This window comes from Nitrospira marina, assembly GCF_059568365.1.
The window spans coordinates 4,577,501-4,635,171 of the sequence record NZ_JCANTH010000001.1; the positions used below are offsets into that span (position 1 = coordinate 4,577,501).

51 protein-coding genes, 1 tRNA gene and 2 rRNA genes (2 of these 54 running past the window's edge) are annotated in these 57,671 nt (G+C 48.6%); 20 read left to right on the forward strand and 34 right to left on the reverse strand.

Features of this window, described 5'->3' with window-relative positions; genetic code table 11:
• Together LX98_RS19780 and rrf are read left to right on the forward strand one after the other, a co-directional pair.
• A 23S ribosomal RNA gene (locus LX98_RS19780) occupies nt 1–1,114 on the forward strand; it begins 1,896 nt to the left of the window's first position.
• A gap of 101 nt (nt 1,115–1,215) precedes the next feature.
• A 5S ribosomal RNA gene (gene rrf, locus LX98_RS19785) occupies nt 1,216–1,332 on the forward strand.
• A 69-nt stretch (nt 1,333–1,401) separates the two neighbouring features.
• On the opposite strand, the gene LX98_RS19790 is transcribed toward rrf, so the two are convergent.
• Nucleotides 1,402–1,755: an STAS domain-containing protein gene (locus tag LX98_RS19790; protein WP_496430473.1), complete on the reverse strand. Its 354-nt coding sequence runs from the start codon at nt 1,753–1,755 to the stop codon at nt 1,402–1,404.
• Between the two features lie 464 nt (nt 1,756–2,219).
• Between LX98_RS19790 and hemL the strand changes: the two genes are divergently transcribed.
• The 3 genes from hemL to LX98_RS19805 all read left to right on the forward strand — a co-directional run bounded on the left by hemL (nt 2,220) and on the right by LX98_RS19805 (nt 6,627).
• Complete coding sequence (hemL, locus tag LX98_RS19795) at nt 2,220–3,506, forward strand: glutamate-1-semialdehyde 2,1-aminomutase (protein WP_496430474.1); 1,287 nt, start codon at nt 2,220–2,222, stop codon at nt 3,504–3,506.
• Between the two features lie 706 nt (nt 3,507–4,212).
• Nucleotides 4,213–5,715, forward strand: a complete 1,503-nt coding sequence (locus LX98_RS19800; protein ID WP_496430475.1) for an aldehyde dehydrogenase family protein — start codon at nt 4,213–4,215, stop codon at nt 5,713–5,715.
• A 114-nt stretch (nt 5,716–5,829) separates the two neighbouring features.
• Complete coding sequence (locus LX98_RS19805) at nt 5,830–6,627, forward strand: DUF5677 domain-containing protein (protein ID WP_496430476.1); 798 nt, start codon at nt 5,830–5,832, stop codon at nt 6,625–6,627.
• A 20-nt stretch (nt 6,628–6,647) separates the two neighbouring features.
• On the opposite strand, the gene LX98_RS19810 is transcribed toward LX98_RS19805, so the two are convergent.
• The 11 genes from LX98_RS19810 to metK all read right to left on the reverse strand — a co-directional run bounded on the left by LX98_RS19810 (nt 6,648) and on the right by metK (nt 20,284).
• On the reverse strand, nt 6,648–6,884 hold the full coding sequence (locus LX98_RS19810) for a hypothetical protein (RefSeq protein ID WP_312645330.1): 237 nt from the start codon (nt 6,882–6,884) through the stop codon (nt 6,648–6,650).
• Nucleotides 6,885–7,230: 346 nt separating this feature from the next.
• A complete protein-coding gene (gene dapB / locus LX98_RS19815) occupies nt 7,231–8,034 on the reverse strand; it encodes a 4-hydroxy-tetrahydrodipicolinate reductase (protein ID WP_496430477.1) in 804 nt (267 codons plus the stop codon).
• 13 nt (nt 8,035–8,047) lie between these two features.
• Nucleotides 8,048–8,920, reverse strand: a complete 873-nt coding sequence (gene dapA / locus LX98_RS19820) for a 4-hydroxy-tetrahydrodipicolinate synthase (protein ID WP_496430478.1) — start codon at nt 8,918–8,920, stop codon at nt 8,048–8,050.
• Nucleotides 8,921–9,018: 98 nt separating this feature from the next.
• Nucleotides 9,019–10,281 carry a diaminopimelate decarboxylase gene (gene lysA, locus LX98_RS19825; RefSeq protein WP_496430479.1) on the reverse strand — a complete coding sequence of 421 codons (1,263 nt, stop codon included), beginning with the start codon at nt 10,279–10,281 and terminating at the stop codon, nt 9,019–9,021.
• The gene (locus LX98_RS19830) at nt 10,274–12,151 is read right to left on the reverse strand and encodes a cobalamin-dependent protein (RefSeq protein ID WP_496430480.1); all 1,878 of its coding nucleotides are present in this window, start codon (nt 12,149–12,151) and stop codon (nt 10,274–10,276) included. The genes lysA and LX98_RS19830 overlap by 8 nt, the downstream gene beginning before the upstream one ends.
• Before the next feature lie 339 nt (nt 12,152–12,490).
• Nucleotides 12,491–13,981, reverse strand: a complete 1,491-nt coding sequence (gene argH / locus LX98_RS19835) for an argininosuccinate lyase (RefSeq protein WP_496430481.1) — start codon at nt 13,979–13,981, stop codon at nt 12,491–12,493.
• 5 nt (nt 13,982–13,986) lie between these two features.
• Nucleotides 13,987–14,982 (reverse strand): ornithine carbamoyltransferase, encoded by a 996-nt coding sequence (argF, locus tag LX98_RS19840; protein WP_496430482.1) that lies wholly within the window; start codon nt 14,980–14,982, stop codon nt 13,987–13,989.
• Between the two features lie 3 nt (nt 14,983–14,985).
• Nucleotides 14,986–16,179, reverse strand: coding sequence for an acetylornithine transaminase (locus LX98_RS19845; protein ID WP_496430483.1), 1,194 nt, complete (start codon nt 16,177–16,179; stop codon nt 14,986–14,988).
• Nucleotides 16,180–16,342: 163 nt separating this feature from the next.
• Nucleotides 16,343–17,203 (reverse strand): fatty acid desaturase, encoded by an 861-nt coding sequence (locus LX98_RS19850; protein ID WP_496430484.1) that lies wholly within the window; start codon nt 17,201–17,203, stop codon nt 16,343–16,345.
• Between the two features lie 445 nt (nt 17,204–17,648).
• Complete coding sequence (gene ahcY, locus LX98_RS19855) at nt 17,649–19,031, reverse strand: adenosylhomocysteinase (RefSeq protein ID WP_496430485.1); 1,383 nt, start codon at nt 19,029–19,031, stop codon at nt 17,649–17,651.
• Nucleotides 19,032–19,132: 101 nt separating this feature from the next.
• A complete protein-coding gene (metK, locus tag LX98_RS19860) occupies nt 19,133–20,284 on the reverse strand; it encodes a methionine adenosyltransferase (RefSeq protein WP_312645306.1) in 1,152 nt (383 codons plus the stop codon).
• A 733-nt stretch (nt 20,285–21,017) separates the two neighbouring features.
• On the opposite strand from metK, the gene LX98_RS19865 reads away from it, so the two are divergent.
• The 5 genes from LX98_RS19865 to LX98_RS19885 all read left to right on the forward strand — a co-directional run bounded on the left by LX98_RS19865 (nt 21,018) and on the right by LX98_RS19885 (nt 27,350).
• The gene (locus tag LX98_RS19865; RefSeq protein ID WP_496430486.1) at nt 21,018–23,117 is read left to right on the forward strand and encodes a universal stress protein; all 2,100 of its coding nucleotides are present in this window, start codon (nt 21,018–21,020) and stop codon (nt 23,115–23,117) included.
• The gene (locus LX98_RS19870; protein ID WP_496430487.1) at nt 23,110–24,492 is read left to right on the forward strand and encodes a radical SAM protein; all 1,383 of its coding nucleotides are present in this window, start codon (nt 23,110–23,112) and stop codon (nt 24,490–24,492) included. Before LX98_RS19865 ends, LX98_RS19870 begins: the two co-directional genes overlap by 8 nt.
• Complete coding sequence (locus tag LX98_RS19875; protein ID WP_496430488.1) at nt 24,492–25,019, forward strand: hypothetical protein; 528 nt, start codon at nt 24,492–24,494, stop codon at nt 25,017–25,019. The genes LX98_RS19870 and LX98_RS19875 overlap by 1 nt, the downstream gene beginning before the upstream one ends.
• Nucleotides 25,020–25,428: 409 nt before the next feature.
• Nucleotides 25,429–26,847: a ribosome biogenesis GTPase Der gene (gene der / locus LX98_RS19880; protein WP_496430489.1), complete on the forward strand. Its 1,419-nt coding sequence runs from the start codon at nt 25,429–25,431 to the stop codon at nt 26,845–26,847.
• Between the two features lie 44 nt (nt 26,848–26,891).
• Nucleotides 26,892–27,350 (forward strand): c-type cytochrome, encoded by a 459-nt coding sequence (locus LX98_RS19885; protein WP_496430490.1) that lies wholly within the window; start codon nt 26,892–26,894, stop codon nt 27,348–27,350.
• Here the strand turns inward: LX98_RS19885 and LX98_RS19890 are convergent.
• The 3 genes from LX98_RS19890 to LX98_RS19900 all read right to left on the reverse strand — a co-directional run bounded on the left by LX98_RS19890 (nt 27,347) and on the right by LX98_RS19900 (nt 30,897).
• On the reverse strand, nt 27,347–28,750 hold the full coding sequence (locus tag LX98_RS19890) for a M20/M25/M40 family metallo-hydrolase (protein WP_496430491.1): 1,404 nt from the start codon (nt 28,748–28,750) through the stop codon (nt 27,347–27,349). The two genes, LX98_RS19885 and LX98_RS19890, sit on opposite strands and share 4 nt — an antisense overlap.
• 114 nt (nt 28,751–28,864) lie before the next feature.
• Complete coding sequence (locus tag LX98_RS19895; RefSeq protein WP_496430492.1) at nt 28,865–29,995, reverse strand: site-2 protease family protein; 1,131 nt, start codon at nt 29,993–29,995, stop codon at nt 28,865–28,867.
• Between the two features lie 50 nt (nt 29,996–30,045).
• Nucleotides 30,046–30,897, reverse strand: coding sequence for an MBL fold metallo-hydrolase (locus LX98_RS19900; protein ID WP_496430493.1), 852 nt, complete (start codon nt 30,895–30,897; stop codon nt 30,046–30,048).
• Nucleotides 30,898–31,288: 391 nt separating this feature from the next.
• Between LX98_RS19900 and LX98_RS19905 the strand changes: the two genes are divergently transcribed.
• Together LX98_RS19905 and LX98_RS19910 are read left to right on the forward strand one after the other, a co-directional pair.
• On the forward strand, nt 31,289–31,606 hold the full coding sequence (locus LX98_RS19905; protein WP_496430494.1) for a TRL domain-containing protein: 318 nt from the start codon (nt 31,289–31,291) through the stop codon (nt 31,604–31,606).
• A 797-nt stretch (nt 31,607–32,403) separates the two neighbouring features.
• Nucleotides 32,404–33,003, forward strand: coding sequence for an outer membrane beta-barrel protein (locus LX98_RS19910; protein ID WP_496430495.1), 600 nt, complete (start codon nt 32,404–32,406; stop codon nt 33,001–33,003).
• A 68-nt stretch (nt 33,004–33,071) separates the two neighbouring features.
• Here the strand turns inward: LX98_RS19910 and LX98_RS19915 are convergent, their stop codons facing one another.
• From LX98_RS19915 to tatA, 9 genes are all read right to left on the reverse strand, one after another.
• Complete coding sequence (locus LX98_RS19915) at nt 33,072–34,979, reverse strand: lipoprotein N-acyltransferase Lnb domain-containing protein (protein WP_496430496.1); 1,908 nt, start codon at nt 34,977–34,979, stop codon at nt 33,072–33,074.
• 64 nt (nt 34,980–35,043) lie between these two features.
• Nucleotides 35,044–35,556, reverse strand: coding sequence for a DUF3015 family protein (locus LX98_RS19920; protein WP_496430497.1), 513 nt, complete (start codon nt 35,554–35,556; stop codon nt 35,044–35,046).
• Between the two features lie 165 nt (nt 35,557–35,721).
• On the reverse strand, nt 35,722–36,816 hold the full coding sequence (locus LX98_RS19925) for a methyltransferase domain-containing protein (RefSeq protein ID WP_496430498.1): 1,095 nt from the start codon (nt 36,814–36,816) through the stop codon (nt 35,722–35,724).
• Nucleotides 36,817–37,141: 325 nt separating this feature from the next.
• Complete coding sequence (locus tag LX98_RS19930) at nt 37,142–37,396, reverse strand: hypothetical protein (protein WP_496430499.1); 255 nt, start codon at nt 37,394–37,396, stop codon at nt 37,142–37,144.
• A 662-nt stretch (nt 37,397–38,058) separates the two neighbouring features.
• Entirely contained in the window at nt 38,059–38,313 is a 255-nt protein-coding gene (locus LX98_RS19935; RefSeq protein WP_496430500.1) for a hypothetical protein, read from the reverse strand.
• A gap of 275 nt (nt 38,314–38,588) precedes the next feature.
• On the reverse strand, nt 38,589–38,957 hold the full coding sequence (locus LX98_RS19940) for a response regulator (protein ID WP_312645270.1): 369 nt from the start codon (nt 38,955–38,957) through the stop codon (nt 38,589–38,591).
• Nucleotides 38,958–39,131: 174 nt separating this feature from the next.
• Nucleotides 39,132–39,377, reverse strand: coding sequence for a hypothetical protein (locus tag LX98_RS19945; protein WP_496430501.1), 246 nt, complete (start codon nt 39,375–39,377; stop codon nt 39,132–39,134).
• A 155-nt stretch (nt 39,378–39,532) separates the two neighbouring features.
• Nucleotides 39,533–40,306, reverse strand: a complete 774-nt coding sequence (locus tag LX98_RS19950; protein ID WP_496430502.1) for a HEAT repeat domain-containing protein — start codon at nt 40,304–40,306, stop codon at nt 39,533–39,535.
• Between the two features lie 7 nt (nt 40,307–40,313).
• The gene (tatA, locus tag LX98_RS19955) at nt 40,314–41,102 is read right to left on the reverse strand and encodes a twin-arginine translocase TatA/TatE family subunit (RefSeq protein WP_496430503.1); all 789 of its coding nucleotides are present in this window, start codon (nt 41,100–41,102) and stop codon (nt 40,314–40,316) included.
• A 329-nt stretch (nt 41,103–41,431) separates the two neighbouring features.
• Here tatA and LX98_RS19960 point away from each other — a divergent pair, with 329 nt between their 5' ends.
• The 3 genes from LX98_RS19960 to LX98_RS19970 all read left to right on the forward strand — a co-directional run bounded on the left by LX98_RS19960 (nt 41,432) and on the right by LX98_RS19970 (nt 43,052).
• Nucleotides 41,432–41,746 carry a hypothetical protein gene (locus LX98_RS19960; RefSeq protein ID WP_496430504.1) on the forward strand — a complete coding sequence of 105 codons (315 nt, stop codon included), beginning with the start codon at nt 41,432–41,434 and terminating at the stop codon, nt 41,744–41,746.
• A 122-nt stretch (nt 41,747–41,868) separates the two neighbouring features.
• Entirely contained in the window at nt 41,869–42,261 is a 393-nt protein-coding gene (locus LX98_RS19965) for a hypothetical protein (RefSeq protein ID WP_496430505.1), read from the forward strand.
• Nucleotides 42,262–42,299: 38 nt separating this feature from the next.
• The gene (locus tag LX98_RS19970) at nt 42,300–43,052 is read left to right on the forward strand and encodes a gamma-glutamyl-gamma-aminobutyrate hydrolase family protein (protein ID WP_496430506.1); all 753 of its coding nucleotides are present in this window, start codon (nt 42,300–42,302) and stop codon (nt 43,050–43,052) included.
• Between the two features lie 82 nt (nt 43,053–43,134).
• On the opposite strand, the gene LX98_RS19975 is transcribed toward LX98_RS19970, so the two are convergent.
• The 7 genes from LX98_RS19975 to LX98_RS20005 form a co-directional block, all read right to left on the reverse strand.
• Entirely contained in the window at nt 43,135–43,542 is a 408-nt protein-coding gene (locus tag LX98_RS19975; RefSeq protein ID WP_496430507.1) for a hypothetical protein, read from the reverse strand.
• 159 nt (nt 43,543–43,701) lie between these two features.
• Nucleotides 43,702–44,178, reverse strand: a complete 477-nt coding sequence (locus tag LX98_RS19980; protein ID WP_496430508.1) for a phosphate-starvation-inducible PsiE family protein — start codon at nt 44,176–44,178, stop codon at nt 43,702–43,704.
• A gap of 15 nt (nt 44,179–44,193) precedes the next feature.
• Nucleotides 44,194–44,595, reverse strand: coding sequence for a hypothetical protein (locus LX98_RS19985; protein WP_496430509.1), 402 nt, complete (start codon nt 44,593–44,595; stop codon nt 44,194–44,196).
• Nucleotides 44,596–44,855: 260 nt separating this feature from the next.
• Nucleotides 44,856–45,944 carry a beta-N-acetylhexosaminidase gene (gene nagZ / locus LX98_RS19990; protein WP_496430510.1) on the reverse strand — a complete coding sequence of 363 codons (1,089 nt, stop codon included), beginning with the start codon at nt 45,942–45,944 and terminating at the stop codon, nt 44,856–44,858.
• 15 nt (nt 45,945–45,959) lie between these two features.
• Complete coding sequence (locus LX98_RS19995; RefSeq protein WP_496430511.1) at nt 45,960–47,465, reverse strand: leucyl aminopeptidase; 1,506 nt, start codon at nt 47,463–47,465, stop codon at nt 45,960–45,962.
• A 59-nt stretch (nt 47,466–47,524) separates the two neighbouring features.
• Nucleotides 47,525–48,178 carry a 7-carboxy-7-deazaguanine synthase QueE gene (queE, locus tag LX98_RS20000; RefSeq protein WP_496430512.1) on the reverse strand — a complete coding sequence of 218 codons (654 nt, stop codon included), beginning with the start codon at nt 48,176–48,178 and terminating at the stop codon, nt 47,525–47,527.
• A gap of 244 nt (nt 48,179–48,422) precedes the next feature.
• Complete coding sequence (locus LX98_RS20005; protein ID WP_496430513.1) at nt 48,423–49,118, reverse strand: HAD-IB family hydrolase; 696 nt, start codon at nt 49,116–49,118, stop codon at nt 48,423–48,425.
• 111 nt (nt 49,119–49,229) lie between these two features.
• Between LX98_RS20005 and LX98_RS20010 the strand changes: the two genes are divergently transcribed.
• From LX98_RS20010 to LX98_RS20020, 3 genes are all read left to right on the forward strand, one after another.
• Nucleotides 49,230–49,313 (forward strand) — tRNA-Leu (locus LX98_RS20010).
• A gap of 872 nt (nt 49,314–50,185) precedes the next feature.
• Complete coding sequence (locus LX98_RS20015; protein WP_496430514.1) at nt 50,186–50,809, forward strand: methyltransferase domain-containing protein; 624 nt, start codon at nt 50,186–50,188, stop codon at nt 50,807–50,809.
• Between the two features lie 117 nt (nt 50,810–50,926).
• Entirely contained in the window at nt 50,927–52,915 is a 1,989-nt protein-coding gene (locus tag LX98_RS20020) for a tetratricopeptide repeat protein (protein WP_496430515.1), read from the forward strand.
• Nucleotides 52,916–52,967: 52 nt separating this feature from the next.
• On the opposite strand, the gene LX98_RS20025 is transcribed toward LX98_RS20020, so the two are convergent.
• Nucleotides 52,968–53,225: a hypothetical protein gene (locus LX98_RS20025; protein WP_496430516.1), complete on the reverse strand. Its 258-nt coding sequence runs from the start codon at nt 53,223–53,225 to the stop codon at nt 52,968–52,970.
• On the opposite strand from LX98_RS20025, the gene LX98_RS20030 reads away from it, so the two are divergent.
• Nucleotides 53,224–55,812 (forward strand): sigma 54-interacting transcriptional regulator, encoded by a 2,589-nt coding sequence (locus LX98_RS20030; protein ID WP_496430517.1) that lies wholly within the window; start codon nt 53,224–53,226, stop codon nt 55,810–55,812. The genes LX98_RS20025 and LX98_RS20030 overlap by 2 nt on opposite strands.
• Here LX98_RS20030 and msrB read toward each other — a convergent pair.
• On the reverse strand, nt 55,778–56,263 hold the full coding sequence (gene msrB, locus LX98_RS20035) for a peptide-methionine (R)-S-oxide reductase MsrB (protein ID WP_312645231.1): 486 nt from the start codon (nt 56,261–56,263) through the stop codon (nt 55,778–55,780). The genes LX98_RS20030 and msrB overlap by 35 nt on opposite strands.
• Before the next feature lie 292 nt (nt 56,264–56,555).
• Between msrB and LX98_RS20040 the strand changes: the two genes are divergently transcribed.
• Nucleotides 56,556–56,933, forward strand: coding sequence for an HPF/RaiA family ribosome-associated protein (locus LX98_RS20040; protein WP_312645227.1), 378 nt, complete (start codon nt 56,556–56,558; stop codon nt 56,931–56,933).
• Between the two features lie 293 nt (nt 56,934–57,226).
• Here the strand turns inward: LX98_RS20040 and LX98_RS20045 are convergent, their stop codons facing one another.
• Nucleotides 57,227–57,671: the 3' end of a phosphoglucomutase/phosphomannomutase family protein gene (locus LX98_RS20045; protein WP_496430518.1), read on the reverse strand. It continues 983 nt past the right edge of the window; 445 of the gene's 1,428 nt are visible here — the last part of the coding sequence; its start codon lies beyond the right edge, outside the window; it ends in the stop codon at nt 57,227–57,229.

The following is a 57,671-nucleotide window of genomic DNA, read 5'->3' on the forward strand; positions in this document are numbered from 1 at the left end:
AGGACTCTGCTAACTCGTAAGAGGAAGTATAGGGTCTGATGCCTGCCCGGTGCTGGAAGGTTAACTGGAGGGGTTAGCCGCAAGGCGAAGCTCCGAATGGAAGCCCCAGTAAACGGCGGCCGTAACTATAACGGTCCTAAGGTAGCGAAATTCCTTGTCGGGTAAGTTCCGACCTGCATGAATGGCATAACGACTGGAGCGCTGTCTCGGGGAGAGACTCAGCGAACTTGTTGTTCCGGTGAAGAAGCCGGGTGCCCGCAACTAGACGGAAAGACCCTGTGCACCTTCACTACAACTTGACATTGGGTGTTGGGCGAGTATGTGTAGGATAGGTGGGAGGCTATGAAGCGGGAGCGCTAGCTTTCGTGGAGCCAACCTTGAAATACCACCCTTGCTTTTCTGACATTCTAACTTGGCCCTGTCATCCAGGGTGAGGACATTGTCTGGTGGGTAGTTTGACTGGGGCGGTCGCCTCCCAAAAGGTAACGGAGGCGCCCAAAGGTTCCCTCAGGCTGGTCGGCAATCAGCCATTGAGTGTAAAGGCAAAAGGGAGCTTGACTGTAAGAGCGACAGCTCAAACAGGGACGAAAGTCGGGCTTAGTGATCCGGTGGTTCTGCGTGGAAGGGCCATCGCTCAACGGATAAAAGGTACGCCGGGGATAACAGGCTGATTTCCCCCAAGAGTTCACATCGACGGGGAAGTTTGGCACCTCGATGTCGACTCATCGCATCCTGGGGCTGAAGCCGGTCCCAAGGGTCGGGCTGTTCGCCCGTTAAAGCGGTACGAGAGTTGGGTTCAGAACGTCGTGAGACAGTTCGGTCCCTATCTGTTGTGGGCGGAGGTGATTTGAGAGGGTCTGTCTCTAGTACGAGAGGACTGAGATGGACGGACCGCTAGTGTGCCGGTTGTCGCGCCAGCGGCAGTGCCGGGTAGCTATGTCCGGTTTAGATAACCGCTGAAAGCATCTAAGCGGGAAGCTAGCCTCAAGATTAGATCACACGGAGGGTAACCTCCCTAAAGGCCACTTGTAGACTACGAGTTTGATAGGCTGGGTGTGGAAGGGCTGTGAGGCCTGAAGCTAACCAGTACTAATCGGCCGTGCGACTTAACAACATTTGTTCTTGATAGACATGGTCTAAGTGAATAGGTAAGTTTGATTTAAAAAAATCAGCGTAATTAAATTTTTTAAATTATTTACTATTCGCAAACACTTTCTCGGTGACCTTACCGGAGGGGTACCACCCGTTCCCATTTCGAACACGGAAGTTAAGCCCTCCAGGGCCGATGATACTGCAGCCGTGAGGCTGTGGGAAAGTAGGTCGTTGCCGAGATTTAATTAGGAAAAGCCCAGGGATTCATCATCCCTGGGCTTTTCTATTTCAAAGAAGTCCATACTAAGTTTAACATTCATTATAAGCACAGTGTGGGCGATGCATAGCATCATACATGGTATCAAATGTGGGTATGGTATGAGGAATTTTTCCTCGAACAAGTTCATTCCTTACCGAACTAAGTGGGCTTACCAATGAAAATGTCCCTGAATTCGCTTGAAGAAATTCCTGCGCAAAAAAAAGGAGATTCAACACTTTAGGGTCCAAATAGTATAAAGGAGACAAATTTAATATTAAATGTTGAATGCCATGGTTTTGTAATTGTTCAAGCCACTGAATAAATTGTTTGGTATCACTCTCATCAAATCTTCCAAAACAATCAAGAATTGTTATTGCATTCCTTCTCCGTTGTTCACAATACATCGGTTTATCCTAATATGATTAATAATTGTTGATTGTTGACGGTATTCTAAAATTTTCGGCTAAAAGATAAAAAAATAAATAGGAAAATTTTGCACTGCACGAATGCGAAGAATGAAGGTAAATTTCGATAGTTGCCACAACTATTTACGGTAAGAATTTGAAGCTACCGAGAAAATATATAATTGGAACCGGTTTCGAAATGTTCCTAAGTTTTGAATAGTAAAAGATGGGGGAATTTGGATGGCTGGTTGTTTCTCTGGGAAAAAAGTAGTGATATGGTTGAAACTCTGTAATGTTGGAGTCAGACTGGGGAGTTATAAATCTTAGGAATAATAAGTAACTTAAATTTGTGAAATTTTTGGAATGGTAAGATTTTTTGAAAGTGCTTGGGTAGGTTTTGTTTTTGGGTAAAGAAGGCTCAAATGACCTATTAAATTGAATTTTAAAGATAGAGGAAAAATTTCGTGAAAACAACAAGGTCTCGTGCATTATTTCAACGAGCAAATTTATTTATTCCAGGGGGTGTTAATAGTCCCGTCAGAGCATTTCGCTCAGTCGGGGGAGGTCCTTTATTTATTAAGCAAGCTAAAGGAATTTTTTTAGAAGACGTGGATGGCAATAAGTTTTTGGATTATGTTTTATCTTGGGGGCCTATGATTCTTGGGCATGCAAATGCGCGGGTATTAAAGGCTGTCATCAGTGCGTCGAAACGTGGGACGAGCTATGGGGCCCCAGCCGAGGGGGAAGTGGAATTAGCCAAAATAATTATCAAGATGGTTCCCTCAATTGAAAAAGTCCGTCTCGTAAATTCGGGGACGGAAGCCGTTATGAGCGCAATTCGTTTAGCCAGGGCTTACACTAAACGGGACTCGATATTGAAATTCGAAGGTTGCTATCATGGACATGCCGACCATTTGCTCGTAAAGGCCGGATCAGGCGTGGCTACTCTAGGGATACCTGATAGCCCTGGCGTACCAGAATCGTTTGCCCGCCATACACTGACCGCGCCATATAACGACATTAAAACTACCGAAAAACTCATTCATAAACATGCCCATAATTTGGCCGCAATTATCGTAGAGCCTATTGCAGGAAATATGGGCGTGATTCCTCCATCGGATGAGTTTCTACCATGGCTCCGAATGATCACTAAAAAGTACGATATTCTCTTAATTTTCGATGAAGTCATTTCTGGTTTTAGAGTGGATCCGGGTGGAGCGCAAGCCCTCTATCAAGTCATTCCTGACCTCACGATTTTAGGGAAAATCATCGGGGGAGGCTTGCCCATTGGAGCATATGGAGGCACCAAGGAAATTATGCAAATGATTGCCCCGGCTGGACCGGTGTACCAGGCCGGAACTCTCTCTGGAAATCCAGTGGCAGTGGCTGCTGGACTAGAGACTATCCGAATCCTTCAAACACCTGGAATCTATAAAGATTTAGAAAAAAAATCCAGAGTGTTGGCCGAGGGATTAGGAGAAGCAGCTAAAAAAGCAAGGATTTCCTACTATCAAACTCGCGTCGGTTCCATGTTGGGTGGATTTTTTACCGAAGGACCTGTCACGGATTACGCCGGGGCCAAAAAGTCAGACACCGTACGATACGCTAAATTTTTTCATGGAATGCTCAATCATGGAATATATTTGGCTCCCTCTCAATTTGAAGCCATGTTGCTCTCAACAGCTCACACCCTTAGGCACATTAATCAGACGATTGCTGCCGCAGAAGAGGTCTTTCCTACGCTACGATAGTCCTCCTATTATTGCATAGCCATAATTTTGGTGGGCGTAAGTTTTATTGGTTGCCAAGTCAATTCTCCTCCTGGTTTACCTAACACCTTTTGCAACCAATGGCCGAAGGATACCTTCCATCTTTTGTCCTGCCTAGGGATGGTGAAAAATTCCGCCAGTGTCGTTCTCGCCCTTGGTCGTGATCTAGTATTCCCGTATCCTTCTTTTGCCAAAGTCGCGACGGGCTTGCGGGATAAGTCTTTGGGAGGAATCCATTATTTTTCCTCATGGGGGTTTCCGTCACTTAATCTAATGATAAGAAAAAATATTATATAAATATGCAACAGTCCGTATTTGCAAAGTGTGGGTGCCCAACTCGCTGTCTATACGCCTCTATCCGAAAAAAAATGAAATTTTTCGAAAGGTTCGTAGAACAGGCAAGGCATCCTAACGGAATTAATTTCAAAAGACAGCTCAAAAGTGGTTTATTCTAAGACACCGAAGGACAACCTAACGGACTAAGGTTTGCACTAGATATTGAATCGTCGCCATAATAAGAGGTAGTTCAAAATCCTTGGAGTCATAGGTGAAGTCGAAAGCAAGGAGGGAGCCAGCGACAATATCAGATTTTCGACCCCCTTATGTTTTTGAGTCAATTCATAGGCCTGGTTCTTGAAATCCGATACAAATGATTTTTTCTGAAAAAAAAGGAGGTACCCAAATGAGTATGGCGACTTCAACTGAACGGCTTCATCCGGCTGTCCAGTCTTTTGTGTCCCGTCCACGAAAAATGCTGATTAATGGTCAGTGGGTTAATGCACAATCAGGCAAAACATTTTCCACGTTTAATCCTGCAACCGGTGAAGTAATGGCGGAGGTGGCGGAAGGCGACAAGGCTGATGTTGCTCTTGCCGTGAAAGCTGCCAGAAAGGCCTTTGAACAAGGCCCATGGCGAAAGATGACGCCTTCTGACCGCGGCAAACTCCTGTGGCGGTTGGCTGACCTTCTGGAATCGAATCTGGAAGAATTTGCTCAGTTAGAGTCTCTCGATAACGGCAAGCCGTTAACCATTGCGCGGGCAGCAGACGTTCCATTGGCTGTTGATTTGTTTAGATACATGGCGGGATGGTCAACAAAAATTGAGGGCAATTCCATTCCCATTTCGGTTCCCTATATGCCTGGGTCTCAATTCCTAGCCTATACCCTTCGTGAGCCGGTTGGAGTTGTCGGGCAAATTATTCCCTGGAATTTTCCTCTGTTAATGGCGGCATGGAAACTTGGCCCGGCTTTGGCCGTGGGCTGTACTATAGTGATGAAACCGGCTGAACAAACTCCCTTGTCAGCATTGCGGTTGGGAGAGTTGTTCATCGAGGCAGGATTTCCAGAAGGAGTCGTGAATATTGTTCCAGGCTATGGGGAAACCGCAGGTGCGGCCTTAGCTGCGCATCCTGATGTGGATAAAATTGCATTTACTGGATCGACCGAAGTTGGCAAACTTATTGTGAATGCTGCGACAGGGAATCTAAAAAAAGTCACCTTGGAACTTGGTGGGAAATCACCAAGTGTCGTCTTGCCGGATGCTGATTTGGAAACGGGAATACCCGGAGTAGCGAGTGCTATTTTCTTTAATCATGGGCAATGTTGCGCCGCAGGCTCACGGCTGTATGTGGAAAAGGGCATTTTTGACAAGGTTGTGGCAGGGGTTGCCGATCAAGCCAAACAAATTAAGATAGGACCGGGACTAGATCCGACTACCCAGATGGGGCCATTAGTCTCTGATGAACAGCAACACCGTGTTCTGGGATATTTGGAATCGGGGTTTGCCGAAGGCGCGCAAGCGGCTGCAGGTGGGAAACGGTCTGGAGACAAAGGGTATTTTGTTGAACCGACCGTGTTGGTAAATACCAACTCAACCATGAAGGTTATTCAGGAAGAAATTTTTGGCCCTGTGGTGTGCGCTGAACCTTTCACAGAAGTAGAAGAAGTGATCGCCAAGGCCAATGATAATATCTATGGATTAGCGGCAGCGGTCTGGACCAAAGATTTGAGTAAGGGACATCGGATTGCCGCGCAATTACGGGCTGGAACGGTTTGGATAAATTGCCATAATATTTTTGATGCGTCACTCCCATTTGGCGGATACAAACAATCCGGTTGGGGACGCGAAATGGGCCACGAGGCGTTGGATCTCTATACCGAAGTTAAATCCGTCTGTGCCAAACTGGCCTAAAATTTGGGCCATATAATTTGTTAAAATTTTGCGGAATTTTTTAATTAAGCCTTTCGATAAAATATCGAAATAAGCAGGAAGTAGATGGTGAATTATTGCAGGAGGGTCGGCTGTATGAGCCTTGACGATCAGGGTTTTCTCTCACCGGAATTAGAGAAATATTGCGAGGGGATACGGGCAAAAAACCAAGCCTGTTTTAAATTAATCGAAGACCTCAATGGATTTTGTCAGCAAACAAAGTATCGCTTTGAAATTCATAATCGTGACGGACAACAGATTTTTGCTGGTTGTTTGTTAATCAAATTGCTTAATGATGTCCAAGCAGCAGTAATTCTTTTTGAGAAAGGGCTGATTTCTCAAGGTCGGTCATTATTAAGAATCGCGCTGGAGAGTTTAATTGTGTTGGGTAAAATTTGTGAATCTTATGAATTTGTTCATGCATATGCCAAAATTGGTGAAAAGGACAGATTAAAGCTTGTTCGGTCGATTAGAAGCGCATCTACGAATGTATTCGATGACATTAAACCGGAACTTACGGATGAACTCATAAAGAAAATTGAGGAGACGTTAGAGGGAAAAGAATGTAGTAGCAATAAAGAGCAATGGGCAAGAGATTTAAACCTTCACCATCTTTATGTTGGTGCTTATCGATTGTTTTCCCAGGACGTTCACTCATCCCCTGGATCTCTAGATGAGTTATTCATGAAAAGCGAAGAACGTGAAGTCATTGGTTTTGAATGGGGGCCAAACGGAGACGTAGACTTGCGGGTTGAATTACTTGAAGCCTCAAGATACCTGATTTATGGAATGTCATTTATGAATAAACTTTTCGAACTGGATATTGATGAACAATTGAAAAATTTTGACAATCAATATAAGGAACTAGATGCGTCGGCAATAGAAAGTTCTTAAAGAAGACCTTTATTAGCTCGCTATTCATCATCGTCTTCTTCGTCTTCGGCGTCGATGGCGGCTTGGCGCATCTGCTCTTCCATGGCATTGTGGATGAGCATTCTGAGGAACATAGAAATAACTGATCCTTTTTCCAGGGTTCCACCTGGAGGAATGGCAATTTTTCCTTCTTCTACCATTTTATCCAGCCACTTCTTCTGATCCGGGGTTACATGCACGGGAATCTCGACGAGAGGAATCTTTCCAAAAATATCCATTTTAGGCAGTCTCCTTTTACATGAACCTGATATATCTTCGCTAATTCCTTACCTTGTCCGGTGAGAGTCAAAGCGAAGTGTTGATGAGTGAATGTGGTTCTTGAATCTCTTTCGATAAGACCACGTGCTCTTCGGCTTTGTCAATGAGAATTGTGCATCGACAGGATGAATGGAGTCTTGTAGGCCAGGATAAGTAGATGCTCGATCGAATGGCTTGGGGACATTTGAGAGGTTAGGTCTCATGCAATTGTTGTTGAGGAGGTATACCTTTTAATTGGGTGTGATTGAAGTTTTTGTTGGCTGTCATCTTTCATGCCGATATAGCGGATAAATTCGGGATGTTGTTTTAGGATAAGCCTAAGACGTCGGCCATGGAATAGAGGCCAGGTGGTTTTTGAGCTACCCATTCAGCTGCCCGGAGCGCGCCCTGAGCAAAGGTATCCCGAGTATGGGCCCGGTGGGTTATTTCAATGCGTTCTCCTGGTCCCCCCAATAAAATGGTGTGATCGCCAATAATATCTCCTGCGCGGATGGTTTGCATTCCGATTTCACGAGTCTTCCGTTCGCCGGTCATACCATGTCGTGTATAGACGCCCACTTCTTGTAAATCCCATTCCATGCCTTCTGCCAAAGCCTCGGCCAGTTTTAGGGCCGTTCCGCTGGGGGCATCCTTCTTCTTATTGTGATGGGCTTCGATTACTTCGATGTTGTACTGCTCACCTAGCGATCTGGCGATTTTCCCGACGGTGCTGAGGAGCACATTGATCCCTACACTCATGTTTGGGGAAAACACACAGGGGATTTTGAGAGCGAATGTTTTAAGTTGGGCCAATTCTTGATCTGTGAATCCGGTGGTTCCAATGACCATGGCCTTGGTGGATTTGACGACATGCTCGAGGTTGGCCAGACAGGATGAAGGAGCCGTGAAGTCGACCACCACATCACCCTGTGAGAGACAGGGTTGGAGATCGTCGGTGATCGGAAGGTTCACTTGCCCGATTTGGGCGACTTCGCCAGCGTCTTTTCCAATAGCGGGATGCCCTTTTACTTCCACTGCACCGGAAAGTTGTAGCCCAGGGGTGTCCTGAGTTAACGCGACTAATCGCATCCCCATTCGACCGGCCGCGCCGGTAATAATTGTTCGAATCATGTGTTCTCTTTCCTCAGAGCACTCCGGATTGTTGCAAGGCTTCTTGGAGTGCTGGTCGAAATTCCGCAGCAAGTGGGGTAAGCGGCAGTCGGACTTCTTCTGACATTTTTCCCATCATGGCCAGAGCCGCTTTCACGGGAATGGGATTAGTTTCCAAAAATAATGCTCCAAATAATGGAGAGAGTTTGTAGTGAAGGAGTCTGGCTGTTTCGTAGTCACCTTTAAGTGCGGCGTTCACCATGTTTGCCATATCGGTCGGGGCGACGTTTGCGGTGACGGTGATCACGCCTTTCCCGCCGAGGGCGATCATAGGGAGTGTCAAGGGATCATCGCCTGAGAGCACAAGGAAGCCAGGTCGGGATTGTTGTATAATTTCGGACACCTGTTGGAGAGATCCACTGCCTTCCTTGATGCCAATAATATTCTGAATCTCCGACAGGCGGCTCACCGTGGTCGGCAACATGTTGATGCTGGTCCTCCCTGGAATATTGTACAGAATCTGGGGTAAGTCGACGGCTTTGGCGATGGCGGAAAAATGACGAAAAAGCCCTTCCTGTGTAGGCTTATTGTAATAGGGCGTGATGAGCAAAGCCCCATCGGCGCCCACGGCTTTGGCATGTTTCGTAAAAGTAATGGCTTCATCGGTAGAGTTTGAGCCTGTTCCGGCAATGACAGGAACCCGCTTATTCACCACTTCGACAGTGAATGACACCACCCGTTCATGCTCTTCCGGGGTCAAGGTGGCTGATTCGCCTGTCGTCCCACAAGGTACAATGCCATGGGTCCCACAAGAAATTTGGGAATCGATGAGATCGGCCATGGCCTTTTCATCAAACTTTCCCTTTGAGAATGGGGTGACAATAGCGACTAACGAACCGCTGAACATAATTCTGACCTCAATCTTTTGGTGTAGGGAATTTTTGTGTTTGTAACGACAAAACGGCGAACGCCTTGGCGAATCAACACAAGACTTTAAATTAAAAATTAATTCGAGAAGGCTTCTGAAATGGTTTCGCCTCGAATGAGGTCCTCGTAGCTTTCTCGTTTTCGAATGACTGTGATGTCCTTCCCTTTCACAAGCACCTCGGGGACGCGTGGCCGGGAATTATAATTTGAGGCCATGGTAAATCCATACGCTCCGGCACTCATGACGGCCAGGAGATCTCCAGGTTGAGAATGGGGCATTTTTCGATCTTTTGCTAAAAAGTCTCCTGATTCGCAAATGGGTCCGACTACATCAACAGTGTTGACTGCGGATGACTCTTTTTTCAAGACCGGCTGAATATCGTGGTGGGCATCATATAAGCTTGGTCGTAACAGATCATTCATTGCGGCATCGACAATCACAAAATGCTTGTCCGCGCTTTCCTTGTTATACAGCACTTTCGTCACCAAGATGCCCGCGTTCCCTACAATGGACCGGCCCGGTTCCATAATAATTTGGCATGAGACGGATTGTAGCAACGGGGAAATAGCTTCAGCCAGCTCTTTGGGATGGGGAGGCGTTTCGTCCGAGTAGGTAATACCCAGTCCTCCCCCAATGTTGAGATACTGAATGTGGACACCTTTGGCTTGCAGTGTTTGAATTAAGGCGACAGCTTTTTTTAAGGCATCAACAAATGGGGTGACCTGGGTTAATTGGGAACCAATGTGTGAATGAACGCCTACCACTTCAATGTGAGGAAGATTCCCTGCTGCGTCAAATTCTTCAAGTGCCCGGTCCGCTCCAATTCCGAATTTGCTTTTTTTTAATCCGGTAGAAATGTACGGATGGGTTTGTGGATCAATATCCGGATTGATGCGTAACGCCACTTTGGCGCGAAGGCCCATGGAGCCAGCGACCTCATTGATCTGCTGAAGTTCACCGGGAGATTCAACATTGAACATCAGGATATCCGACTTCAATGCATATTGGATTTCTTCTTTGGATTTGCCGACCCCGGCAAAGACGATTTTGTTGGGCGCCATTCCGGCTGTTAATGCGCGAAAAAGTTCTCCACCCGACACGATGTCTGCGCCACACCCTTCCTTGGCGAGGAGACGCAAGACGGTCAGATTGGAATTGGCTTTCATGGCAAAGGCCACGATATGTGGAATGGCATTGAAGGCTTGATCAAAAGCATGAAAATGTCGAATCAATGTCCGGTGGCTATAGATGTAACAGGGAGTACCCACCTGTTCCGTAATGTGGCGAATGGGGACCTCCTCACAGAATAATCCGTCCCCCTGGTAGTGAAAGTCATGCATGTTGGATATCCTCATCAAACAGGTCCAAATTTTCAAGAGCGATTTCGGAAACAATGGATTGAAAGGCTTCTTTTAAGTTTCGATACCGTAATTTTGTGTGTGGGGTGATGGCTCGGAGAATTTCCCCATCAAGTAATGTGTAAATAGCTTTTGGAGTCGCATGTTTTATATGCTCGAAATTGACTACGATGTCCATTTTGGCCTCACGTCCAGCTTGTGTAATCCTTTTCAATAGTTCTTTGGCATTCAGGTGGTCTAAAGTTCCCTCCAGATCAATGAACAAAGCCGCAAAGGCATCGTGACGCCGAGCTTTCATTTTCAAGCAGAGCTCCTGGTGGTTGGCATCAGGAGATGGTTGAGGGTGAAGAGCGTTAGGAACGAATTGCTGTGTTTCACATGTCGGGAGTTTGGTTTGCAGATTTTTTAAGACTTTAGCCAGGGGAGATAGAGCGCCTTTGGGTGTGGTGCGGTATATCAATTTTCGAAATTCCCAATTCATTTCAAGCCGGGGAATCAGTCGTTGGCTCTTATGCCCCATGCGATTCCAGATGCAGGGCCAGGAATAAAACTGGTGGTTGGCCCAGAAAAACCCTTCCTGTAATTGCTCCGCTGACATTCGTTTGGGTGTGTATACCACATGCTTGCCGTCATACTTCGACCAGTTCTGATCAATGATCCGGCCCTCCCGCTTAAAGCGTTCGAATAAAGCTGTCCCTGGAAGGGGGGTCAACACATTAAAATAGGCCAATTCGACTTTGTTCTGTGTCAAAAATTCTACGGAGGTTTCGAATACCGATTCGTCATCATTATCAAATCCAAACACGAGACCGGGATTCACCATGATGCCATGGTCATGAAACATTTTAATTTGATTTTCAAATTTCCGCACCTGATTGAATCCTTTATTCGTTTCATCGAGCGAATCATCCGACAACGATTCCATCCCCACAAAAACCGATACGCAACCGCTATCGGCAGCCAATCGTACCATTTCAGGATCATCCCCAAGAAAGAGAGTGGACTGACAGCCCCATTTAATGTTGAGGGATTTCAGGGCCTGCCATAACTCACGGCAGTAGGCACGATGACTGTTGTGCAGGTCATCCACAAAAGCAACAATCGAACCTTCTTCCAGCCCTACCCAAATTTTCAGGGAGGTTGTTAAGGCGTGGAATAGTGACCCCCGGGTCATTCGTTCAATAATGTCCGACCGCAGCCATTCTTTGGCTCTTTTCAGCTCTTCAATGACTTCGGGAACGGGTCGGCGTCGAGTGGTTTTGCCATTAAATGGCGAAACACTGCAAAACTCACAATCAAAATGACATCCTCGCGTTGTGAAGGTGCAAAGCCTGGTCATATAGGAATCCGGGCTAAGCAATTCAATACGCGGGGGTTTGTAATGACTCAAGGTTGGAAATTGGTCCATGCGATAGATTCGCTTCAAGGACCCGGCCTCGATGTCGGTGATCACTTGAGGCCAAAGGTCTTCGGCTTCCCCGCAGACAACGGCATCGCAATGGCGGAGGGCTTCATCTGGGCAATAGGTGGGGTGCACTCCTCCGAGAATGACGGGTTTCCCACGTCGACGAAATTCATCCGCGATTTCATAGGCTCTCGGGGCATAACACGTCATGATGGATATTCCAACCACATTGCAGGGAGTCTCAAAATCGATATCCCTAACGGCTTCGTCCACGATTTCGACATCCCATGTTGTTGGAGTATATGCGGCAATCGCTGGTAGGCTGAGCTTCGGAAACCAGATCGACCGGCGCTCGCTAGCCGTCATACGGTAGGGATTATTTCGTGGATAAGGATCAAGCAACAGAAGTTTGGGACGAATTTCACCGTGGGTGAGAGAGGTATCCATTCTTTTAACCTCCACAAACAGTTAGAGAGACTGTGGAGGGCCTCATTGTACCTTGTGAGGTTCTCCCTGGACAAATCCCTGTGTATTATCGGGTATCGATAGGATACACGGGGGGTAATTCCACTGCCTCTTCTAGTGGTACATTCAGTGGGTCCTGGTCAAAGTCCCCCTCTGTTTTGGCCTGATCTTGTTGTTGCTTGAGTCTCTTGGCTTCAATGCCAACTTTTTCTGGGGGGATGGGAGGGCCTACTGCTCCGCAACCTGAGGAGAAGAGGAGCGCCAGAACGCAATATATGAGGAAATACCTGGTAGAAGTCTTTAAGATTTGCCCCATGCCGTTCACTGTTTTTTCATCGAACGTTTCATTTCGGCCTGTAAAGATTTTTTCCATCCCTTGATCTGTTTTGTGACTTGGGCTGTAGCGGTGCCACCTATAATGTTTTTACTGTTAATCGCAGCTTCGGGAGTTAAAACTTGAAATGCCTTGGAGTCAAAGGATGAGGAGGCATTCAGTAAATCCTGTTGGGTGAGTTGTCCTAAATCCTTCCCTTTCGCTAAACACTCGCGTACCAGACTTCCCACCACGTGATGGGATTCACGGAAAGGCATCCCCTTTTTAACCAGATAGTCCGCCAACTCCGTGGCAAGCAGAAATCCCTGAGACACCGCTTCTTTCATAGTTTCAGGTCGTATCGTGAGTTGAGCCAGGAGTTCTGCGTAAATATTAACCGATATCGTCACGGTATCCAATGTGTCAAACAACGGTTCTTTGTCTTCCTGAAGGTCTCGATTGTAACTGAGAGGCAATCCTTTTAAAGTGGTCAGGAGGCTGAACAAATGTCCATAGACCCGACCGGTTTTTCCGCGGATCAGTTCAGGCACGTCTGGATTTTTTTTCTGTGGCATCATGCTGCTGCCTGTACAAAATCCGTCGGGAAGATCTGTGAAGTGGAATTCTTGTGATGACCATAAAATCAGCTCCTCACTTAAACGAGAGAGGTGCATCATCACGATGGCGCAAGCACTGAGCACCTCAATGACGTAATCTCGGTCAGACACGGCATCCAAGCTATTCTGTGTCACGCGAGGGAAATGTAATAAAGAAGCGGTATAGTGTCGGTCGATCGGGTAATTGTTTCCAGCTAGCGCACCGGAACCTAACGGCATGACGTTAATTCGAACCAAGGCATCATGGAGACGCCCTTTGTCCCGCTCAACCATCTCAACATAGGCTAGGGCGTGATGCGAAAAGAGAACGGGCTGGGCCCTCTGTAAATGTGTATAGCCCGGCATGATTACTCCCATATACCGCTCAGCGAGCGTCACGAGCGACTGTTGAAGTAAACGAAGATCATTGCTTAGGTGTTGGAGGGTATCCCTAAGGTAGAGTCGAAGATCCAGGGTGACTTGATCATTCCGACTTCGGCCGGTGTGGAGTTTCCCGCCAACTGGCCCAATGAGCTCAGTCAGGCGCCGTTCAATGCTCATGTGCACATCTTCATCTTCGGTCTGCCATTGATGGCGGCCGGCGCGAATGTCCTCCCGAATGGTCAGGAGTCCTCGAATAATGGTTTGGCATTCACGCTGCGCCAAGACTTTAGCCCGTTGTAACGTTTTACAGTGGGCAATGCTGCCTTCAATGTCGTATTCATACAGGCGGCGATCAATCTTGATTGAGGCGGTGAATGTTTCCACTAGTTGATGGGTTTGACCTTGAAATCGTCCTCCCCAGAGTTTTTGATCTCCGGATTTTTGTGGCGGCTTTGGTTGAGGAGATGCTGAAGAACGAGATCGGGTGTTGAGGGAGGTTGCGCCGGCGCGTTTCTTCATGGAGGCTATCTTCCTAACCATTGAAGCAAAATAGCTTTTTGGATGTGTAGGCGGTTTTCGGCTTGATCCAGAACGACTGATTGTGGGCCGTCCAGCACGTCTTCGGTTATTTCCTCTCCCCGATGGGCCGGCAGGCAATGCATGAGGAGGGCATTGGGTTTTGCCCGTTGCATGAGTTTCCCGTTGACTTGATAGGGCGCCAGAGCTTCCATGCGTGGTTCCTGTTGGTGTTCCTGGCCCATGCTGATCCACACATCTGTATAAATCACATCAGCGTCTGTTGCGGCAATGTTAGGATCATGGGTGATTTCGATTCTGGCACCTGTTAGTTGGCTTTCTTCCTGGGCCGCTGCGACGATACGGTGATCAGGTTCATAGCCTTGTGGGCATCCTACAGTCACATGCATACCCACTTTGGCCCCTATTTCGATGAGGGAGTGGGTGATATTGTTTCCATCCCCAATATACGCCAGCTTTAAACCTTTCGCGTGGCCCATGTGTTCGACAATGGTCAAAAGATCAGCTAATGCCTGGCAGGGGTGACAATCGTCCGTTAATCCATTGATGATAGGTATCGAAGTATGTCGGGCCCATTCTTCTAAAGAGGCCTGATTGAATGTTCTTACGACGAGTCCATCCAAGTATCGCGTAAGGACTTTTGCCGTATCGGCTAAACTTTCTCCACGGCTCAATTGGATTTTTTCGGACGCTAGAAAAATGGCTTGTCCACCAAGTTGATTCATCCCGGCTTCGAAGGAAACCCTGGTTCGCGTAGAGGGTTTTTCAAAAATAAGACCCAACGTTTTGCCTTTCAACGGAAAGGTGGTGCGCCCCTGTCTTCGGGCAGCCTTCATCTTTTGAGCAAGAGCAATCAAATGATGAATCGTATCCCTGGGAATATCGGCCACCGTCAGCAAGTCCTTGGGAAGGGGAGTCCTCTTCTTGCGTTGGGCGAAAGGGGTGGATTTTCGGGTACGGGAAGACTGCCTTGGGGACGACATGATTTATCGATGTTTGGAAAGAACGTCAGAGAGGACGGACAAAAGCCGATCAATCTGTGCGTTACTGATGATTAAGGGAGGCACAAATCGGAGGACCTTTCCCATAGTGCAGTTGATTAGGACCCGTCGCTCAAGGCATTCCAGAACGAGAGGTTTTCCGTCAATGGTTAATTCTAAACCCTGGAGGAGGCCCATGCCACGGGCCTCATGGATGCAGGAGAATTGCTCTTTTAAGGAGCCAAGTCCTTTGGCTAAATAGCGACCGGCAAGCAGGGCTTGTTCAAGTTTTCCGCCTTCAATGAGGAGTTCTAAGACTTTTAAGGCTACCGCGCAGGCTAAAGGATTGCCTCCGAACGTGGAGGCGTGAGTACCTGGTTCAAATGCCGCTGCAACGTTGTCGGTAGCTAGACACGCCCCAATGGGGAGACCTCCCCCCAAGCCTTTAGCCAACGTCATAATGTCGGGTTGCATTCCGAACTGCTCATAAGCAAACAACGTCCCCGTGCGACCCATCCCGGTTTGGACTTCATCCAAAATTAGAAGGATTTGTTTCTCTGTGCAGAACTCTCGAAGTCCCTTCAGATAGGAAGGATGGGGAACCATGACCCCACCTTCAGCCTGAATGGGTTCTAACAGCACAGCTGCCGTTTGGGGAGTTATATTGGCTTTCAGCGCTTCCAGATCATTGAATGGAACATATCGAAATCCAGGAACAAGCGGTCCAAACCCTTCGCGTAATTTTGGCTGGCCGGTTGCAGTGAGACTCGCCAATGTTCGTCCATGAAAGGAATTCACCATGGTCAAAATTTCAAACCGTTCCGGACCAAACGTGTTGTGTGCATATCTCCTGGCTAACTTTATAGCGGCCTCGTTGGCCTCTGTCCCGCTATTACAAAAGAACACTTTGTCCGCAAAGGACAGTTCCACCAGCTTTTGGGCCAGTCTGGTTTGGGGTTCGGTATAAAACAGGTTGGAGGTATGAATGAGTTGCCGGGCTTGTCGCGTGATGGTCTCCACAAGATCCGGTTGGGCATGGCCTAAGATATTGACGGCAATCCCCGCGAGACAATCGAGATATTCCCGGCCTTCTGCATCATACACCAGGCATCCATTTCCTCGAACAAGGGAAATGGGTAGGCGGGTATAGGTGTTCATCAGAAATCTACCCGTATTTTGCTGAAGTTCACTTGTAATCATATTGTCAAAAACCCGCGTGAATGCAGGCGAATCTATCACACGACTTCTTATGTGCGCAATAATGAGTTGTGTGGGCGATTGGCTGGATAACAGAAAAGCAGGAGAGGAGGCTCCGTCCGAGATTCCAATCCAGGTTGGAGGAGCCTCCAAATGCTAAATGTCGTTACGGCTGGTTGGGAGCCTGGCGACGTAGATCATAGGCTAAGCCTAATTTGCTCAATGTCCATATAAGCCACTTGGATGGATCAAAATTATACCAGCGAACTCCGTTCCGATAGTCACTTTGATACATATGATGATAGTTGTGATACCCCTCTCCAAATGTGAGTAATGATATCCACCAACTATCTCGGCTCGAATCAGCCGTCCCATGCGGCTGATCGCCCCAGATATGGCAAATGGAGTTGATGAAGAATGTTGAATTGAGAACAAAGAACGTACGTGCAAGTCCAGCCAGGAGGAAGCACCCGATAGCTCCGATCCACCCGTTGTATAAAAATCCTACGACGAATGGCAGCACAAGTCCAGACAAAAGAATGGGAAGGTAATATTTGTCCTGCCACAATATCAGAGGATCCTGTAGAAGGCGGGTGGCATATTTGGGGTCACGATTGGGATCCTTCCAGAAAATCCAGCCACAATGGCTGTGCCAAAAGCCCAGTGTTGCGTTATAGGGGTCTTCTTTCTGGTCGCACCGGGCATGGTGCCTAATATGGTCGCTGGCCCATTTTAACGCTGAGTTTTCCAACGCCATACCGCCTGCGATTAAGAAGGTGGCTTTAATCCAGTTCGGGCACTTAAAGCTCCGATGGGTAATTAACCGGTGATAGCCCACCGTAATACCTAATCCTGTAAATAGGTAAAGCATGATAAACATGGTCCAGTCTACCCAGGAAAAATCGTAAAAGTAGGCATACAATGGGAGCCCGACGATTGTGGTCAATACTATTGCCCCAAACAGAATCATTGTGGGGTAATCTCGTTGTGGAGTTCCCGCTAGGGAGGGGTCTAACGTTCGTGACATAGCTGTCTAAGTCCTCTTATATCTCTAGTCACCTAAGAGCATGTTCCCCATGCCTGGATGGGAAATTCAACGGTGATAGATTTGTTAGTGAAATAAAACCTTAGGCTTGAATTCTCTTTTACATATACGAAAGTGGGTTGTTGAAACCGACTAACACGGGACTTGATTTTCCCGTGTAAAAGAGTGGTTTGAGAGTTTAATGTACCAATTTAATTGGGGAGAGGCAATACTATAGCAGCAATCAATCTTGATACCATTCATATGAATAGAATACCAGATTGTTTGAAAAAAGCTAGGGGGCCCTCTCAAGCCAAGGCCCCTTAACTATTATTAGCTGTGTTTATTTATGAATTCGCAATCAATTTTATAGAAACATTGTCATCATTTATTATGTGTTCTGTGAAAAGGTCACTGGGAAAAATATCAAAACTTTCCGAGCTATATATTAGTACTTGTAGCTGTCTTCTTTGTACGGTCCGTTGACGGGTACGTGAATATAGTCTGCCTGTGTTTGAGTGAGTTTAGTGATTACCCCTCCAAAACCTCTAACCATATGGGCTGCCACTTCTTCATCCAGATGTTTCGGTAAAACTTGCACTGTAATTGTTCCACCTTTCTGATCGGCGAATTTGCGTTCGTAGAGGTAAATTTGAGCGAGGACTTGATTGGCGAATGAGCCATCCATGATTCGGGAAGGATGTCCGGTGCCATTTCCCAAATTCACCAGGCGCCCTTCAGACAGCAAAATGAGGTGATCATTGCTGCCTTTGTCACGATAGACCGTATGCACCTGAGGCTTTACTTCTTCCCATTGCCAGTTCTTTCGCATAAAGGCAGTATCGATTTCATTGTCGAAGTGTCCGATATTGCAAACGACCGCCCCGGATTTCAAGGATTGCAGGATGGCTGAATCGCAGACATTCAAGTTGCCGGTTGCGGTAACGACTATATCTGTGTTCTGGAGAAGATCGGAGTTGGTGTCTTCGACCTTACCTGTATTGATTCCACCTTTATAGGGAGAGACCACTTCATAACCATCCATGCAGGCTTGCATGGCACAGATGGGATCAATCTCCGAAATTTTGACAATCATGCCTTCTTGTCGAAGTGATTGAGCCGAGCCCTTTCCGACGTCGCCATACCCAATCACGAGGGCCTTTTTCCCTGACAGAAGGTGATCAGTCGCGCGTTTGATCGCGTCATTCAAGCTGTGTCGGCAACCATACTTGTTATCATTTTTTGACTTGGTGATTGAATCATTCACATTAATGGCTGGAACTTTTAGCGTGCCATTTTTTAACATTTCCTGTAGGCGATGAACCCCGGTGGTTGTTTCTTCAGTAATCCCATGAATACGGTTTAACATGGCTGGATATTTTTTGTGGAGCATCATCGTCAAGTCCCCACCGTCATCCAGAACCATATTGGCATCCCACGGTTGGCCATCTTTTAGAATGGTTTGTTCCAGGCACCACTCATATTCTTCTTCTGTTTCACCCTTCCAGGCAAATACAGGAATTCCCTTTGCAGCGATGGCAGCGGCGGCATGATCCTGTGTTGAAAAGATATTACAGGAAGACCAGCGAACTTCAGCTCCCAGTTCGATGAGCGTTTCAATTAACACCCCGGTCTGAATAGTCATGTGAATGCAGCCAAGAATTTTTGCTCCTCTTAATGGTTGGGAGCCATGATACTTCTCTCGAAGGGCCATCAATGCCGGCATTTCTGTCTCGGCAATGCATAATTCTTTTCGTCCCCAATCGGCCAGACGGATATCCGCAACTTTATAGTCAGTTGCTGAAGCTTTAGTAATAGTTGCAGTGCTCATAGAGATTTCTTCCCCTTCTCAGGATGAGTGATTGAAGATGCATGACATAAGAAGGGGGCCTTAAAATCCCCCTTTACTCAAAAGGCTGAGGCGCTTGAAAATTAAAGGCCTGCCCCTTTTCTGAGTGCATTCGCTATGTCGGTTTTTTCCCAGGTGAACCCTGGTTCGTTTCGCCCAAAATGTCCGTATGCTGCAGTTCTTTTGTAAATCGGGCGGCGCAACTTGAGGTGCTCGATGATGCCTCTTGGAGTCAACGGAAAGTGTTTGATGATGAGCTTTTCGATCTGCTCAACGGACGCTTTTTCTGTACCCTTTGTATCAACCAAAACAGAAACTGGTTCTGCAACCCCGATGGCATAAGCCAATTGCACTTCACATTTTTCTGCCAATTGGGCGGCAACGACATTTTTAGCAATATATCGGGCCATGTATGAGGCTGATCGGTCTACCTTGCTGGGGTCTTTTCCGGAAAAAGCTCCTCCTCCGTGACTGCCAACCCCGCCGTAAGTGTCTACGATGATTTTTCGTCCAGTTAGTCCGGTGTCTCCCATGGGGCCACCGGTAACAAATCGTCCAGTGGGATTAATGTGAAATTTAATATTTTTTTGATTGAAAAATTTTTTAGGCATGACGGGAATAATTACTTTTTCCATCACATCTTTTTCGATTTTCTTTGAGGTGACGGCATCGCTGTGTTGGGTGGAAAGGACGATGGTGTCAATGCGAATGGGTTTCCCGTTTTTATATTCGACCGTCACCTGTGACTTTCCGTCAGGCCGAACCCAGGGGAGAATATTCTTTTTTCGAACTTCTGCCAGTTTTCTGGTTAAACGATGCGCCAGGATTATGGGCATTGGCATGAGTTCAGGGGTTTCATTCGAGGCATACCCGAACATTAACCCTTGATCGCCAGCGCCACCTGAATCCACACCCATGGCAATGTCGCCCGATTGGTTATGAATGGCGGTCAATACCGAGCAGGTACTGTAATCAAATCCCCATGTCGCATCGGTATACCCCACCTCACGAATCGTCTCACGAATAATCTCAGGAATTTCTACATACGCCCTGGTGGAAATTTCTCCGGCCACAAAGGCGATGCCTGTAGTTAGAATGGTTTCACAGGCCACCCTGCAGTTCTTGTCTTTTGCAATGATTGCGTCAAGTATACCGTCGGAAATCTGATCGGCAATCTTATCCGGATGCCCTTCCGTAACCGATTCCGAAGTAAAGAGAAAATTGGTTTGTCTCATCAAGAGTTCCCCCTAACCAATTGCTTGAGCCCACATGCCCAGAACGGCATGGTCTCAGTTGGTGAATAAAGCAAAGCACAAAACACTTAATCTAGCGCAATTAAACCTCTATCCGCAATTTTTGGTGTGACTTTAACCGGAAAATTGAGGCTTTCCTGGTTTCGCTCTTTGTTTTCGGCTAAAGATCAGTAAAACATAAAACTCCTATAACGCAAGGTTCTCATACAGGAAAATTAAAAAAGTGAGACGGACTAATGAATGGCGTTCCTCATTTCGTCGATTGATTTGCCTGGAAGTCAGGACGTAAATAATTGCCATCTTTGGCATTCGAAGCTCGTTTTCCGGATGATTAAGTTCTTCGTCGCTTCCTAAAAATGCAGAATATTAATTGGTTCGTTTAAGAAAGCTTGGTAAGCGCCAGCTACTTCTCCATGCGTAACCTAAGGGCTCCGTACCTTAAATGGTGAGTGTTTTGACGTGCTAGCCATGAATTTGTAGTAGAGTGGGGAAACCTAACATGAGTCATTCAATGCATTTGATAAATATAGGATTTTTTATATCTCACTCATGTTAAGGTGGAAATGGGTGTTGGGTTGCGTACCTAGAATTGCCAGTGGTAAGATCCGCTCTTATTTCATGTGAAAAAACATCTGTTTATAAAAATTTCCCGGCGATTGAGACGAGGGCCTGGTGCCGCTTTTTCTATGGCGGAAATCTGTAAGGAGGCTTGTTGATGTACAAAACAATATATGTCCCGGTTGATAATTCAGACCATTCGAATATGGCTGTGGAACTGGGAGTGCAGTTCGCGAAAATTTTCGGATCGAAAATTGTGGGAAGCCATGTATATGCGGCCAAGATGCATGATAAGCGGTTTAAACAAATGGAGGCGGGTCTTCCTGAGGAATATCACGACGAAAAAGAGTTAGATCGCCAGCGCCAAATCCATGATTCCCTTATCACCAGAGGCTTGCAAATAATTACAGATTCGTATTTGGATTTTGTCGACCAGAAATGTGCCGAAGCGAACATTCCTCTGGAGCGACGCTCACTTGAGGGGCGAAACTGGAAAGCCATCGCGGAAGATATCACAAAAAATGGGTATGACTTGACCATTATGGGAGCCTTGGGAGTTGGTGCGGTGAAGGACTCCGTGATCGGGAGCAACACAGAACGAGTGATCCGGCGGATTCGTAATTCAGACATGTTCATTGTAAAAGATACCAAACCCATAAACGGTGGGAAAATAGTAGTAGCTGTAGATGGGAGCCATTATTCCTTTGGCGGTCTGAAGACCGCCCTTGCCCTGGGAAAGGCTCTCAATAAGCCGGTAGAAGCGATTTCAGCATTCGATCCCTATTTTCATTATGCGGCGTTTCACAGTATTTCCGGTGTCTTGAATGAGGAGGCCGGGAAGGTGTTTCGATTTAAGGAGCAGGAAAAGCTCCACGAGGAAGTCATCGACAGCGGACTCGCGAAGATTTACCAGTCTCATCTTGATGTCTCGCGCGATGTCGCACAGGATGAGGGCGAAGATATTAAGACCACTCTACTGGACGGCAAAGCGTTTGAGAAAATCATTCAGTACGTTCGAAAAGAGCAGCCATGGCTGCTTATCGTTGGACGGATTGGGGTGCATAGCGATGATGATATGGATATTGGCAGCAATGCCGAAAATCTTTTGCGTTCGGCTCCTTGTAATATATTAATATCCAATAAAAAGTTTGTTCCTCCGATAGACACACAGGCCGAATACACTATTGCCTGGACAGAAGAAGCCTTAAGACGGATGGAGAAGATACCGGTCTTTGCGCGGGGGGTGGCCAAGACTGCGATACATCGATATGCCATCGAAAAGGGTCATACCATCATCAGTAATTCAGTCATTGATGATGCGGTTGGGGATATTTTACCCAAGGGTGCGATGGACGCTATGAAAACGCTAGGTGGTACTCTCGATGCGGCCGGAGTCGATCGGAATACTATGCAGGCAGGCAATGAAGTGGCGCAGGACCTAATGGGTTCAACATTGAGCGGTATGATGTCCCAGGTGGTGGAGGAAATACCGGCGGAGGCTTCTGAGCCAATGAGCGCAGGAAATAAATCGTATCTGGCTCGAATGTCGAGAGACTATTACGTCTGTGGTGGCTGTGGGTATATTGGGAAAGGCGACCATCCGGTGATGTGCCCTGTTTGTGGTTTGGATGGAGCGCAATTTAAACAAGTCGATAAATCTATTTTTGATGCGGCGGCTAAAGCTGAAGGTGGCTTGGAAACACAAGTGGCATATGACGATATCCCTATGCAGTGGACGAAAGATGCTCGTGAAGCAATTCGAGCCGTTCCCGCTGGGTTCCAACGCCGACGTGCAAAAGCGAAAATCGAAAAAACTGCCAGGAAACTTGGAATGACCACGATTACATTGGAATATTCAGGCGCGATGATTCAGGAAGCGGCAAGCGAAGACTACACACCAATTTTCGCCAATAAAACGGCTGGGGAGACAGCAACTATGGTCCCTGAATCTAATAAGGAAACTACTGGCGACACTAATGGAGCCGACCCGTATTTGTGGGAGCCGGATGCCCTCCAACGATTAGAAAGAGCTCCTGCTGGATTTATGCGGGATTGTACTAAAGCGTTAATCATTAAGCATGCTGAAAAAATTGGGACCACCACTATAACTCTGGATGTGGCGAACCAGGGCATTGAACAAGCTAAAACGACCATGGAAGAAGCCATGAAAACTGGAAATGTCAAGGACATCGTGGCCAAGTTAACCGGCGCGGGGGCTCCCTCTGAGGCTCAATCTGGAGCCGGCCACAATGGGTAAGTCACTCCCTGTCATTAGTTCATTCCTCAATACGCTGAGCTCGTTAGGGTCCAGCGCAGTAACAAAGTTTGAAAATTTTCGTCCAGATTCAGGAGGGCCTGGAGACGGCCGAACTGTGGATGATTTTAAGCCCTACCTGGTGGCTCTCAATTTAACCAAGCGATGCAATCTCAAGTGCGAACATTGTTACCTGGATGCCACGACAAAAATGGGTGGTGGGCATGATGAATTGACGACAGAAGAATGTTTCCGTCTTATTGATCAGATTGCCCAGGTCAATGCCGGTAGCCTTCTTGTGATTACCGGAGGAGAGCCATTGGTCCGTCCAGATATTCTGGAAATCGCTCGTCACGCAGTCGAGCAGCGATTTATGGTCGTATTCGGCACGAATGGAATGCTAATTGACGACAAGATGGCGAAAGCCATGGTAGACATTGGTGTGATGGGTGTAGGAATTAGTATTGATTCCCTGGATGCAGCAACACACAATGCGTTTAGAGGTTTACCTGGTGCGTGGGAAGGGGCTATGGCTGGTATTGAAGCCTGCAAACGAAATGGCCTTCAATTCCAAGTACATTTCAGTGCACAGCCCATGAACTACAAAGAATTGCCAGCCGTCATCGATTGGTCACACGATTTGGGGGCCAAAGTCTTAAATGTCTTTTTCATGGTGTGCACAGGACGAGGTGAAGAGCTCACTGACATCACTCCTTCACAATATGAAGAGGTCTTGAGCAATTTGGTGGAGAGCCAAGATAAATACCAGGACATGTTGGTTCGGGCACGTTGTGCACCACATTTTAAACGCCTGGCCTATGAAAAGGACCCAAATTCTCCCATCACCAAAGCACAAGGATACATGGGAGGAGGATGTCTGGCAGGGACTAACTATGCGCGGGTGACGCCCAACGGTGACCTCACCCCTTGCCCATATATGCCCTTGTCCGCAGGAAACATTCGCCAGACCAGCTTTGTCGATTTATGGGAAAATTCGGAAGTTTTCAATTCATTTCGTTATCCACACCTTAAGGGCAAATGTGGAGATTGCGAATACAGTGAAATTTGCGGAGGGTGTCGTGCTCGTCCCTACGTGGACCACGGTGATGCGATGGATGAGGACGAATGGTGTCTATACACTCCCAAAGGAGGAGAGAAAATAAAAGTGGCTTTCAATGTGCCGGAAGTTTCGTCTGTGGAATGGGAAGCTGCCGCGGAAGAACGGCTCAGTCGCATCCCCTACTTTTTACGGGCGATGGTTAAAAAAGGCGTCGAGCGTCATGCCGCCGAACAAGGCCTTCCAACTGTGACGATTGAATTAATGGAAGAACTTCGGAAGCGTCGGTTCGGGAATGAAAAACCTGTGTTTAAGTTCTGATGGAATCCCTCCTCGGAGTTCTCACCGACCTTAATCAGATAATTCCCATTCTGGTGCATTGGTTGCATCTTATGTCTGCCGTGGTGTGGATTGGAGGTCTGGCTTTTCTTGTGATGGCTGTGACGCCCAGTCTCAAAACTGCTGTCCCGAAACAATTTATCCGACCAATATCTGAAACCTTCTATCGGCAATATAAACGGGTGGTCGGGATTCTTTTGGTGGTCATCCTTTTCACTGGAGGAGTCAATCTCCATTATGTGAGTGAGGGGATGGTCATGCAGTCTGGGGAAAACGTCGCCTATCATGCAAAATACCTCACGGTTTTTTTCATCAAATTGGCGTTGGTGCTAGGAATTCTGACCATTTTTCTGTACACCATAATATTTAAAAATGAACCTACAGGCGGTGAGACAAGCGAGGAATTGGAAGAGATGGCCATAGAGCCGGTTCCATTTCAGCGTGTAGCATTGTGGATGGGAGTATTTATCATTCTTTGTGCAGCAGCGATGAAACATCTCCATGTGTAACTCACTGTTTTAATCGACTGTCCCAGCCTTTTCCTCTGCCTCAATCTCTGAGTCCTTTCAAAAATTGAATTCACCGTTGTGGATGGCTGGTGGATTACAAAAAATATCTAACATTTTCGCATACCCGTCATAGTTGTTACCCGATTGCTAAATGATTCGCATGGATTCATTTCTCATAAACCAATCGAACTCCAGGAAAGATTCTTCTCGATAATTTTCCTTGTGGCTAAGCTCAATTCGGTGTCTTCATAAAGGTTTATCCGCCGATAGTTGACTGGGGGGCTTTATCCAGGCTATCACTTGACGGGCTCTTTCGATTAATTGTCTTGTTGATCTGGTAGACGACCTGACGTCCCAAAACGAATTTTCCTACCAGCTTGATCACCCTTAGCCGATAATTTGCTGTCCAATGACTCGATTTACCCGTTCTCGCACCCCTCGCTCCCGCATCAAACCATCTCTTGAATCGGCACCCGGTCCGTCGGACTTGCCTGTCGAAGTTTCTCTAGACCCCAACCCCTATAAACCATTGGTGGCCCTTGTGGGACGACCAAATGTAGGAAAATCCACGCTGTTCAATAGGATTGTCGGCCACCGTACGGCAATTGTCGATGATGTTTCCGGAGTCACTCGGGATAGAAACACCGCAGAGTGCGATTATCAGAATCGGATATTCACGTTGGTCGACACCGGTGGACTGGATCTGACCACCAACGATGTCATTGTGGAGCAGATTAAATTTCAAACCCAAGCGGCTATTGAAGAAGCGGATATCATCATTGCTGTCATGGATGGCCGGGTGGGGTTGTCTCCGTTGGATGCCGATCTTGTTAAACTGTTGCGACCGGTGAAAAAGCCGGTTTTTCTGGCGATCAACAAAATTGATACTCCTCAGGCTGAACCGCTCTTGGCCGATTTCTACAAATTAGGGATACAGACGATTTTTCCTATTTCGGCTGAGGGAGGATTAGGGGTGGATGAACTACTTGAAGCCCTTTTGCCCTATCTTCCTCATGCTACGGAGAATGAGGTCCAACAAGAGACACCAAGAATCGCGGTAGTGGGCCGACCCAATGTGGGGAAATCGACCTTGGTCAATGCCATTCTCGGTGAACGACGTCTCATTGTTAGTGATATTCCAGGAACGACACGAGATCCGATTGATTCAATGGTCAGTCTTCATGGACGACAGTATATCTTTACAGATACGGCAGGTCTCCGGCGAAGGGGGCGAATTGAGCGTGGGATTGAAGGCTATAGTGTCGTGCGAGCCATTCGAGCGTTGGGACGATCTGATGTTGCCGTGCTGGTTTTGGATGGGGTGGAAGGAGTCACAGAACAAGATACGAAAATTGCTGGCTTAATCAGTAAACAAGGGCGAGGTTGTATCATTCTTGTGAATAAATGGGACATGCGGGAAGGGGATCGTGAGGCATACCCTACCTACAATCTTGAATTAGCTCGGCGATTTCCCTTTTTTACCTATGTGCCGGTCGTCTTTGGTGCCGCAATTCAACCGGAAACGCTCACGCGGCTTTTTCCTAAAATTGATCAGATTGTGGCCGATTTTTCCAAACGCATTCAAACCCGTAAGCTGAATCTATATGTTCAGGAACTCCTGGAAAAAAATCCCATGACGTTGGTCAGAGGCAATCCGAAAAAATCCGTATTTATTACTCAGGTGGCGACCAAACCGCCTACCTTTGCGCTATTTGTCAAATCTGCACCAAAAGTCCCAGCCTCCTACCTCCGTTATCTGGAAAACTCCATCAGGACGGAATATGGTTTTGAGGGAATTCCGCTCCGGATATTGTTGCGCAGTCAGTAAAGAGTTTTGCAACTGCCACGGATCCCCATCTAAAATATTGCTTGATGGGCGATTTCTTGGAGATACGCCATTCACGCAGTACAATTAAAGGCATGAATCGACTGGTATGGATGGGTGTCCTGGTTCTACTGAACGGCCTGCTCATCTCAGGCATAGGCTTGTCCTATGCGTTAGAGACTTTTGGTGCGCAATCAGGAGGGGAGCAGGGGCGAGAGCTCTATCGTATTCATTGTCTGGAATGTCATGGGGCGGAAGGACGGGGGGATGGGCCACGGGCCGTCTTGTTGGCCCCTCGCCCAGGAAATTTAGTTTCAGCAGCCACCTCAGCCAAAACTGATGCAGAGCTCCTCGAGATTATTGCTGAGGGAGTTCCCCGGACAGCCATGAGTGGCTGGAGTCATCAATTGTCGGCCGATGAGCGGCGCGATATTCTCGCCTTTATCCGAACCCTCGTGCATTTTCAAGACCTACCTTCAGCTCAGGTTCCTTCTTCTGGACCTTAGCCTGTAATTGGCTTGGATCGGGTTTTGGGTTTTTCTAATCGCATCCGACTCAAGTGATCGAAGTAATGGACGAAGGCTTGTATCCCCCCTGAAGCTTGTCTCCAATCGAAATATTCATTCGGTGCATGATACCCATGTTCAGGCAGACTGAGTCCCATAAACAGAATCGGGACCTTCCAGGCACGTTGTAACACCGCAATAGCCCCGATGGATCCACCTTCCCGTACAAACACCGGGCGGCGTCCAAAGGCCTGGGCTACTGCTTCCTGTAATGCCTCCGCATACGGGCCATCGGAAATTCCACGATAGGGTTCCAGTTCTCCATCATTAATCACCTCAATATCAGGATTGCGAGTACGGAGGTGTTTTTTCAAGAGTCGGAAAATTTTTGCAGGATGTTGGTTGGGAACTAATCGCATACTCACTTTGAGTTCACCCCAGGCCGGCACAACGGTTTTGACGCCTGGGCCCATATGGCCACCGGCTAACCCATGAACTTCAAATGTGGGAGAGGCCCAGATTCGTTTGAGTAAATCCTGAGGATCGGATGTTCGCAGCGATCGCAGTTGATAGGCTTCTTTAAAAAGCCGGACCTGAAATCCTGATGCCAGAAAGTTTTTGAGTTCGGTTCGGGTGGGCGGGACGACATCATCGTAGAATCCTGGTATTTTCACGCGCCCGGTTTTCGCGTCTAAGCAGGAATAGGCGGCTTCACATAATTCGGCCAAGGGGTTGCGGGCCCCGCCGCCCGTGAGACCGGAATGAATATCGGTTTCCCCTGTGCGAAGCAGCAACTTGGCGACTAACAAACCGCGAAGCCCACAGGAGAGAGCCGGCCGATCCTTGGCTACCCAAATCGTATCAGACACCAGAACCGAATCGGACGCAGGGACCGCTTTACGGTTCTGAAGGACCTCTGAAAAATTCGGGCTGGCAATTTCTTCTTCCAATTCCCAGAGGACACGAATGTTCAGGGGGATGCCGGCTTCTCTTGCAAATTTTGCAGCAAAGAGGGCGGCTAACGCCGGGCCTTTATCGTCCGTCGCTCCACGTCCACAGTACCGATCACCATCTTTATGAAAGGCAAAGGGAGGCTGCCGCCATTCGGGTTCCTGAGCAGGCTGGACGTCTAAATGATTGTAAATGGTCAGGCTGGGGTATTGGCGCCCGGCCATCCATTCTCCGGACACGCTGGGGAAACCACTGGTGTTCACAATAGAGGCCTTGGCTCCAAATTGTTCCAGATACTGAAGGGCCAACTGCGCCATCCTGTGCATATCAGAGGCATGTTCAGGGTCTGAACTCACGGATGGCACTTCAACCATTTGACCCAGGAGGTCTTCAAAGCTGGCGCGGTGATCTTGAATGTAGGTGCGTAATTGGGATTGATAGTCACTCATGAGATCACGATTCCTTTTCGTGGTCGGGATGGGAATTCCAGCACGGAAAAGATGGTGGAGCATACGGATGATGTTCAGTGATCAACCAGGGCATAGCCAAGGCTAACATGTCTGTCAGCCAACAGAAAACGGCACGGGGGCGAAAGTCACAATGAAAATAGCCAAGGCCGCCCAAGCCACCCATCGGCGGTGTTTGCCCAAAACGATGTCAGGGTCAATGACCGGGGGGTGGCCAATCCCGACAAGGCTAGCCAGCCCAACCCAGAGAATCCATCCAGGCCAACCCGTGAGTCCCAAATAAATAAGGATGGGAATCGTTCCCAAGGCCAGTGAGCGTTGCCGACGGCCTAACACCGCAAATGCCACATGGCCTCCGTCCAATTGACCCAAAGGCAGTAAATTAATTGCGGTGACGAAAAATCCGAACCATGCGGCGAAGGCAATGGGATGGAGTACAATATCGTGCGTAGGTGGAATCGGCCCAAACATGAGCCAGCCAAACCATTGCAGGAGGAGTGGTTCGCCCAATTGTAAGCCGTACGTCTGTGATCGTGGGACGATATGGGAAAGGGAGAGTCCGATTATAATAGCCACGACTGCTGCGATAAAACCGGCAATGGGACCCGCAACGCCAATATCAAAAAGCGCCCGCCGATTCATAATGGCCGATCGCATGCGAATCACGGCCCCAAAAGTACCGATGAAGTGTGGAGGACCAGGGATGAACAGCGGTAAGGACGCAGGCACACGATGAATGCGAGAGAGGAGGTAATGCCCGAATTCATGGGTGACGAGGATACCTAAAAGAGTTGCGGCAAAGGGAATTCCATTGACTAAAGAGCTAGGATAGCGCATTAAAAAATCCCAGGCCCCATTGACGGGTTTCGTATTCACTTGAAATGCTCCTGCCCAGAGTGTGGTAAATACAGTGAGCCCGAAGAGCAAAATAGGAAGCCCCCATCGAGAAAAGGCGCTGGGAGTTGGAGGAGGGAATTCGTCCACCTCATCTCCAGTTTCAAGTAGTTCAGGTTCAAGTGATCGCCAATGATCCATTCCGCGGGAGGATGTTTGGGTTGTGTGGTCTTGACGTATGTCGTTTGTGGAGATAGCCCTGATTAGGGGCGGAGGAGAAGGTGGGTTGGTCCGGGGCAGTGGATCGGTGGGGGCAATTGGATTCAACAGAGAAGGTGGGGGAGTGGGTTTATTCTCTGAAGGAGTGGAAGGTTCAGGCGATTCGTGATCCATTAACAGGTCCTTATTAAATGCCAAGCCAGTAAATGGTCTGACATGCAATATCAGGCAAATGGATTGTGCGCTTGTTCCTCAGTCACTGTTGTGGAGGGACCATGGCCAGGAAACAAGGCGGTGTCTTTTGGTAAGTGTAACAGGGTATGGCGAACGGATTGCAAATGCTGTGGATACAGTGAAAAAGGGTTGGAACGCCCCACCGAACCGGAAAAGAGCGTATCCCCTACAAAACACAGGGTTTGGCCTTTGAGCGATAAGAGGTAGCAATATCCTCCAGGGGTATGGCCTGGGGTAGCCAAACATTCAACCGTCAACTCTCCCAGGGCAATTACCTGATGGTCGGCTGGTATTTTTATGGAGGCGTCAGGTGGTCTCCATGGGAGCAGATCGAAATCTCCATTACCCAGATAGACCGGCACTGGCCATCGAGACAGAATCTCTTCCAGCCCTCCCGCATGGTCCGTGTGCCCATGGGTAAGGCAAACCCCGATCAAGGTCAAATCACGCCGGGAGATGCTCGCAAGCATCTGCTTGGCATTGTACCCTGTATCAATCATGAGGGCCTGTTTGGTGGCTGGATCAGTTAACAGATAACCTTTGACCTCATACCCGCCAATATCGCCTTTAATGGTCTCCACAAGATCGTGTGCCGTCGTCCATTCCGGCTGAGGCTGAGGTAACCATCCGTCCAGAGTCAGGCTTACCAGGGGGCCAACACGCAGGTGTAAGGCCTGGCTAATTCCTTGAATTTCGCCTTTGGTCGGAATTCGATGGCCTTTCTCAAGGTGCTCCACCTCGACCTGCTCCATTTTCGCCAATTCCGCCAGGGACTCAATTCCCAGCCCTTGTCCAAAGCGCGCTTTTTTAATGATATCGCAAAATTCGTCCTCTAAGGTCATTTGCACACTCATAATTAGAATTGGCCATAGTGGTGGAAAAGGAATGTCTTGTCCACCTGCTTCATCTAAGCAAAAAGGTGGGGGCTGAGGAAAGGGGTATCTGCCTATTTCCGATTTCTGGCATATGAATAATTCGATCTGGTCTTGTGAAAAGGGGGTATTTTGCGACGAAGAATGAAATAGCGCTCCATATTAGGCACTTCTCCAAGATGGAGAGTTTTTGTGTGGCAACACCTCCACGAGTCAAGATGATTTCCAAATATCCATGTGTAAATGCATCTTAAGTGGGTATGAATTCTTCCTTGACTTTAATATGGGAATACGCTACTTAAATAAAAACAATTATCTGGGATTTAGTTTACAATCCAATAACTTTAATGGGAGGCAGGAAATGAAAAATTTGCTAATGGCTGGTTTCTTAGGATTTTGTTTACTCAATTTGACCGGATGTATGGGTGTAGCCTCACCCGTTGCAGGATGGGCGTATACTGAAGCCAAATTCGGCAACCAAGTTACTGATGGTCCTGCTGGGACTAAAACTGGAACAGCCTGTGCAACATCAATTCTTGCAATGGTTGCGACAGGTGATGCTAGCCAGGAAAAGGCCATGGCGAATGGTGGAATAACTCAGATTACCTACGTTGATCATTCCGCAAAAAATATTCTTGGAATCTGGGGTGAGTGGTGTACTATCGTGCATGGTTCGTAATCGGTTAGTAAGTTTATTTCTTTGGGGGGATTGTCCTAAGGATACTTTAGGACGATCCCCCTTTTTTTTTCGTGAAAAAGTATTCCAAACCCTTGGCCCTCGAATTGTGATTGTAATTGTAACCGCTGAGGCCTGTCTCTTGAATTATGAAATACAGGTCTCCATGGTCAGAAAGGCTATTTCCAGTACAGGGGAAAGGACTTTTTTAAATTAAGATTCCGGTGGCCAAAACACGGGATATTAGAAAAGATCTAACTGACGAAGTTTCTCTTTCGGTCTGCCGTGCTTTTGGAGATCTGGTGGACAACCTGCGAATTCTCTTCCCCACTGACTACACCTAATAGCCATAGGAATCCCGTCCTCAATCTTTTTGAAAGCCATTTTCCCACGAAACACAGCTTGTTTCCCGATACTCTTGAAGATGCCCACCATTAGCCAAGGCAAAACTTTCGGATTGGCCGAACGCATTAAGGATTTACACCCCCGATCACCCCCCCGGGCATTTAGACTCCAGGTCGTAGTCTTTGCCAATGCTGAACGTTGCCTCCGCCATGGTCCCAACCACATCTTCATCCAACAAGGCGATTGGGGGTTGTACATTTTGTCCGACGAGTTTGATGGCCAAATAGACTAAGAATGCAAGTGGCCAGTTTCATTGACCAGAAAATTGTCTTGACATTGTAGGCAAGAGCACCTGGAATAACATTTCCGGCGCTCTAAATGTTTTCTGATTTAGGACTTCCTTGGAGAGGGAATTGTATTTTTCCATAAAATTCGTGGTGCTCCTTACCTGGGTTATGGCCATTTCATTCCCCTGTCGTTTAGAGGCTTTGGATGACATTGAGATTTATCTGGCAGGCTATGGTGTGGGCTCACAACCCTTCAATAAGGGAGTTTCGTTTAAAGGGCGAGTGGTTTCAGGCGAGAAGGTGAATGGAGGTCCTGGTTTGGGATTTAAGGTAGGGTTATTCCCTCATTTTGCCGGTGGCTATCTTGGCCTTGAATTGGAATCGTTTGGAAATACTAATTCAATCCATTTTCCCATAGTCAATAGTTTGGGGACGACAAAAGGTGAGAGCAGCCTTATCACCTACCAATCGATGGTCAATCTTATTGCGCGGTATCCAGGGGCTATGTTCAGACCGTATGCGGGCATAGGAGGCGGGCTTTCAAATGGACTATTGAGAAATGCCGATATTCCTGGCAGAAACGATAAAAGTCTTGAAACAGGAACGGCTCCTGGATATCAGTTTTTGGGAGGCATGCAACTAGTTATTACTAAAAGGTGGTTTGTATTTGGGGAATACAAGTACTTCTCTGCGAATTACCATTGGAAGGACCTTTCCTTAAATTTCAGGAGTGAATATTTTTTGGGGGGCATTGGTTTTTTGTTTTAGTCTTGGGCTTTATGTTTTTGTTATGTGTTTGAGAAGTAAGGGTTGGGCTTCCCTGGTCTCTTGGAGAGTTAGAAATACCCGTGAAAAACAGCAAGGACTTCATTGTCATGTTCATGGTGGGTGAAGGTGGCGCGTACCGCAAAGTTTTTGGCAAATGTCCATCGTTGTCCAACAGAAATAGGGAGGTCATGCGATCGATCTCCAAGGGGGTAATACAAATATCCTGCTGACATGAGCCATTTCCAGTTCGGAGTGATGGTGGCCATCACGCCGCCGGATACTCCTCCCCCCACCCGGTGATTTTCTTTGTACCCGCCACTGATGTTGGCATCCATCTCCCCAAAAAGAAAAAAGACTTCCCGTTGAAATAAATGAGTTTCCAGGGCTCCACCTATTCCTGCATTGGCATTCCCATTGGAACAGAGGTCGCAAGTCGATGTCTTGACGGTGTTCATTCCAATATTGATTTTCCATGATGGTGAAGTAAACAACGAATCAATGGGAGCCAAAGAGAGAATATTGGCAAAGGTGAATCGTTCCACTCGAAATTGGTTTTGGGGCTGATAATGCCTCAGCCGCAAGTCAAGTAATTCTATTTGGGCATCCTGGGTGTATCCTGGGTCAGGGTCCAGGAGATCGTGATAGGCGCCTCGGAAGTTGATTTCTTCGAATATTTTATGGTTTCTCCATCCGACTCCACCTCCGACTCTGATCGTTTGGTGTCCGTGTTCGGGAGAAAGGGAAAATGGTTCCACCGGAAAGGGGACGGATGGGATGGGAATGTGACTGCGTGCCACGAGGATAGATCGATTTTTGGTCTTATAGTTTGCAACGTTGTCTTGATCGGTTACCCCTTTATAGCGCAAGACGTCTGAAGCAAAATCCAGAAGGAATGTTTTCCGGATTTGTGGTAATTGAAGAAATTCGATTTGGCTTATCATCTGAGGATCCTGAACGAGTTTTCGGGCCAGGGAGGCTTCTTCTTTTGTTAATGCTTCTCTCTTGCGCTTGAGGAGAGTACTACGGGCGGGACGATAAGAAATGTTCTGAACCAATCCTTTCTGTCGAGCAAGAAGGCGAATGGTATCGGCAGGAATCGTCGCAAAGTGAAAATGGTCGGTCAGATGGAGATTGGGATCGGCCACTTCCAAGAGTGAGAGAATGTGGTATGCACAATTTTCTTTAAAGAAGTAATAGTAAAAATAGGCATTCCCTAATTCCCACACATGCATCAACAGCCGATGAATCTGATCGGGAGAAAAATTCAAGCGATATTCCCAGATGTCTCGATTCTCAATGTCTCCGTATTCTTTGACTTTCATATAATAGGGAATAGTCGAAAAAAAACCTTTGTATCCTCCAAATATTCCTTTATAAGCGTATTCAATTCCAGGATTGGGCGGCACCTTTGCCGCATAGTTGATCGTATAGGCGAGAATCCGTGTTTGTTCTGTTTGGCTTTTTGGATCAACTCGGAGGAAAGTGTGCCCAAACATGGAAGCTGGGTTCCCCATAAAAGCTGAGGGAAAAATCATGGAAATAAATTCGGCATCAAATTCATCATACCAATGATGAAACCGTTCACACGCGTGAGAAGGGAGTTTGGTCTCTTCAAATTTTAATTTCTCTTTCAGCCAATGATAGCGGGCGACAAAGGCGCACTGGGCAGGTTGTTGTGACCGACCGACCAATTCATCAGAAAAAAAGAAGGAAAGTGTTGCCCGTAATTCAGCCTCAGGATCTTCTTTTCCATTTTCTGCTAGGAAGAACCCTGGATCGTCCACTTCGCTGGTGTGACCACCAAAGAGGCTTGGCTGGTAATGAAGTAAAAGGTGCCAGTAGCGTTGCTCATGGAGCTTGTCCCTTGTAGCTTGCTCATTCAATTTTTGAAGATATAGTGGGGTTGCCCCTTGAATGGGGGCGACAAAAAAATAGAAAGAAAATAGCCAAAGGCCAATAAGAAGGCGTATTACCACATGCGGGGAGAGAAAAGTGAGAGACGAAAAGGCTCCGCCTCTAAGAGCCGGAGCCTTTCGGAACTTACTTGTTGTTTGTGGATTGGGCTAAAATAATGTGGCCCTGCATCGCGTTATTTATAGCTTTCACAACGGCTTTGGGTGAACTTTCTCCGTCTTGCACCAGAGTCGAATATTTCTCTTGCGTCATTGAAAAAAACTCTGGGTGCTGTTCTTGAGGTATCCCCATCAATGTGGCTAGGGATGTCAAATGTTCACCTTGGCCTTGCGCCATTTCTTGGGATAGGTTGTCGAAATTCAGAGCTGTAAACACATTGACTTTTTCGGATGCAAAAATTTTCCCATCATTGGTGCAGCCGGAAGTGCCTGAACTGATTGCAAAAGTTTGAAAGCCGGTACCATTGGTGGTGGCCATCAGGACCTGGCCACCAATGCTTTCCTTTTGGCTGGAATCTTCCCACGCGAGTTTCCCTAATCCGCAACCTGGACCATTGTTTGGCGGATTTCCTAACGCCATGCCTGACATTCCCATGACCAGAAAAAATGTTGACACCAATGCCCATGGTTTTTTTGCCATGCTTTCCTCCTAGTTTGGTAGTGAAAGATAAAGGATTAGATTTACGACCCGTGAACATGATTATAACAAAAGAAAGGCTATTAGAAAGTCAAAATTTACACATGCATGTTGACCACCTATGGTGGCTGACCGGAGGCACGGTGGATAGTGTATTTTATTCAGGCTTTATGAGGCCGAATATTCCCTATTTGCCAACGCAGGAGTATTTCGTGATACGTGGGCAGGAGAGTACTTGCTGGTTGTGGATAGAGAAGGAATCTGAGAAAGATGTAGATTCGGCCATTTCTCAAGGAGTTGCCTGAGCGTTCGATGGCCTTCTTCGTATCCAGGATGGATGGTGATGATTTCTTTCATGGTAACCAAAGCTTGTGGGAGTTGTCCGGTCTCGATCAATAATGCTGCCAACCGTAATCTTCCTTCCAGAGTTGCGGGATTCTTATTGATCAGGGTTTGCATCGTCTGAATTCCCTCCTGATAGTTGCCTGCATATGCGCAATGGTCGGCATAAATGCCATAAAGATGGTTATCCAATTCAGAGACAAGGTGCGGTTGTTCCAATTCGTCCCAGTCCATTGAGACAGCGGGGCCTATCGAACCGACCTTTTGTGCCAACCGGAAACGGTGACTATGCGGATCAGACATCTCTGTAAATTCGGGATTGGATGATGGGTGTTGAATGAAGCCTAAGCCGTTCCGCCGAAGGCTTTCTTCGATTTCCTGATGGGAATACGACCGGATCCCAATGGTGTCCTCGAGAGGAACATCAAGATAATGGCCTATGGGCAGTTGAAAGACCAGATAGCCATGAGGTGTCAAGACGCGGTGGATTTCTCCCAGGTAACATTCAAACACAGTACGGGGCATATGCTGAAATGTGACATAGGAATAGACCAGATCAAAGGAGGAGTGAGGAAATTCTCGAAGATCCACCCCAGAGGTTTCATAGGTGTGAACATGGTGATCGTCGGCTAACCATTGTTTGCTCTGGGCAATCATTGCGGAGGAGACATCGACTCCGACTAAATAATCAAAATGGGAGGCGAGGGCTTTAAGGACTCTGCCAATGCCGCATCCGATGTCCAGGACTTTCCACGACGGTAAGGGAGGAACAGGAATGGTTGCCAACAGAGCCTGCGCAGTGCCTTTTCCCGATTGAGCGAATTTTTCTTCTGTGTGGTAATCCTCGGTGGCAATCCAAAATCTGGCATGGTGTTGGGCCCGTTCGTCCCAGTCATGTTTCATTTTTTCCACAATGTTCATACGTTTCCGGATCTCCATCCGTTCGAGATATTAACCGTGGGCCAATGTTTGATGTTGTTTCCATATATTTGCGTGTGCTTGGTTATCATTTTATATCCCTATTTGGCTCTGCCTTGTTAAGATTAAGTCCTCAATGCTTTGTCTTGAACCATACGATTGAGCAAGTCCGTTGCCAACTTCGTTGGTATTGGTACCCTGAGCATATTGGGATCACAATTTTCAGGATAGGCTTGTGAAAAATGTTTATAAGAAAGCGAAGAAGTTTATTCAATGTGGAGAAGACAATGGGCAAGAGATTCTTGGAAGTGGAAAGGTATGCCCAGCTTTAAGATCGAGTGATTAAACTAATGTACTTATAAACGAATAGATCAATTTGAGAGGGAAAAACATTATTTGGTTTTTCAGAGGGAGAGCTCTCTTCGTTGGTCTTCCGTTGCAGTTCCTGGCGGGCTGCTGCTCCAAAGGCATTGGCTGACAAGGCCACCGCCCGGGCTTTTTGTAAGGTGGCTTGTGGATTACCTGGGACAGGAGAAGAAATTGTCAATACTGACTTCACCTCCAACAGCAGAGAGTTTTCCATCAAACTTCGTGGAAAGAAAAAAATCGCCCCATTTGGTTAGGACTCCGGTTGATGCTAGGTGCGACTGCTCGTGATTTCCGAATCCACTGTCGCGACTCTGAGGTTCCACGATATCTATCTTTTAAATAGAGGAAGTTTCTTATGATTGGTTGTCTTAGTCCGTCAGAATGTCTCTGAAGGCCTAATGGAGAAGTATAAGGGTGAGGGTGAAGAGGATATTTTTTGGAAAATCCTGAATTCATCAGCTTCAGACTTCTTGGATATAAATTAACGCTTTTTTTGGCCAACCGGAATGGACAAATCATGGGAGTATCTCTTCTGAAAGATTCTATCTGGAGGAGGCTCAGAAACGATAAAATCAGAAAAATGTCTTGGATGTATTACCCTTGAAACGGTAGTCGTGCAATCCATACATGGTCAGGATTTTGAAGCATGAACGGGTCGAGGCCATTCAGCCACCCTTTTAGGTTTCATTGGGAAAACAAATGAAATACCTATTGAGAAATATATGAATTTCAATACAGATTCGTTGGCTCACAAAATAATGGTTTTGTCGGCATGAATGTCTGGTAGTCGACTTGACTGTCCCAGTCCGCATTATGTTCCCCTGCCAGCAGTTCCTCTCTCGACTGCTTTGTTGTCCTGGGATTGAAGAATTCTGATTAACAGTGCCGGCGCAATTGTTTGGTAATCTTCTTTGTGTCCAAAGCAGGCTTGGCGGGCCATAGAGTCAGAGAAGCAAGGAAGATACTTAAAAAGACCAGTAGTAGAAGTGTGGTGGTGGTGTCTGGTCGCTGGATCTGGTCAAAATATAAGGTTTGCGCATTCGCCAGAATTTTGTCTGCAGCAGATACGCCTCCAAATAGTACCATGGTCATGAGGGAACCAATAATCATTCCTCCGAATATTTTCAGCATGAGAGAACTCCTTTTCTTAAAGAGAAAGTTTAACGAGAATTTTTTCGATTTCTTCGGCCGAACACTTCCCAATATGGCAAAAGGATTTTTGTAGAGTGGTAGTAGATCCATCACTTTAGTGAAGACATATCGAGAAAAAGGTTAATGAAGAAATACCGCTAATGGATTAGCAGATGAGCACATAGTAGGAAAAGTTAGGGATACGGAAGAGTTTTTATAGGAGGATTTGAGAGGAACGCTGTTGAAGGAGAGGACCAGGAGGTCTAAGAACAGGCTTATTGGTCCAATGCAAGCTGAACCATGGAAAGGAATTGGCTAAAGTTGCAGGGTTTATCCAGGATAGCAAAAACTCCTGCCTGACGCGCACGCTGTTTATCCTGGTCGTCGAGATGCCCACTAAGTAAGATGACGGGGATTTGGATGGGATCGTTCGCTTGCAATTTGATTTGATCAATAAAATCCAGGCCTGCCAGAACCGGCATTTGATTGTCGGAGATAATCAGGTCTGCCCGGTTGTTGGATAGCCAAGCGATGGCTTCTGATCCATTTCCTACCTCAATACATTCTAATTTCTGAGATTCCAGGACTAAGCGTAGGGCCTCACGAGCATTGAGATCATCATCTACTAAAAGAACTTTTTTCATGTTCTCGTTCGCTTGTTCAATCGATTCCTAACACATGAACGATTTCCCCTCATTTTAAATGATCAGAACGACACCTTGTCCACCCCCCTAAGAGACTAGCCGTTCTCTTTCCAACGAAAGCTCCAGAATATATCCTCCCCAGGATTTTTATAAAATCAAATTTTGGATTATTCGTTATTGAGAAGAAAGCGGGACGGCTGTATATCCCTTTGTCTCCATACACCCTTCTAGGGAATAAACTTCTTTGGTCCTTTGAGTGGTTCCTGTTGAAAACAAGGCTTCTTCGCAATCAGCTTTATCCTTGGAAAAGGTTGCCTGCGAGGTACCGGGCTTAAACCATTTCACCGGTGCGGAAGCGCAACTCAGATTTGTCAGAATTGCCAGAAGGCCTACGATCACATCGATTTTTATTTTCTTCATTTTTTCCTCATGGAGAAAAAGAAGGCGAATTGTAATGATTTTGTCTCGAGTATTCAATCAAACGCATGGTACATGGAAAAATTTTGATCTAGGGTGGTAGTTGGACGGAAAGCAGCGAGGAAAGTGAAAATGACGCCGAAGAACTTTCGTGGAGATTAGGTATTCTGACCAATTTGGTTAAGGGCCCAGGAGGCCCAAAAATGCACATTGGGAGTCGGGTCTGTTTCCATGGCTTGCTTCAGTGCCAGCACATCCGCGCTGGTTCCCAATTTTCCCAAACGATAAGCGGCTTCCGATCGGACACCCACGCTTGGATCCTGGAGAAGATGGGTACGTAACAACGGGAGTCCCCGGGGGTCGCCTAATTCACCGAGCCCTGCAATTGCAGATTGTCGAGTGAGAGAATCCGGACTTTCCAGAGCTTGAAGGTACACGGAATAGGAAAATGGAAAATCAAAGTGAGCAAGAGATTGGATAATGGTTCTTTGAGTGTCAATGGTGGAAATAGCGTAGGCTTCGGTCAATACTCGTATTAATTCCTTCTGCACAGCTGTCCGACCCAAGGCCAATACCACAGCCTGTTTAACTGAATCGGAAGGGTCCGTAAGGCGCTGAACCAATGCAACTAGAGCCTGGTCTGATAGTGAATCGGCCATCGTTCCCAAGGCCCAAGCACTTGATTGTCTAACCTGATCATCTGGATCCGACAACGCGAGAACAAGGGCTGGAATGCCCTGAGGGTCACCAATTTTCCCTAGTGATAAGGCTGCGGTCCGTCTAGTATCAGTCTGAGTATCCGTCAGAAGTGGAATAAGTCGTGCGGTGACGGATTCAGCTGATTCAGGTGGGGATTCAATGACACAACCAACGAGTCCAAAGAGACAAATTGCTCCAATAACGGTAGCAGAATTGGTAGAGAACGTGAGCAAGAAAGACTTATGCAGATCCAGAGGGTTCTTTGGGAGTTAGGGGCTCTTTGGCTACTTCAATGGAGTCTTGCATCTCTTTTTCGGCCGACTCCAGTTCAGCTTGAATGGTGCGCATTTGAGGATCGATCGAATTTTTAATATCTGCCGCGGCATCCCGGAAGGTACGTACGGCACTTCCAAGACCTTCTCCCAATGATTGCATATCTCGGGGAGCTAATCCGGATTGCTGGGAAGTCTGGGCTTTCATTGCAGCTTGTTGAGCCTGGACACGGGCCACAGCTTGTTTATTCACAACAGCTGCAGGTCGCTTCAGCACGGGCTTTGCTTGTGCACCAGCCGGGAGAGCGGGATATTGCCTGGAAGCCATGGGGGCTGGTTGCGCTTGCCGATCCTCCATCGACATCGGTGGGGGGGAAGAAGGCGTTGTCGTGGTTTGAGGAGGACTGGAAGCCCCGGCAGATTTAGAGGAAGGTTGGACCACCTCAGGCCCCGCCCCCTTATAAAGTAATGCTGCAGTGGTTCCCGGGGTTTGTTCAGGACCAGGCTGAAATGGCTGATTTGTCGGAGTGCCCACAGGGGTAGTTGATTGGGATTGCACCTGCCCTTGTTCTGGCGGTGTATTGGGTAGTGGCTCATTTGGGTCCACAGGTGAGGGTATATCGGCGACTTCTTTTTTAAAGCCTTTTAAGGCTTTTCCCACACCCTCTCCGATTTGCGGGAGCCGACCTGCCCCGAAAATAATCAGGATGATCACCAGAATGATCATGAGTTCAGAGAACCCCATGGTTCCGAACATAGCTAAAACCTCTCCATTAAGCACTGTGAAAATCTGAGACTTAAAAGACTCTATCTTTCAAGATTGACGAGTGTCAACCCAAATGCGGTAGGCTTGGAACACTATGCCCAAGCCAAGTTTTTGCGTATTTTTCATTTTTTGTTGTGCCTTAGAAAGAAACGAGTAGATCACGGATGTCATTACTCTCACCGCCCCAAATTCCCCTTTTTCGCATAACGCTGTTTTACGGCCCTGAAGCCGTTGAAGGTGCCTCAGATTCTGTACACTGTGTGTTTAATGTCAAAAAACGCAGCTGGAAAGGTGGGGTCCAAGTCGAGGTGGTGATGAAAATGAACCAAGTAGACAGGCTCGAAGGAATCCTTCAGCATTCGTCATGGTTGGAAGTTGTTCTGAGGGGCGTTCCACTTGAAAAGCAGGGAAGCTATCGAGAAAAAAGTCATGATTTATTGGTGCAGTTGCTGTGCTTTCACAAGCTTCATGCCTTTATTCAGCAGGGAATCAAGCAGGAAAATATCCAAGTTTCAGGGGACGCTCTCATAGCTGAGACTGATGAGGTCGTTGAGCGTGAGGCCGAGGAAATCAAGAAGCAGATTTTTATCGAATTGGATCTGGTTGAAACCGAAGAGAGACCCCCGTCACAATGAAGTTACCAAATTTGCTATAATTCCATGTTTCGGATTTAAAAAGAGAAGACTAATGCATCATGCAGGTTTAAAATACCAACGAGAAGGTTTGCATAAAAATTAAACAGGAAGGAGTATTCCTTATGCGGCAATCCAAGGTTTTTGGGGGAGGTATTCTTAAACAGTTGACCGGGGTGTGCGTGTTGTTGGCTTTTTCCCTGATCGTATGCCTGGGTGCCACAGGGGTAAGTTTGGCTGCCGAACAAGAATTATCGAGCCCAACCAATGAAGCGGCCCTTGGGATCGGGAGTGCGTTGCTGACCGTGATTTATTTCCCTGTGAAGTTTGCCTATGCCATCTTGGGCGGGGTTGTGGGAACGTTTACCTATGGATTGACAGGTGGTGACCTTGAAACCGCAAAAGCTGTATGGGAGCCGAGCTTCTACGGCACGTATGTCATCACACCTGACCATCTGAAGGGGAATGAGCCCGTTCGATTCCTTGGGGTCTCCGCATACGAGGATCAAGCGCTATAGACCGAAAAATCAAACCCGCCCGAGTTGAATCGGCTGCCATGCTCAAACCTATCATTGGAATTACACCTGATTTTAACCCTGGAAATCGGAAGGATATGGGTGGGAAAGAGCCCACCTATTTTTTGAGGGCCAGGTACCTTCAGGCAATTCAGGACGCCGGGGGAGTGCCCATCGTGCTTCCCCTGGTCCGCGGTTTGGCGAAACAGAAATATCTTATACAACGGCTGGACGGTCTTCTGGTGACCGGGAGCGGATCGGATTTAGCCCCTGAGTTGTATGGGGAGAAGCAGCGGTATCCTTTTCAGCAAATGAGCGAAGAGCGTGCCCAACTAGAGCTTGGATTATCCAAGCTGGCCTTTCGTCAGAGGGTGCCGACCCTGGGGATCTGCGGAGGGATGCAATCCATGAACGTGGCCTTGGGAGGTACCCTGGTGCAGGACATTTCCTCTCAATTGTCGACGAAAATTGAACATCGACCCACCAAATCGGCAACGAAAACAGCCCATCTGGTCAATATTGAATCCAACAGCCTACTGCAGCGCATCGCCAAGCGGTTAAGTATTGCGGTGAATAGTTCCCACCATCAATCTATAAAATCTGTTCCATCGTCCTTTCAGGTGACCGGGATTGCTCCAGATGGAGTCATTGAAGCGATTGAAGCCTCTTGTCATCCATTCTGGCTTGGGGTCCAATGGCATCCGGAGTTTTTATACCGGCAGGATGCAATTCAGAAACGTCTATTTACGGCGTTGATACAATCTGCCAGACAGTTTGCCGACAGCCGAACATAGCCTGTTCAGGACGTTTTGGCCTGGTTCACCCAAAATCCATAAGTAAGAGAACCCTCAGAAGGGATAAAAGAACTGGGATTTTTTACTTAGCCGCGTCTTCGGCTTCGGGACTTGGTTGTGGTGGATCCGACAGGGCCGGTGATTTAGGTGCAGGGGATTTGGTCTCTTGTGAAGCCTCTGTCTTGGCTGCAGGGGGAGTGGCAGGTTTTGGAGCAGGCACGGGTTTGGGCTTTTCCGGCTTGATGCCACCTTCCCAATGAGGGCCGGTATACATATCGTCGGCCAAGTCGGTCTCTTTCCACCTGGCTTCAAAGTCTGCAGCGGCCTTATTGGGGGTTTCTCCAGTTCCAACAGTTTGATTCCACGGATAGATACGAGGAGAAATGCGGCAGGTAGACTCATCCTGGCACATGTACAGTGCAATCGGATTTCCTCGATAAGGGCCCAGAATAATATGGACCGTGCCGACTAATTCAGGAAGAGAATCCATGATACCAACAGAACAGATTGTCGTCTAAAAAGGAGGCTATACTGCCACAGCCCCCGGCGGTATGCAATATGAGCCGAAGAAGTTCATTAGGAATATCTGATAATAATTATGATTGAGGGAAGAGAAAAGGGTAAAGAATTTTCCTGGAATTCGGAAGGGCTATTTGAGGAGAGGTTCTACCGGGAGCTCGGATTTTCGGTGAAGATATAATGCGATCATGAGGACCAAAATCACGACGACATGTAAGGACATATCCATAAGATAATGACGAAAGATGTCTTCAGGGACGGAGTCCTGGTGCGAGAATTCAGCACCAGCGGTAAGAATTCTTCGGACAGAAGCGATGATCCCCACATGCAGGAAGGGTTCGAGTCGAATGCGGTCGTTTTGTAAGAAGCCTAATACCGTGCGAAACAACTCCAAAAGAATGATGACGAATAACAGGTCATTCAATAAAGTGATGGTCGCTGGCAAAAACTCGGTCTGTACCGATTGAGCATAGGCTACCCAACTATAACCGAAGACCAGCATACCTACGAGAAGAAAACTCAAGCAGGCGGTGATGTAGCCCCACCGGTCGAGAAACTGCATCCATCGGACCCATTGTTTAATTGATTCTGGTGTCCACCCTAACATGTTGAATGTGTCCTTTTATGCGGTTCCTTGATGTGGGGTGCTGGGGGGTTGCTCCCGCTTGATGTTCTCTCCCCGCATCTGACCAAACTCTAAACTCTGAATCGCTTTCGCACCAAACGAATGGCCACAACAGATGACTTCCTGAAATCCCTCGCCGCCCGCCATCACCATTAGGCGAAGTCCACAGGAATCAGTGGCAACAATTTTTTCATCGAGGGGCATGCCGACTGCCAAGGCTCCTGATCGGCGGCCACGCTCTTGATTAAACGAGGGAACCACGTCTTCCAGGGTCAAGTCATGTCCGCAACATCGAATTTTTTCAAACCCTTCCCCACCGCTCATCACCTTGAGTACCAGTCCGCAAGAATCGGGATACCGTTTGCGTTCGTCGATAATGTCCCCTTTTTTCAATGCCATAGCCATGCTCCTTGCTCCGGAAATGAATTATGAAATTCTGTCATCAGCAATAGGAATAGATGATTGGATGTGTCGATTTATGCAGCAAGGTTGATAGCTAAACAAATCTTTGTAGGGAATGTCCAGAATTGCGCCAGGCCCTTTCTTTTCACACGTAAGTCGGGGAGTAGCCGGCATCCATAACATGGGCCTAGAGCGAGACGAACCGCCCACTGCTTATTGGAGCCCGTCCGGGAATCCGTCTTATCTTTTTTGTGCATTCAGGTCAGGGTGCGAAACTGTCCTTGGATCTGTGCTAAGACATGGCGATGGGCAGAAATCCCGACAGTATGAGGGATGGAGGGAATGTCGATTGGGTGATAGGGGAAGACAAATTGCTGTTTGACGGAGGCGACACGGGCCACACTCGTCTCAAGGCGGCTTTGATCCAATACGTGAGATTCAACGGCACGACTGACGGCTTTAATCGTATCGGTCGCAAGCCTGCGGGTTTTGCACACTAATAACATATCCACTCCGGCTTGTAACGAGTGCACAGCGGCCTCGCCGACTGTCGAATGGTTCACAATGGCGCCCATCTCCAAGTCGTCGCTCAAGATGACGCCGGAAAATCCCATCTGCTGCCGAAGGATATCTGTCAATATCATGGAGGAGAGGGTTGCGGGGTTTGTGGGGTCCAAGGCGGGATAATGGACGTGGGCCGTCATAATGGCTTGTAGGCCATGCCCAATGGCGTATTGAAAAGGTTTGAGTTCCACGCTCTCCAGCCGCTCCCGTGTAGCGTGGACCACCGGCAATTCCACATGTGAATCGGTACTGGTATCGCCATGACCAGGAAAATGTTTTCCGCAGGCCAATACCCGATGATCGTGCAGGCCTGCGAGTGTGGCCGCTCCCATGAGACACACCTGTTCCGGCTCGGTCCCAAACGCCCGATCTCCAATAATAGGATTGGAGGGATTCGTATGGATGTCCAAAACCGGTGCCATATTCATATTAATCCCTACGGCGCGTAACTCCTTAGCGGTCACGGCTGCCGCCTGGTAGGCCAGTTCCGTGGATCCTGACTGGGCGACGGTTGTTGCAGGAGGAAAGATGGTAAAGCCTGAAGGAAGGCGGGAGACGCGCCCGCCTTCTTGATCGATGCCGATGAGCAGCGGGATGTCACCGGCCAGGGCTTGGAGGTCGTTCGTGAGGTGTGCGATTTGGACAGGGTCAACCAAATTGCGGGAAAAGAGAATGATCCCTCCTGGTCGGAATTCCTGCATCCAGGCTCGAAGGTCCGGAGTGACCTCCGTCCCTTCGAACCCGATCATACACAGTTGCCCTACGAGTTCGGCGATAGACATCGCGTGTGTTGCCGCCTAGCGATTGGCATGATTCAGTAAATACTGAATGAGCAACCGGGTCCCGATACCTGTCGGACCTTTAGGAATATACGCTCGTTCTGTTGTACCCCAATCCGTGCTGGCAATGTCCAAATGGACCCAGGGATGGTCCCCAACGAATTTTGATAAGAACATCGCCGCCGTAATCATTCCGCCTCCGCGCCCGCCGATATTCCGCATGTCCGCCACGTCACTTTTTAGCTGTTCAAAATATTCATCCCACAGGGGCATTTCCCATACCCGTTCCCCGGCATGATTGCCGGCCTTCTTGATGTCGGCTTTCAGGGGGTCGTCATTACCCAGCATGCCAATCGCGAACTGTCCCAAGGCGACAGCAGCCGCTCCGGTCAGTGTGGCGATGTCAATCACGCAGGCGGGTTTGAACCGAGAGGCATAGGCCAAGCCGTCAGCAAGAATCAACCGACCTTCCGCATCGGTATTCTGGACTTCCACCGTTTTTCCGGAGAGCATGGTAAGGATATCGCCGGGTTTAGTTGCCCGTCCTCCCGGCATGTTTTCCGTCACAGGCAAGAGGCCGATCGCATTGACCGGGAGCTTGAGCCGGGAGGCGGCTCGAATCGTCGCTAACACTTCGGCTCCACCGGTCATGTCGGCCTTCATCTGTTCCATGTTTTCCGATGGTTTTAAGGAGATGCCACCGCTATCAAATGTTACCGTTTTGCCGACAAAAACAATGGGTTTTTGTGTGCGAGGGCCGCCCATATATTCCAGAATGATGAATTGAGGCGGTTCGATGCTGCCTCGAGAGACCCCCAATAATCCGCCCATGCCGAGTTTTTCCTGCTGTTTGCGGTCCAAGACTTTGAGCCGGACTTTGGCCTCCCTGGCGATTTTTTTGGCTTCGGTAACGACCCGGGAAGGCGTCATCACGTTCGCGGGGTGGTTGCACAAATCCCGGACGAAACAAGTCGCTTCCCCAAGAATTTGCCCACGTTTGGCGCCATCTTTGGCCTCATTCAGGTGAGCGTTGGAGGTGGTGAGTAGAGTGCAGGATTGCAAGGAGTGGTGGTCGTCCGTGCGGTCCGTGCGGTACTCATTAAACCGATAGTCCCCAAGAACTACCCCTTCCACCATGGCCTGAGCTACGTCATCCATAGGCCCGGTGCCCTTTGGCACGTCCGGCATCACGCAAACGATCCCTTTGGCTTTGGCGGTGCGGGCGCGCTTGGCAGCGGTTCCCATTGCTTGACGAATTCGTTCCAAGGTCACCGTCTCCCGTATTCCAAGGCCGACAAGAAGCACGCGTTTTGCGGGCAATTTCCCATCGATATGCAGTAAGGCGGTGTTATTCGGCTTGCCGGAAAATTCTCCACTTTTGCGCAGGTCGCTCAATTGTCCACTGAGTTTCTGATCGACCGGCTGGACGGCTTTGCTCCAGGTTTTGTTTTGTTCATATTCCAAACACACCAACACATCCGTTGTCGTAGCGGTGGCTTCACCACTCTTCACTAGTATATTCATACGCCTCCTCAATAAATAAATCGCCCGAAACGTAAACAGATCCCCTTGCCGTAGTGTTGTTACACGCCCCGGGTTTGGGGATCCCAGATCACTTTATGCAATTGGATTTGAAAACGAACAGGCAGTCGATCTTCCAGAATCCATTCAGCCAGGGATTGAAGATGGAGGACTCCAAAGACCGGACTCATATGGACGGGACAGCGGTCTCCCAATGAATACTGCTTCACGATATCGCGCGCCCACTCGTAATCGGCCCGGTCCTTTAAAACAAACTTCACTTCGTCTTTTCCGGACAAATGCCTAAGGGTGTCCCACCGCATCCGGTCCGTCATTCCACTACCCGGACATTTCACATCCAGAATAATCGAAACCCGCTCATCCACGTTGGCAATATCAAACGCCCCGCTGGTTTCCAGCATCACCTGAAATCCAGCCTCGCATAATTGTGTTAACAATACCAGAGAGCCAGGTTGATGCAATGGTTCACCGCCGGTCACCTCGACGAGGGGACAACCATAGGATTGTACCTGCGCCAGAATTGTCTCAATCGGCATGGTATTTCCACCATAAAAGGCATATTCCGTGTCACACCAGGTGCAACGGAGCGGACAACCTGTTAACCGGACAAACACGCACGGTTGCCCCACACGGGTGGATTCCCCTTGAAGGCTATGAAAGATTTCAGTGATCTTTAAAGAGGGCAAAGTGGTCATAAGCACTCTCAACTCCAGCACACAACAGATAACATTGTACTCAAAAAGTGGGGTGATGGGGAGGGGACAGAGAAGGGTGCGCTAGGTGGCTGTCGGAGATGAGTAATCGTCACAAGGTTGGATCGGGTTGAGTGATATTTTCGATGATGCGGAGAGAATAGAAAGGCTATTCGATGAAAAGGACCGGAGAAGCTGTCAATTTGGCGCAGGCACGCAGGTCGATTTCATCCCGGATGGCGGCCTCCTAAGCCCATTGTGTAATCGGCCAACCCCGCTCGCGGGCAATGCGAGCCATGCCGCGAATGGGATTTACGACAAAGGGATGGCCAACCAGTTGGAGCGCGTGGAAATCTCCTGGGCTATCGCCATAGGCATAGCTACGCGTCAAGTCCAGATTGAATCGGGCGGCCAGGCGCTCCACATACCGGCCTTTTCCCTCACCATAGGGCAACGGGGCAAACACCTTTCCCGTATAGAGTCCTTCCTGGGATTCCGGTCTCGCGCCAAATACCAATGAGACTCCAAGTGCCTCAGCCAGTGGTTTCACCAAGAACTCAGGTGATCCGCTGACGAAGGCTACGACATGTCCCGCATCCCGATGACGGGATAAACGATTCAAAGCCCTCGCTGAGACCCGTGGAACAACATATAACTCCACATACTCGCTGGCCATCTGTTCAATGAGGGAGACATCATGCCCCATCAGATACAGCTTTCTCCGTCGCAGAGGGTTGAACGAAATGGGGGGCATTTGCCGAATGGCATATTCCAGACTGTGCCATACCTCCGGCCAACCCACCACACCGTCTTGCCAGAGATACCGGAAAAATCCGATTTCAATCGACGCGCCGGGAATCAATGTGTTATCCACATCGAAAAAGGCACCAATCCAGTGTTGAGAATGAGTCAGAGGTGCGGGCGAAGAGGTCGAGCGGGTCATGGTGAGGTTTAATCCGGGCGGCCAATTAATTAATGAGAATGGCCGGGATTCTACTCCGCGCTTCACGCGTTGACAAGGACATCAAGAGGTTTCATAATCTGCCTACTTCGTGCCGAAGTGGTGGAATGGCAGACACGCACGTTTGAGGGGCGTGTGGGGAAACCCATGCGGGTTCAAGTCCCGCCTTCGGCACCAACAATCCCACTTGAAATTTAATCGTCTCCGTCACCAGTTGTGTTCCAACAGAAAATTTGTAGCGGGATTTGAACTGGGGGTTTTGAAGGGGGTATTCCCCCTTCATGGGGTGACCGGAGCATAGCGGAGGCACGAGGGGGCTGGCCCCTTAGTGGGAGCAGGAGCCAGGCTTCCGTTCCTGCGACTTTAAGTCCCGCCTTCGGCACCAACAATCCCACCGACTTCAATATACTTTTCGTACTTCACAACTCTTCTTATTTTTAAATGGGGTAAATGCGGGCTTGAACCGGGGGTATTGAAGTAGGTATTTCCCCTTCATGGGGTGACCGGAGCGTAGCGGAGGCTCGAGGGGGCAGGTAGAAGGAGCCATGCTTCCGCTCCTGCGATTTCAAGTCCCGCCTTCGGCACCAATAATCCTACCGATCCCTAAATCGTCTCTGTCATGAGTCGTACCCTACATAAAAATTGTGCCGAGATTCGAATTGGGGTTCTGAATTGGGAGTTTTCATCAGGGTGACCGGAATGAAGCGAAGGCATGCATGATTGAGGACCTTTGTGAGAGCAGAAGCCAGCCTTCCGGCACCTGCTCGTTCAAGTCAGGTTTTCAGGCTCCAATTCTTTCCTCCTGATTATCTTATCGATGATGCCCAGGTATGCCACTGTCACCGAATACATTCTCGGGATAACAACTTTATAAACGACCTTTGGCGTTCGGGTCATTCATTCTTGGAGTAACTGGGGGAATTGAAACATATTGTCGATGGTATTTGGCTCATGCGCTTGTTTGCGGACTTTTTAGGAAAGGAAACGTTATTCTGATGCTTCGGAAAAGGCCAATTAGAAGACATATTCAATTACCTCAAAGGGCATTCATGAGGCGCGGGTGGTATTCACGACGAGTGTTTCCCAGGCTGGTCCATTGGAGTATGGGGCAAGCGGGTTTTGTCCCCTTGCGGCAGTCATTGGTCGCAAAGGCGTCAGGGTTGGTTTTGGAAATCGGGTTTGGGACCGGCGCCAATTTTTCTTACTATTCTTCCCAGATCCATTCTTTGACGGCGATTGATCCCAATCCCGGGATGATCCCGTTGGCCCGCTCGCTTCAGGAGGAGGCGGTGATTCCCGTTCATCTGGCCTTGGCCTTGGCTGAAGCGCTCCCCTTTCCCTCTACCAGCTTCGACACGGTTGTGAGTACGATGACCTTATGCAGCGTTCCTCACCTTTCGAAGGCACTGCAGGAATTGCTTCGGGTCGTAAGACCTGGAGGACGGTTGTTGTTTTTAGAGCATGGGCAAAGTCCGGATTGTTCGGTTCGCCTGTGGCAGGATCGTCTCACGCCGGCGTGGAAACACCTTGGCGATGGCTGTCATTTAAACCGTCCAATGGTTCAGATGATTCAGGCGCAGGGTTGGACAGTTTCCGCACTCGAAAACTTTTATCTTCCGGGCGCTCCGAAGCCTTTTGCCTATTTTTCTCAGGGCATGGCGGTGAAGGCCTGATCCTCCCTGTGCGCTCTTCCATTTTCCTTGATTTCTTAATACAGTGAAGTTGGTGTTCATGAGGGTTTCGTCTGTCTTTCGGAACCGTCCCAATCTCTGCTTCCTGAGAGTGTCTTGATGGTAAATCGACGGGTACCTGGCGGTTTAATGGTCTGTGCTGCCATTGTGGGACTTTTCCTTTTGAAGGGGTTTCTTGGCGTTTCTTCTTCCTATGCGGAATTGAGTGGCACCTCCCAAGCGGATTCATCTCCTGTTCAGGATTCTGCTGAAGCGCATTTGCAGTTAGGGATTGATTTTTTTCTCACGAATGACCTGGATGTGGCCATTGATGAGTTTCGGGAGACCGCTCGTCAACGGCCTGACTATGCCGAGGCCTATCATAACCTTGGGGTGGCCCTGGCCAAAACGGGGGATTTAACCGGGGCCATTGCGGCCTGGTCGCAAGCGGAACGGTTGGATTTTCACACGGCCTCCTTGCGGTATCACCTGTCAGCCCTGGTTTCGTATAACTATGGTATTTCCCTGGTGCGAGATGGTCGGCTGGCGCAAGCGCTGGCGCAATGGCGGGCGGCCCTTCGTCTTCAGCCTGATTTTTTCGAAGCCCATTATGCGTTGGGATTGGGGTATTTGGCTGCAGGAGATCCTGTGCAAGCTGTGGCCCATTTTCAGGCGACCCTTCACGATGCGTCTAAGTGGGCGCATGCCTATGAAGCCTTGGGGTTGGCCTATTTTGCATCACATGAGAATATTCTGGCCGAGCAGGCCTGGAGGCGTGCCCTGGCGTTGGAACCCGAACTCCCCAAGGTCCATGCCAATTTAGGATTACTCCGTTTGCAAGAGGGGAATTATCAAGAGGCGATCGAACATTCCCGGCAGGCGTTGGTACTTCAACCTGACCTTGTAGCCGCGCATTACAATATCGGTGTGGCGTTGTTTGCGAAAGGAGACGAGTCAGCCAGTGTTCCTTCACTGGAAAGGGCCATTTCTCTCGATCCCCGATTGACTTCAGCGAGATTGCTGCTTGGTGTTGTGTGGAGTCGTCAGGGAAATTGGGCGCAGGCCGCCTCGCTCTGGCGAGAGACATTACGCCAGGATCCCTTTGCCAAAGATGGAGTATGGCTCCATTACAATCTGGGAGTTGCCATGGCTGCCATGGGACTAATCGACGAGGCGGCGGTTGAATTTGATGTGGTGACTGACCAACGTCCTGAATGGGCTCCGGGATGGTCTCAGTTGGGCTCGGCGCTTCTGGCGACCCGACAATGGGAAAAGGCCGTGGTCGCCCTGGAATCCGCTGCTCGATTGCAACCGGCCTGGGCGCACCTCCATTTTGCCATTGGCAAAGCTCAGGCTGAAGCGGGGAACTTGTCTCAAGCTGTTGCCGCCTTGCAGCGAGCGGTCGAGGTTGAGCCTCAATTGGTCGAAGCATGGTTTCATTTGGGGGTCGTGCTTCGTGCTCAGAATCGGACCGGTGAAGCGGTCGAGCCGCTCCGTCTGGCGGCGGAAGGGGGATCGGGCGAAGCCCAAAGCCTGTTGGCTTCGATGTATGCCAATGGCAGTGGCGTGGATCGCAATATCCCCTTGGCGATGTTATGGTGGTTTCGGAGTAGTCGGGCCACGATGGCCGATTCGCTCACGCAGACCGCCAGAGAACAGCTCTCACAATTCCGTCGCGGCCTTCATCGCCACCTCTTTTCGCCCGGTGACCGGCAGGAGGTGTTAACCGGCTTTGGTCTCATTCGAGAAGACCTTCACCGGTTGGCTCCTCCCCATCGCATGTCCACTCAGTTGGCCAATGATGAAGACACCTGGGACCACCTGACGCCGAGTGAACCCGTTGTTGCATGGGTAATCGAGCAGGCCTTGGCGGGTGATCAGTCTGCCCAGCACACCCTCCATGCCTGGTATGTGAATGGAGAGCGTGGTCGGTTGGTTCCGGCAGATCCTCAGATCCGAAATTATTTTTTTCAAACGGCGAAAGAAGGAAATCCCTTTTCCTGTCAGGTCGTTCGAGCCGTTGCTCCTGAATCGGCTGAACGTTTTTCAGCAGACTGGCAATTGGCGGCAAATGGATGTCCGGACCAGACCGTCATGCCCGGGTTGTAAGTCTGAGCCGGGTTGCATGTATGGGAGTGAGAAATTCCTGAATTTTCCATGATTAGGGACTGTTGAAAAAAGCCGCCAGCGGCGTTCTCGCCATTTTTCCGTGCTCACGTACTGGAAGTACGCTCTGCGCGCAAAAATGACTGCGGCCTTGTTGGGCAACATTTTTGAACAGCCCCGAGGCCTCTAATATGCAACGTGCCTGTGGGTCAATATGCCCTTGGAAATTATTATTATTCAACACTCCCATTAGGACCGCAATGACGAATTGTTCCAAGACCAAGACCAAGACCAAGACCAAGACCAAGACCATGGCATTGGCCCTCGCCTTTTCACTGGTGAGCACGGTGTTGGCTTTTAGCGTCTCCTCACTTTTTCCCCAGGGAGAACGATGGTTGACTGATTGGCAACTGGCTCACATGGCACCTGGGCCTGTCGACCCTTCACTGATCATGGTGACGGTCACGAAGAGCACCAGTCCTGCGTTATGTGGGGAAGGACGATGGAATCTTTCCGTGTTGGAGTCCACACTGCTGGCCCTTCATGAGGCCGGCGCTGCTCTCATCGTACCCTCAATTGATGTGTCCTCCCCGATAGCTTCGGAATGTGGGGGGTTGGCTGGACTGGTTCGACTGGCTGAAGTGACCAAACGAGTCGGATCTGTCGTCTACCCGGATTCGGTTCCTCCCGCCTTGGCCGATGCGGCAACCGCGTTGGGGACGCTGGACTTGATACCTGATGCGGATGGGGTGTTTAGGGGTATGCAGTCCCATGCCCTTTCTGCAGGTTCATCGCCGCATCCTCCGATCGGTCTCGTGATGGCCTCGTTATTATCGGAAACGGACACAGCTATGCAACCGAAGACCAACGACCCTCAATTCCGGTTTATTGGACATTGGGCAACTTCATCCTTTCCCAGGCATGCCTTTGCGGATGTGTGGAACATCATTCAGAGTATAGATCGTGATCAATTATCGAAATTGTTTCGCGGAAAAGTAGTGATCCTTTTTTCTCCTGTGTCGAAGCAACCAACTCTTTCAACCCCGTGGGAATCCGAGGTGCCGGCTGAATTTCTTCATGCCTTATTGGCCAACGCGGTACTGACAAACGGATGGATTTCCAGGACTCCTCCGTGGGTCGCTTTTCTTGTAACGGCGAGTGTAGGCCTGTTCTTTGCCTGTTTCCTTCTTTGGGAAACTCCGCCAACCCGCCTGGGGATGATGGGGTTAGCCGGTATTCTTCTTGCGGGGCTTGCTCTGTTGTGGGGGCTTCACAGTGGTTGGGTGTGGCCGATCTTGAGTACAGGATTGGCTTTAGGAATGACCTTGGGGGGATCGCTGGCTTGGCGGTTGTCCCGGTCCCGGTCGATTATTCAACGGCGGATCGCTCAAGGGCGACAGCAGCTTCAGCAATTGGAAACAGAACTGGCAGAAAGACAGCAGCATGTCCGGGAACTCGAGAATCGCTTACATGTGGCACAAGATCATGCTCACCGGTCGGCGACGGTTATTGAAGGTTTAGAAACTCAGCAAGGGGGGGTGTCTCGCCAATTGGAGTTTTCCCAAGCCGAGGTAGAAGAAACCCGACGACAGATTGATCGGTTGCAGAGTGAATTGGAGAATCTTCGTCGGCAGGTGCCGGCCATGCAGCATGCTGAGCATCAGTACCCCGAATCCCGCGAAAATCAGGCCTTACTTCAAGAATGTGAATCGTTTCATATTCTGACACGTGCCCCTTCCGTCCTCCGCGTTTTTCAGGATTTAAAAAAAGCGTCCGGAACCCAGAATCCCATTCTGCTATTGGGAGAAACAGGCACGGGCAAAGAAGTGTTTGCTCGAGCGGCCCATGCGTTGAGTCCCCGGCATCGTGGCCCTTTTGTATCGGTGAATATGGCCGCAATCCGGCCGGAGTTATTTGTAGGAGAATTATTCGGCCATGTGAAGGGGGCCTTTACCGGCGCGGTTGGTCGTGAGGGGTATATTGAAACGGCGAATGGGGGAACGCTCTTTTTGGATGAAGTCGGCGAACTCCCATCCGATTTGCAAGCAAAATTACTGCGTTTTCTGGAGGACGGGTCATTTCACCGGGTTGGAGAAAGCCGGCTTACTCAGGTGGATGTGCGAATAATCGCGGCGACAAATTGCAATCTTCAACAAGATGTGGAGGAAGGGCGCTACCGGGAAGATTTATATTATCGATTACGGAGTATTGTGTTAACTCTGCCTCCTCTGCGGGAACGAGGGGAGGAAGATTGCCTGCTATTGGCTCAATTCTTCCTGCAGTATTTTTCCCGGCAACAGAATCGAATGGATTTGAGGTTCACGCAAGGGGCATTGGATGGGATCATGGCCTATCGATGGCCGGGCAACATTCGAGAACTTCGACAAACCGTGGCCCAGGCAGTGGCGTTGGCTAACGGGTCTCTCATTACCGAAGCGGATTTGCATCTCAGTAGCCCCGTCATGCCGTCCTTGAAACGTGAAGGGCATGGTCGGGTGGAACTGGAACGATTGGAGGATGACATGGTGCTGGAATGCCTTCGCCGTCATGGATTCGATATGCAGGTGACAGCTAAAGCTTTGGGGTGGGATCGCAGCACGGTCACTCAACGATTGAAAGGTCTCGGATTTCAAGCGTTAGTCGACTATCATGGAAATATTGAAGCGGCGGCGCAGATACTGGCCGGGGATAAAACCTTGACCCCCTTGGTCGCGAGAAGGCTGCGCGAGTATTCAAAAAACCTGCTTCCTTCTTCCAGACACTACACGTCTGCTGAAGAAGCGGTGGCTGACTGCCGAAAACGGTTTCGCAATCTTCCGGAACGGCATTTTCCGGCAGTCGAGCAGTTGGTGCACCAGCGCTTTGCTACGCCGGAACAAATTTCAACGCCGCGGAATTAATGCAATAGCGTAATCCCGTCGGCGGGGGGCCGTCATCAAAAATGTGTCCCTGGTGGCCACCGCATCGGGCACAATGGACTTCCGTCCGGGGATAAATGATCTTCCAGTCGGTTCGAGTTTCGACCACTTTTTCTGAAATCGGTTGCCAAAAACTTGGCCAGCCGGTTCCGCTGTCGAATTTCGTGTCGGAAGAAAAAAGTGGCAATTCGCACCCGGCGCATTGGTAAGTGCCTTTGGCCTTACTTTGATGATATTCATTGGTAAAGGGCGGCTCGGTGTCTTCATGCCGCAAAACACGGTATTGCATGGGGGTTAACAGCGCCTTCCACTCTTCATCCGTTTTCGTGATTTTGGTGATATCCGAACCCCCGGTTGAGGGGGTGGGAGCGGCCAATGCCACGCCGAGAGTTTTGGCGAGAACTCCGAACCCTAATGCCAAGCCGATTTTCATAAGATTTCTCCTGTTGACATGTACGTTTATAGACATCTGATAGCCCTCCTTTGAGCTAAGAGGGTGGAAACTCCTTCGTATTCCACCCACCCTGATATACTGTATCAGTCTTGCCCAGAGAAAAAAAATTACAGATTTCGTGATGAGGCCTTTGACTGAAGAAAGAGAAATTTTTACACTGTAGAAAACCAAAAGAAAAGGAGGGTTGACTCAGGATTTCGTCATCCGAAAAACAGGCCGGAAGGTGTTGGATGTTTCACAGATTTAACGAACAGCCAAAGAAGGAGTGTCTATGGATGAACAATCGCTGGATGTAAAAATTGAGAGCCGAAACGTTGGCATGACCCCTCGGTGGAAAGCCGAAATAGAGAGACGGACTGAGGCGTTGCAAACGGATACCATTCGCATCATTCATGCCCGTGTCACTCTTACGAAAAATGCCCATCATAAAAAAGGGGCTGATAACGCGGAGGCGCTGGTGGTCGTGACGCTTCCCCGGCGTCGAACGGTGACCGCCAGAAAAGAATCAAAAACCTTTGAAGAAGCCATTCGCTCAGCCTTTCAGGCCATAGAGCATGAACTGGATAAAGTTGAGGAAAAACGGTTGGCCCGCAATGCCAAAGCTACAGCCAAACGGATCGAAAAAGCCATGGCGTTAACCGCCGTCTGACCTTAAAAGCTTAATGAGAGGCATGGGGGTGGGCCTTTGTCCACCCCCGAATGACCTCTTCTCCATCCTCCCATCCTGCTCCGAGATTGTTTAAATCCTCACATATATTGCATTTTCACCAAAAATCCGGCTCTCTGTTGCCCTCCTATGTTCGTTCACTGTCTCTTGAGCTTGGATAGACATCGGGCCTTTGAAAACTATGTTCTCCATCTAGGCGTAATTCACCAAGAGGGTTTGAGGAGAAAATGGAAAATTTGAGAGAAAAATGCGGAAAATTAAAGAATTTTAAGGACTTATCTGACGGGAATAAGGAGCAGTTCTTTGCCGGCGTTCATGATCTCGGCGAGGCGCTCAGGGGTTTTGGCTTCGCCATAGCATCGGACGAGGGATTCGGTTCCGGACAATCGAATTAGATACCAGGAGTCATCCGGCAGGAGGAGTTTACAGCCATCCAGTTTATTGACATGGATGACCTCTGCTCCCGCAAACTCCGATGGTGGATGTTCAAGGACCTGCTTGACCTGTGTCTTGAGGTGTTCGCTCATCGGCAAATCTTGTCGTGTCGTGAATGCAGCTCCGACTCGATCAAAGAGGTCTTTCAGTAACTCCTGAATGGTCTGTCCCGTAAAGGCCACCATCTCTGCAACCAACGCCCCGGCCAATATCCCATCTGTTTCGGGTACGTGGCCCTTGATGGACATCCCGGCGCTTTCTTCCCCGCCAAAGACCACTTCCCCT

Bases quoted from the DNA above. Each gene is read 5' to 3' on its own strand.
- LX98_RS19845 (WP_496430483.1), bottom strand. From the start codon at position 16,179: ATGATTACAAGTGAACTTCAGCAAAATACGGGTAGATTTCTGATGAAC.
- LX98_RS19985 (WP_496430509.1), bottom strand. From the start codon at position 44,595: ATGGCATTGAAAAAAGGGGACATTATCGACGAACGCAAACGGTATCCC.
- LX98_RS19960 (WP_496430504.1), top strand. From the start codon at position 41,432: ATGAACCAAGTAGACAGGCTCGAAGGAATCCTTCAGCATTCGTCATGG.
- LX98_RS20005 (WP_496430513.1), bottom strand. From the start codon at position 49,118: ATGACCCGCTCGACCTCTTCGCCCGCACCTCTGACTCATTCTCAACAC.
- LX98_RS19790 (WP_496430473.1), bottom strand. From the start codon at position 1,755: ATGTATTGTGAACAACGGAGAAGGAATGCAATAACAATTCTTGATTGT.
- LX98_RS19910 (WP_496430495.1), top strand. From the start codon at position 32,404: ATGGCCATTTCATTCCCCTGTCGTTTAGAGGCTTTGGATGACATTGAG.
- LX98_RS19890 (WP_496430491.1), bottom strand. From the start codon at position 28,750: ATGAGTGACTATCAATCCCAATTACGCACCTACATTCAAGATCACCGC.
- LX98_RS19830 (WP_496430480.1), bottom strand. From the start codon at position 12,151: ATGGATACCTCTCTCACCCACGGTGAAATTCGTCCCAAACTTCTGTTG.
- LX98_RS19800 (WP_496430475.1), top strand. From the start codon at position 4,213: ATGGCGACTTCAACTGAACGGCTTCATCCGGCTGTCCAGTCTTTTGTG.
- LX98_RS19930 (WP_496430499.1), bottom strand. From the start codon at position 37,396: ATGGAAAACTCTCTGCTGTTGGAGGTGAAGTCAGTATTGACAATTTCT.
- msrB (WP_312645231.1), bottom strand. From the start codon at position 56,263: ATGAAAATCGGCTTGGCATTAGGGTTCGGAGTTCTCGCCAAAACTCTC.
- LX98_RS19935 (WP_496430500.1), bottom strand. From the start codon at position 38,313: ATGCTGAAAATATTCGGAGGAATGATTATTGGTTCCCTCATGACCATG.
- argH (WP_496430481.1), bottom strand. From the start codon at position 13,981: ATGAAGAAACGCGCCGGCGCAACCTCCCTCAACACCCGATCTCGTTCT.
- LX98_RS19970 (WP_496430506.1), top strand. From the start codon at position 42,300: ATGCTCAAACCTATCATTGGAATTACACCTGATTTTAACCCTGGAAAT.
- LX98_RS19900 (WP_496430493.1), bottom strand. From the start codon at position 30,897: ATGACCTTAGAGGACGAATTTTGCGATATCATTAAAAAAGCGCGCTTT.
- LX98_RS20030 (WP_496430517.1), top strand. From the start codon at position 53,224: ATGGCATTGGCCCTCGCCTTTTCACTGGTGAGCACGGTGTTGGCTTTT.
- LX98_RS19945 (WP_496430501.1), bottom strand. From the start codon at position 39,377: ATGAAGAAAATAAAAATCGATGTGATCGTAGGCCTTCTGGCAATTCTG.
- LX98_RS20040 (WP_312645227.1), top strand. From the start codon at position 56,556: ATGGATGAACAATCGCTGGATGTAAAAATTGAGAGCCGAAACGTTGGC.
- LX98_RS19805 (WP_496430476.1), top strand. From the start codon at position 5,830: ATGAGCCTTGACGATCAGGGTTTTCTCTCACCGGAATTAGAGAAATAT.
- argF (WP_496430482.1), bottom strand. From the start codon at position 14,982: ATGTCGTCCCCAAGGCAGTCTTCCCGTACCCGAAAATCCACCCCTTTC.
- LX98_RS19975 (WP_496430507.1), bottom strand. From the start codon at position 43,542: ATGGATTCTCTTCCTGAATTAGTCGGCACGGTCCATATTATTCTGGGC.
- LX98_RS19870 (WP_496430487.1), top strand. From the start codon at position 23,110: ATGGGTAAGTCACTCCCTGTCATTAGTTCATTCCTCAATACGCTGAGC.
- LX98_RS19965 (WP_496430505.1), top strand. From the start codon at position 41,869: ATGCGGCAATCCAAGGTTTTTGGGGGAGGTATTCTTAAACAGTTGACC.
- lysA (WP_496430479.1), bottom strand. From the start codon at position 10,281: ATGCATGACTTTCACTACCAGGGGGACGGATTATTCTGTGAGGAGGTC.
- LX98_RS19940 (WP_312645270.1), bottom strand. From the start codon at position 38,957: ATGAAAAAAGTTCTTTTAGTAGATGATGATCTCAATGCTCGTGAGGCC.
- LX98_RS20025 (WP_496430516.1), bottom strand. From the start codon at position 53,225: ATGGTCTTGGTCTTGGTCTTGGTCTTGGTCTTGGTCTTGGAACAATTC.
- LX98_RS19925 (WP_496430498.1), bottom strand. From the start codon at position 36,816: ATGAACATTGTGGAAAAAATGAAACATGACTGGGACGAACGGGCCCAA.
- LX98_RS20020 (WP_496430515.1), top strand. From the start codon at position 50,927: ATGGTAAATCGACGGGTACCTGGCGGTTTAATGGTCTGTGCTGCCATT.
- LX98_RS19885 (WP_496430490.1), top strand. From the start codon at position 26,892: ATGGGCGATTTCTTGGAGATACGCCATTCACGCAGTACAATTAAAGGC.
- ahcY (WP_496430485.1), bottom strand. From the start codon at position 19,031: ATGAGCACTGCAACTATTACTAAAGCTTCAGCAACTGACTATAAAGTT.
- LX98_RS19810 (WP_312645330.1), bottom strand. From the start codon at position 6,884: ATGGATATTTTTGGAAAGATTCCTCTCGTCGAGATTCCCGTGCATGTA.
- LX98_RS19865 (WP_496430486.1), top strand. From the start codon at position 21,018: ATGTACAAAACAATATATGTCCCGGTTGATAATTCAGACCATTCGAAT.
- dapA (WP_496430478.1), bottom strand. From the start codon at position 8,920: ATGTTCAGCGGTTCGTTAGTCGCTATTGTCACCCCATTCTCAAAGGGA.
- tatA (WP_496430503.1), bottom strand. From the start codon at position 41,102: ATGTTCGGAACCATGGGGTTCTCTGAACTCATGATCATTCTGGTGATC.
- nagZ (WP_496430510.1), bottom strand. From the start codon at position 45,944: ATGTCTATCGCCGAACTCGTAGGGCAACTGTGTATGATCGGGTTCGAA.
- LX98_RS19850 (WP_496430484.1), bottom strand. From the start codon at position 17,203: ATGTCACGAACGTTAGACCCCTCCCTAGCGGGAACTCCACAACGAGAT.
- LX98_RS19905 (WP_496430494.1), top strand. From the start codon at position 31,289: ATGAAAAATTTGCTAATGGCTGGTTTCTTAGGATTTTGTTTACTCAAT.
- LX98_RS19895 (WP_496430492.1), bottom strand. From the start codon at position 29,995: ATGGATCACGAATCGCCTGAACCTTCCACTCCTTCAGAGAATAAACCC.
- LX98_RS19995 (WP_496430511.1), bottom strand. From the start codon at position 47,465: ATGAATATACTAGTGAAGAGTGGTGAAGCCACCGCTACGACAACGGAT.
- LX98_RS19920 (WP_496430497.1), bottom strand. From the start codon at position 35,556: ATGGCAAAAAAACCATGGGCATTGGTGTCAACATTTTTTCTGGTCATG.
- dapB (WP_496430477.1), bottom strand. From the start codon at position 8,034: ATGATTCGAACAATTATTACCGGCGCGGCCGGTCGAATGGGGATGCGA.
- metK (WP_312645306.1), bottom strand. From the start codon at position 20,284: ATGAGACAAACCAATTTTCTCTTTACTTCGGAATCGGTTACGGAAGGG.
- queE (WP_496430512.1), bottom strand. From the start codon at position 48,178: ATGACCACTTTGCCCTCTTTAAAGATCACTGAAATCTTTCATAGCCTT.
- LX98_RS20015 (WP_496430514.1), top strand. From the start codon at position 50,186: ATGAGGCGCGGGTGGTATTCACGACGAGTGTTTCCCAGGCTGGTCCAT.
- LX98_RS19875 (WP_496430488.1), top strand. From the start codon at position 24,492: ATGGAATCCCTCCTCGGAGTTCTCACCGACCTTAATCAGATAATTCCC.
- LX98_RS19980 (WP_496430508.1), bottom strand. From the start codon at position 44,178: ATGTTAGGGTGGACACCAGAATCAATTAAACAATGGGTCCGATGGATG.
- der (WP_496430489.1), top strand. From the start codon at position 25,429: ATGACTCGATTTACCCGTTCTCGCACCCCTCGCTCCCGCATCAAACCA.